Annotated in this window: 55 protein-coding genes (2 of these 55 cut by a window edge); 23 read left to right on the plus strand and 32 right to left on the minus strand. The window is 40.5% G+C overall.

Features of this window, described 5'->3' with window-relative positions:
- A protein-coding gene (locus FTU16_RS00450; protein ID WP_111885299.1) for an iron-containing alcohol dehydrogenase crosses the window boundary here: on the plus strand, positions 1–210 show its final stretch. Its footprint begins 975 nt before the window's first position; 210 of the gene's 1,185 nt are visible here — the last part of the coding sequence; its start codon lies beyond the left edge, outside the window; its stop codon occupies positions 208–210.
- 265 nt (positions 211–475) lie between these two features.
- Complete coding sequence (locus FTU16_RS00455; protein WP_180005059.1) at positions 476–1,897, plus strand: APC family permease; 1,422 nt, start codon at positions 476–478, stop codon at positions 1,895–1,897.
- Between the two features lie 61 nt (positions 1,898–1,958).
- Here FTU16_RS00455 and FTU16_RS00460 read toward each other — a convergent pair whose 3' ends face one another.
- The 3 genes from FTU16_RS00460 to FTU16_RS00470 all read right to left on the minus strand — a co-directional run bounded on the left by FTU16_RS00460 (position 1,959) and on the right by FTU16_RS00470 (position 4,650).
- Positions 1,959–2,597, minus strand: coding sequence for a hypothetical protein (locus tag FTU16_RS00460; protein WP_180162460.1), 639 nt, complete (start codon positions 2,595–2,597; stop codon positions 1,959–1,961).
- Positions 2,575–3,387, minus strand: a complete 813-nt coding sequence (locus FTU16_RS00465) for a DUF6502 family protein (protein WP_180005061.1) — start codon at positions 3,385–3,387, stop codon at positions 2,575–2,577. The genes FTU16_RS00460 and FTU16_RS00465 overlap by 23 nt, the downstream gene beginning before the upstream one ends.
- Positions 3,388–3,453: 66 nt before the next feature.
- Positions 3,454–4,650 carry a cupin-like domain-containing protein gene (locus tag FTU16_RS00470; protein WP_180162461.1) on the minus strand — a complete coding sequence of 399 codons (1,197 nt, stop codon included), beginning with the start codon at positions 4,648–4,650 and terminating at the stop codon, positions 3,454–3,456.
- A gap of 152 nt (positions 4,651–4,802) precedes the next feature.
- On the opposite strand from FTU16_RS00470, the gene FTU16_RS00475 reads away from it, so the two are divergent.
- Positions 4,803–5,198 carry a hypothetical protein gene (locus tag FTU16_RS00475; protein ID WP_180074202.1) on the plus strand — a complete coding sequence of 132 codons (396 nt, stop codon included), beginning with the start codon at positions 4,803–4,805 and terminating at the stop codon, positions 5,196–5,198.
- Positions 5,199–5,268: 70 nt separating this feature from the next.
- A complete protein-coding gene (locus tag FTU16_RS00480) occupies positions 5,269–6,828 on the plus strand; it encodes a PT dipeptide repeat lipoprotein (protein ID WP_180162462.1) in 1,560 nt (519 codons plus the stop codon).
- Between the two features lie 92 nt (positions 6,829–6,920).
- Here FTU16_RS00480 and FTU16_RS00485 read toward each other — a convergent pair whose 3' ends face one another.
- From FTU16_RS00485 to rplU, 9 genes are all read right to left on the minus strand, one after another.
- A complete protein-coding gene (locus FTU16_RS00485; protein WP_257227073.1) occupies positions 6,921–7,361 on the minus strand; it encodes a hypothetical protein in 441 nt (146 codons plus the stop codon).
- Positions 7,362–7,590: 229 nt separating this feature from the next.
- Entirely contained in the window at positions 7,591–8,070 is a 480-nt protein-coding gene (locus FTU16_RS00490) for a tRNA (cytidine(34)-2'-O)-methyltransferase (protein WP_111885295.1), read from the minus strand.
- A gap of 323 nt (positions 8,071–8,393) precedes the next feature.
- Positions 8,394–9,794 carry a siroheme synthase CysG gene (gene cysG / locus FTU16_RS00495; protein ID WP_180117801.1) on the minus strand — a complete coding sequence of 467 codons (1,401 nt, stop codon included), beginning with the start codon at positions 9,792–9,794 and terminating at the stop codon, positions 8,394–8,396.
- A gap of 73 nt (positions 9,795–9,867) precedes the next feature.
- Entirely contained in the window at positions 9,868–11,139 is a 1,272-nt protein-coding gene (gene serS / locus FTU16_RS00500) for a serine--tRNA ligase (protein WP_180066755.1), read from the minus strand.
- 117 nt (positions 11,140–11,256) lie between these two features.
- Positions 11,257–12,048 (minus strand): RsiV family protein, encoded by a 792-nt coding sequence (locus tag FTU16_RS00505; RefSeq protein ID WP_180162463.1) that lies wholly within the window; start codon positions 12,046–12,048, stop codon positions 11,257–11,259.
- 161 nt (positions 12,049–12,209) lie between these two features.
- Positions 12,210–12,905, minus strand: a complete 696-nt coding sequence (lolA, locus tag FTU16_RS00510; RefSeq protein WP_180011509.1) for an outer membrane lipoprotein chaperone LolA — start codon at positions 12,903–12,905, stop codon at positions 12,210–12,212.
- A 232-nt stretch (positions 12,906–13,137) separates the two neighbouring features.
- Positions 13,138–14,436, minus strand: coding sequence for a YadA family autotransporter adhesin (locus FTU16_RS00515; protein WP_373683876.1), 1,299 nt, complete (start codon positions 14,434–14,436; stop codon positions 13,138–13,140).
- Between the two features lie 309 nt (positions 14,437–14,745).
- Positions 14,746–15,000, minus strand: coding sequence for a 50S ribosomal protein L27 (gene rpmA / locus FTU16_RS00520; RefSeq protein WP_067764378.1), 255 nt, complete (start codon positions 14,998–15,000; stop codon positions 14,746–14,748).
- Positions 15,001–15,019: 19 nt separating this feature from the next.
- The gene (rplU, locus tag FTU16_RS00525) at positions 15,020–15,331 is read right to left on the minus strand and encodes a 50S ribosomal protein L21 (RefSeq protein ID WP_078191390.1); all 312 of its coding nucleotides are present in this window, start codon (positions 15,329–15,331) and stop codon (positions 15,020–15,022) included.
- Positions 15,332–15,790: 459 nt separating this feature from the next.
- Here rplU and sdsA point away from each other — a divergent pair, with 459 nt between their 5' ends.
- The 8 genes from sdsA to FTU16_RS00565 all read left to right on the plus strand — a co-directional run bounded on the left by sdsA (position 15,791) and on the right by FTU16_RS00565 (position 26,508).
- Positions 15,791–16,768 carry an All-trans-nonaprenyl-diphosphate synthase gene (gene sdsA / locus FTU16_RS00530; RefSeq protein WP_078191391.1) on the plus strand — a complete coding sequence of 326 codons (978 nt, stop codon included), beginning with the start codon at positions 15,791–15,793 and terminating at the stop codon, positions 16,766–16,768.
- A 31-nt stretch (positions 16,769–16,799) separates the two neighbouring features.
- The gene (locus tag FTU16_RS00535; protein WP_180162555.1) at positions 16,800–18,851 is read left to right on the plus strand and encodes a site-specific recombinase; all 2,052 of its coding nucleotides are present in this window, start codon (positions 16,800–16,802) and stop codon (positions 18,849–18,851) included.
- Between the two features lie 152 nt (positions 18,852–19,003).
- Positions 19,004–19,600 carry a phosphatase PAP2 family protein gene (locus FTU16_RS00540; protein ID WP_180063224.1) on the plus strand — a complete coding sequence of 199 codons (597 nt, stop codon included), beginning with the start codon at positions 19,004–19,006 and terminating at the stop codon, positions 19,598–19,600.
- A 42-nt stretch (positions 19,601–19,642) separates the two neighbouring features.
- Positions 19,643–20,908 carry an efflux RND transporter periplasmic adaptor subunit gene (locus FTU16_RS00545; protein WP_180162464.1) on the plus strand — a complete coding sequence of 422 codons (1,266 nt, stop codon included), beginning with the start codon at positions 19,643–19,645 and terminating at the stop codon, positions 20,906–20,908.
- A 12-nt stretch (positions 20,909–20,920) separates the two neighbouring features.
- On the plus strand, positions 20,921–24,100 hold the full coding sequence (locus FTU16_RS00550; RefSeq protein WP_180162465.1) for an efflux RND transporter permease subunit: 3,180 nt from the start codon (positions 20,921–20,923) through the stop codon (positions 24,098–24,100).
- Positions 24,100–25,554: a multidrug efflux RND transporter AdeIJK outer membrane channel subunit AdeK gene (gene adeK, locus FTU16_RS00555; RefSeq protein ID WP_180034600.1), complete on the plus strand. Its 1,455-nt coding sequence runs from the start codon at positions 24,100–24,102 to the stop codon at positions 25,552–25,554. The genes FTU16_RS00550 and adeK overlap by 1 nt, the downstream gene beginning before the upstream one ends.
- A gap of 150 nt (positions 25,555–25,704) precedes the next feature.
- The gene (locus FTU16_RS00560) at positions 25,705–26,061 is read left to right on the plus strand and encodes a YbjQ family protein (RefSeq protein ID WP_078192212.1); all 357 of its coding nucleotides are present in this window, start codon (positions 25,705–25,707) and stop codon (positions 26,059–26,061) included.
- Positions 26,062–26,064: 3 nt separating this feature from the next.
- Positions 26,065–26,508 (plus strand): YbjQ family protein, encoded by a 444-nt coding sequence (locus FTU16_RS00565; RefSeq protein WP_180162466.1) that lies wholly within the window; start codon positions 26,065–26,067, stop codon positions 26,506–26,508.
- Positions 26,509–26,541: 33 nt separating this feature from the next.
- On the opposite strand, the gene FTU16_RS00570 is transcribed toward FTU16_RS00565, so the two are convergent.
- The 3 genes from FTU16_RS00570 to FTU16_RS00580 all read right to left on the minus strand — a co-directional run bounded on the left by FTU16_RS00570 (position 26,542) and on the right by FTU16_RS00580 (position 29,155).
- Positions 26,542–27,558, minus strand: a complete 1,017-nt coding sequence (locus tag FTU16_RS00570) for a hypothetical protein (protein WP_180162467.1) — start codon at positions 27,556–27,558, stop codon at positions 26,542–26,544.
- 74 nt (positions 27,559–27,632) lie between these two features.
- A complete protein-coding gene (locus tag FTU16_RS00575; RefSeq protein WP_078191399.1) occupies positions 27,633–28,439 on the minus strand; it encodes an SDR family oxidoreductase in 807 nt (268 codons plus the stop codon).
- A gap of 44 nt (positions 28,440–28,483) precedes the next feature.
- Complete coding sequence (locus FTU16_RS00580) at positions 28,484–29,155, minus strand: hypothetical protein (protein WP_180083723.1); 672 nt, start codon at positions 29,153–29,155, stop codon at positions 28,484–28,486.
- Positions 29,156–29,339: 184 nt separating this feature from the next.
- On the opposite strand from FTU16_RS00580, the gene FTU16_RS00585 reads away from it, so the two are divergent.
- Both FTU16_RS00585 and FTU16_RS00590 read left to right on the plus strand, forming a co-directional pair.
- Entirely contained in the window at positions 29,340–32,234 is a 2,895-nt protein-coding gene (locus tag FTU16_RS00585) for a valine--tRNA ligase (RefSeq protein ID WP_180162468.1), read from the plus strand.
- A gap of 66 nt (positions 32,235–32,300) precedes the next feature.
- Complete coding sequence (locus tag FTU16_RS00590; RefSeq protein ID WP_180162469.1) at positions 32,301–33,779, plus strand: SIR2 family protein; 1,479 nt, start codon at positions 32,301–32,303, stop codon at positions 33,777–33,779.
- Between the two features lie 94 nt (positions 33,780–33,873).
- Here the strand turns inward: FTU16_RS00590 and FTU16_RS00595 are convergent, their stop codons facing one another.
- From FTU16_RS00595 to def, 6 genes are all read right to left on the minus strand, one after another.
- On the minus strand, positions 33,874–34,248 hold the full coding sequence (locus FTU16_RS00595) for an endonuclease domain-containing protein (RefSeq protein WP_180162470.1): 375 nt from the start codon (positions 34,246–34,248) through the stop codon (positions 33,874–33,876).
- Positions 34,249–34,477: 229 nt separating this feature from the next.
- Positions 34,478–35,518, minus strand: coding sequence for a molecular chaperone DnaJ (locus tag FTU16_RS00600; RefSeq protein WP_180162471.1), 1,041 nt, complete (start codon positions 35,516–35,518; stop codon positions 34,478–34,480).
- A gap of 90 nt (positions 35,519–35,608) precedes the next feature.
- Entirely contained in the window at positions 35,609–36,886 is a 1,278-nt protein-coding gene (locus tag FTU16_RS00605; protein WP_180162472.1) for a glutaminase, read from the minus strand.
- 64 nt (positions 36,887–36,950) lie between these two features.
- Positions 36,951–37,403, minus strand: coding sequence for a hypothetical protein (locus FTU16_RS00610; RefSeq protein ID WP_180162473.1), 453 nt, complete (start codon positions 37,401–37,403; stop codon positions 36,951–36,953).
- Positions 37,404–37,421: 18 nt separating this feature from the next.
- Positions 37,422–38,633, minus strand: coding sequence for a GGDEF domain-containing protein (locus tag FTU16_RS00615; protein WP_180162474.1), 1,212 nt, complete (start codon positions 38,631–38,633; stop codon positions 37,422–37,424).
- A 188-nt stretch (positions 38,634–38,821) separates the two neighbouring features.
- A complete protein-coding gene (gene def / locus FTU16_RS00620; RefSeq protein WP_180162475.1) occupies positions 38,822–39,304 on the minus strand; it encodes a peptide deformylase in 483 nt (160 codons plus the stop codon).
- Positions 39,305–39,682: 378 nt separating this feature from the next.
- On the opposite strand from def, the gene FTU16_RS00625 reads away from it, so the two are divergent.
- Positions 39,683–40,963: an MFS transporter gene (locus FTU16_RS00625; protein WP_180007554.1), complete on the plus strand. Its 1,281-nt coding sequence runs from the start codon at positions 39,683–39,685 to the stop codon at positions 40,961–40,963.
- A gap of 51 nt (positions 40,964–41,014) precedes the next feature.
- Here the strand turns inward: FTU16_RS00625 and FTU16_RS00630 are convergent, their stop codons facing one another.
- The 4 genes from FTU16_RS00630 to pnuC form a co-directional block, all read right to left on the minus strand.
- On the minus strand, positions 41,015–41,512 hold the full coding sequence (locus FTU16_RS00630; RefSeq protein ID WP_180109767.1) for a DUF2505 family protein: 498 nt from the start codon (positions 41,510–41,512) through the stop codon (positions 41,015–41,017).
- Between the two features lie 166 nt (positions 41,513–41,678).
- Positions 41,679–41,972, minus strand: coding sequence for a hypothetical protein (locus tag FTU16_RS00635; protein WP_180162476.1), 294 nt, complete (start codon positions 41,970–41,972; stop codon positions 41,679–41,681).
- A gap of 109 nt (positions 41,973–42,081) precedes the next feature.
- The gene (locus tag FTU16_RS00640; RefSeq protein WP_180023193.1) at positions 42,082–42,381 is read right to left on the minus strand and encodes a hypothetical protein; all 300 of its coding nucleotides are present in this window, start codon (positions 42,379–42,381) and stop codon (positions 42,082–42,084) included.
- 263 nt (positions 42,382–42,644) lie between these two features.
- Positions 42,645–43,235 (minus strand): nicotinamide riboside transporter PnuC, encoded by a 591-nt coding sequence (gene pnuC / locus FTU16_RS00645; protein ID WP_078192228.1) that lies wholly within the window; start codon positions 43,233–43,235, stop codon positions 42,645–42,647.
- 222 nt (positions 43,236–43,457) lie between these two features.
- On the opposite strand from pnuC, the gene FTU16_RS00650 reads away from it, so the two are divergent.
- The 3 genes from FTU16_RS00650 to FTU16_RS00660 are packed head-to-tail and all read left to right on the plus strand — an operon-like array spanning position 43,458 to position 45,802.
- Entirely contained in the window at positions 43,458–44,243 is a 786-nt protein-coding gene (locus FTU16_RS00650) for a crotonase/enoyl-CoA hydratase family protein (RefSeq protein WP_180162477.1), read from the plus strand.
- A gap of 54 nt (positions 44,244–44,297) precedes the next feature.
- On the plus strand, positions 44,298–45,188 hold the full coding sequence (locus tag FTU16_RS00655; RefSeq protein ID WP_180162478.1) for an alpha/beta fold hydrolase: 891 nt from the start codon (positions 44,298–44,300) through the stop codon (positions 45,186–45,188).
- Between the two features lie 50 nt (positions 45,189–45,238).
- A complete protein-coding gene (locus FTU16_RS00660) occupies positions 45,239–45,802 on the plus strand; it encodes a TetR/AcrR family transcriptional regulator (RefSeq protein ID WP_180162479.1) in 564 nt (187 codons plus the stop codon).
- Here the strand turns inward: FTU16_RS00660 and FTU16_RS00665 are convergent.
- Positions 45,784–46,272: a hypothetical protein gene (locus tag FTU16_RS00665; protein ID WP_180162480.1), complete on the minus strand. Its 489-nt coding sequence runs from the start codon at positions 46,270–46,272 to the stop codon at positions 45,784–45,786. The two genes, FTU16_RS00660 and FTU16_RS00665, sit on opposite strands and share 19 nt — an antisense overlap.
- A gap of 436 nt (positions 46,273–46,708) precedes the next feature.
- Here FTU16_RS00665 and FTU16_RS00670 point away from each other — a divergent pair, with 436 nt between their 5' ends.
- Complete coding sequence (locus tag FTU16_RS00670) at positions 46,709–47,155, plus strand: GNAT family N-acetyltransferase (RefSeq protein WP_180113775.1); 447 nt, start codon at positions 46,709–46,711, stop codon at positions 47,153–47,155.
- 145 nt (positions 47,156–47,300) lie between these two features.
- Here FTU16_RS00670 and FTU16_RS00675 read toward each other — a convergent pair whose 3' ends face one another.
- The 4 genes from FTU16_RS00675 to FTU16_RS00690 form a co-directional block, all read right to left on the minus strand.
- Positions 47,301–49,097: a diguanylate cyclase domain-containing protein gene (locus FTU16_RS00675; protein ID WP_180113857.1), complete on the minus strand. Its 1,797-nt coding sequence runs from the start codon at positions 49,095–49,097 to the stop codon at positions 47,301–47,303.
- 187 nt (positions 49,098–49,284) lie between these two features.
- A complete protein-coding gene (locus FTU16_RS00680; protein ID WP_078191421.1) occupies positions 49,285–49,623 on the minus strand; it encodes an FKBP-type peptidyl-prolyl cis-trans isomerase in 339 nt (112 codons plus the stop codon).
- A 506-nt stretch (positions 49,624–50,129) separates the two neighbouring features.
- On the minus strand, positions 50,130–50,660 hold the full coding sequence (locus tag FTU16_RS00685) for a YaeQ family protein (RefSeq protein ID WP_180162481.1): 531 nt from the start codon (positions 50,658–50,660) through the stop codon (positions 50,130–50,132).
- A gap of 65 nt (positions 50,661–50,725) precedes the next feature.
- Positions 50,726–51,739: a GTP-binding protein gene (locus tag FTU16_RS00690; protein ID WP_180162482.1), complete on the minus strand. Its 1,014-nt coding sequence runs from the start codon at positions 51,737–51,739 to the stop codon at positions 50,726–50,728.
- Positions 51,740–52,306: 567 nt separating this feature from the next.
- Between FTU16_RS00690 and FTU16_RS00695 the strand changes: the two genes are divergently transcribed.
- The 3 genes from FTU16_RS00695 to FTU16_RS00705 all read left to right on the plus strand — a co-directional run bounded on the left by FTU16_RS00695 (position 52,307) and on the right by FTU16_RS00705 (position 55,279).
- A complete protein-coding gene (locus FTU16_RS00695; protein ID WP_078191424.1) occupies positions 52,307–52,528 on the plus strand; it encodes a hypothetical protein in 222 nt (73 codons plus the stop codon).
- Positions 52,529–52,871: 343 nt separating this feature from the next.
- Positions 52,872–54,476 (plus strand): bifunctional 3-(3-hydroxy-phenyl)propionate/3-hydroxycinnamic acid hydroxylase, encoded by a 1,605-nt coding sequence (locus tag FTU16_RS00700; RefSeq protein WP_180162483.1) that lies wholly within the window; start codon positions 52,872–52,874, stop codon positions 54,474–54,476.
- A 299-nt stretch (positions 54,477–54,775) separates the two neighbouring features.
- Entirely contained in the window at positions 54,776–55,279 is a 504-nt protein-coding gene (locus FTU16_RS00705; RefSeq protein WP_180110906.1) for a hypothetical protein, read from the plus strand.
- 174 nt (positions 55,280–55,453) lie between these two features.
- Here the strand turns inward: FTU16_RS00705 and FTU16_RS00710 are convergent, their stop codons facing one another.
- Positions 55,454–56,062 (minus strand): glutathione S-transferase family protein, encoded by a 609-nt coding sequence (locus FTU16_RS00710; protein ID WP_180162556.1) that lies wholly within the window; start codon positions 56,060–56,062, stop codon positions 55,454–55,456.
- Positions 56,063–56,277: 215 nt separating this feature from the next.
- Here FTU16_RS00710 and FTU16_RS00715 point away from each other — a divergent pair, with 215 nt between their 5' ends.
- Positions 56,278–57,186 (plus strand): DUF4349 domain-containing protein, encoded by a 909-nt coding sequence (locus FTU16_RS00715; protein ID WP_180162484.1) that lies wholly within the window; start codon positions 56,278–56,280, stop codon positions 57,184–57,186.
- Positions 57,187–57,305: 119 nt separating this feature from the next.
- Here FTU16_RS00715 and FTU16_RS00720 read toward each other — a convergent pair whose 3' ends face one another.
- Positions 57,306–57,671: the end of a LysR substrate-binding domain-containing protein gene (locus FTU16_RS00720; RefSeq protein ID WP_078191428.1), read on the minus strand. Its footprint extends 528 nt past the window's final position; the window shows 366 of its 894 coding nt (coding positions 529–894); its start codon lies off the right edge, out of view — the gene reads right to left on this strand; it ends in the stop codon at positions 57,306–57,308.

A 57,671-nucleotide genomic window follows, 5' to 3' on the forward strand; every position in this document is an offset into this window, starting at 1 on the left:
GCTGAAAAAGCTATTTCAACGCTTTTAGCCATGCGTGACCGCTTGTTTAGTTTGACCAAATTACCACGTACTTTGAGTGAAACAGGTAAAGTGACTGAAGCTCAATTAGATGAAGTGGCAGAGAAAGCACTGAATGATGGATCGATTATTTATAATCCTAAAGAAGCCAGCTTAGAAGACCTCAAAACTATTCTAAAAAAAGCTTGGTAATTGCTGAAAAATAAGCGAATATAGCGAAAAATTAAGCCTGATGTTTTTTTAAACATCGGGCTTTTCACTTGCAGAACGCAATATCAGTTATTTTTTAATCAAACTGGCATAATTTCTGCTAAAAATAATTTCAAAGTTACTGACAAAATGTACCAATTTGGAGTAGATTGGCGCACTTTTGTTTTAAAACGTAGGGGGGATCGTTCGTCTCAAACGATCCTTAGAATATGACTGATCCTTGATCAACGATAAGAGGATAACGCCGTTGACAAATTACTCTGGGACTCAATCTGCAGCAAAACTGAAAAAAAATCTTGTGCTGTGGCATATCATCATTATTGGTCTGGCATATATTCAGCCTCTAACCTTATTTGATACTTTTGGCTTGGTATCAGACGGAAGTCAAGGACATGTCCCAACTTCTTATATTTTTGCACTTGTGGCCATTCTTTTAACATCAATCAGTTATGGACATATGATCCGCCGCTATCCATCATCGGGTTCGGCGTATACCTATGCTCAAAAATCCATTCACCCAAACGTTGGCTTCATGGTTGGCTGGTCATCTTGGCTAGATTATTTACTTTCACCTCTCGTCAACATTATCTTGGCAGATATTTATCTAAGAGCCTTATTCCCAGATGTAAATAACTGGATTTGGGTAATTGGATTGACTGTAATTATGACGGTCATCAATTTATTTGGTTCACGTTTTGTCGCTCGCTTTAACAGTACTATAGTGTTCGTACAGTTAGGGGTAATCTTCTACTTTGTTTATGAAGTTTACTTACTCCTTACCCAAGGTGTTTATGCAGATGGCACTTTAAATCCAGATAAAGCTGGACTTTGGTCACTTGCTCCTTTTTGGAATGAAATGACCACGATTGGTGCTTTAATTGGCGGTGCGACAATTTTGTGTTTTTCTTTCACAGGTTTTGACGCATTATCATCACTTGCGGAAGAAACCAAAGATGCTGAAAAAACCTTGCCTAAAGCAATTTTCTCAACCGCATTAATTGCCGGCATTATATTTATTGTCAGCACATATTTTATCCAGCTATTTTTCCCTAGCAATGCAAATTTGTATTTTAATCCATTGGATGAATCACAACCGGTAATGCTGGAAGCGCTTGGCAACACAACAATTTTAACCGCAATTACTGGTATTGCATTCAAAAATCTAGTGCTCTATTTTGCAGTTATCGCCGTTCTTGCTTCAGGTATTTCGGCACATGCGGGTGTATCACGCTTAATGTATGTCATGGGCCGTGATGGTGTGATTAACAAAAAGATTTTTGGTCATATTAGCCCTAAACTCCACACACCAACTTATAATATTTTAATTGTTGGTGTAGTTGCACTTACTGCGGGTTTCCTTGATCTTGAGCATATTGTTAACCTAATCAGCTTTGGTGCATTAACTGCATTCAGTTTTGTCAATTTTTCTGTAATTTCACGTTATGCATTACGTGATGGAAGAACTAAATCATTAAAGGAAATCATTAACTATGTGATTATTCCTACACTTGGTTTTGCCAGTGTATTCCTAATGTGGTTAGAAATTGATGAGATGGCACTTAAACTAGGACTAGCTTGGGCTGTTATTGGTGTTGGTTATTTAGCATACAAAACCAAAGGTTTTAAACACCCTGCGCCGCAACATAACGAATTTGATGATAAATTCTAATCAAGTTTATCTCTAAACAAAAAAGGCGCTTAAAGCGCCTTTTTTGTTTTAAATATACCAATTAAGGTTGTATGGATTTTCTAGATTGCTGAAATTGAATTGAAATTTCTTCACACTTGTCTGGTGTATTGCCTTTTAATTCAACCGATGCTCCATCACCGTGTGACCATATACCATCTTCAACAGTCTCTAAATTTACAGCTGCTTCAAATATATGCTGTTGTTGTGGATAGAGTTTGATATCTATAGGTGTATCACATACTTGTTTTGGAAAATATGGTCTAACCTGCTCGAATAATTGCATGGTTAATGGCATATCACATTGCAAATGAATGGTGACTGGTACGCTATTGGTATTTTTTAAGATCAATTGAACATTTTGCGAATTAAGATCCGCTTGGGCAGCAGGTATTTCTACATACGTTTTTGTGTCAATCGACTGACGATCAAATGGATTGAGGAAGGCTAATTTACGTTCCACGCCATAACAAGAATCCTGCACGGAAGCTAAAAACTCTAAATATCGTGTCCCCAAGATAATTGTTCCGCGGCCATCCCCTGCATGACCGATATCAATGATTGGATCACCTGTACCTTCAATTGTAACCCCACCACTTCGAAAAAACTCTATGTCACAACCCGCTAAAACGCTGATCAAGCCACAAAGGGTTAAAGTCTTAAAATTTAATTTTCGCATCATGTTGATAAACTCCAAAGCGAAATGCACGATTTGCTTCAGGATTCCCGTCATCCATTGCGCAACGCTCCGCGGCAAGTTTTAAAAGTTGTAGTGAGTATTTCTGCCAAAGCTCTAAGCTCATTTCATGTAATTTATTAATCGATTCTTCTGTTAATTCGTCAGCACAAATGGCTTGTTCTAAGTAAGGTATTTCATCAGGATTCAATAAATTATGCAAACCCGCTTCTAAATGCGCTTGAACATTTCGTGTTAAAATTTTACGTGCTTCTAACTGCGAAGGATCAGGAATAAAACGACGCTGTTGTAAATATATCTGCCCATCTTTTTCTGTCGCAATTTCAAGCCTTATAAGCTCGTTGAGTACTGAACGCGGATGACGTTCTGTTGAAATTCTTTTCACCAGCATTTCAAAGCTATTTTCTGACTCACTGCTAAATGGTAAAGAATCCCCCCAACCTTCTGCAAGCCACAAACCCATCACACGTGATGGCACACTAATCGGCTCCGAAACAGTCGCTTCGGTCAAATCCTTACCTTCAGAAATCACTTCTTTATAAGCAGTCACGTCTTTACGGTGTAGGCCAGAAAGTAAACTGATCGCGGAAATCGTCGGTTTTTGATCGATACGCTCTAACTCTTGTACAGCTTGTTGGAAAAAAACCGGTTTCAATGCAGCAGTAAACTCGGTATATCCCACACCTGAGCGAATCAGCCATTGGCTCAGCTCATTCATCAGCACCAATACTTGCTGTAAATTTTGATCTGCCTCATTAGTGAGAAGTTTGCTCATTGAATTGCCATGAAAATTAGACTGCATAAGTGAAATTTTCGCATTGTTTAATCTACTTCACAATTTTTATCTGATGAGATCTTGAGGATATTCAGTAAAAAAATGATTATTTACATTAAAATGCGTAAAAGAAACACTGATCGAGATATCTAAACTTTCAACACTATGCCACCAACCAATTGGGATAAATAAGGTTTCCCCTGGTTGCAAAATGCACTCGAACGGTGTCACATTTTCTAACAGTGGATAGGCTACTAGATCAGCCTTTGCGACGTCTGAAACCTGACTGAATACCCAATGATCGTTATACATATACGGCATTTGCCGTGCAGGAATCAAAGTCACTTTTTTACGTCCATAGATTTGTGCCAACATATTATTGGTTAAGTCATAATGCAGTGGTGTAAATGTGCCTGCAGGGCCAAACCATAAAAAATGTCGATCTTTGATCTCTTTTTGACAATAAGCTTTGGCGAAGTCACCTAGATCTTCACTAATCTTTTGCATGAATTGCTTATTTTGAGCGGCGTTATTCGCAGTTAAATAAATGTCATTGCTGTGCTTAGTGGCTTTAATTTGTGCGACAAAATCTTGCATCAAAATAATACGTTTCAATTGTACCGATTTTTTTTCAAAATCTTGATGCTGCTCACGATGCATCTGGACTTCAACCAACTCATTTTCAAAATGCTGTGCAAAATAATCAGGACTCCATTTATGCAGTGCAGGCCAATGTTGTATCCCACCTTTTAAAATGACTGGTCGCATCTGGCTATAATACCGCTCTATAAATGTTTCAAAATCAGGTGTTTCTATGCAATCGATTGTGGATGGAATGTGGTCGTTCAATTGATTCAATTGACCCATCACCTGTAATAGCCAACGCTGTTTATTCTGCTGTTGCTGTACTTGCTTCAGTTTTTTAAAAATTACGTTATTGTTTACACGCTTTAAAAACTGAATGATCAAATGATTTGAAATATTTTTTTGCTTAATTTTTTCTAAAATTTCATCTGTCTCTAAGCCCTCAAGACTGTAGTCCAAAAGTTCATTTTGCAGCTGTTCTGAAAGTTGGTCTGCATCAGAAAATAAGTATTGATCCGCCCTTGGGCTTAATCCATGTGATTCTAAAATTAGACTTATTTTCTGTACATCGCAACCATTTTCAATATTTTCATTCAACCAATTTTGCCATTCCATCGGTAAGGATTGATACCAATTTTTACTTTGCTTTAGATGTTCACTCTGGCTTTCTACATTCATCTTCACCACTCCACCCTCTTTACAAGTGAAGTATAAATGATCTATTTTAAAAATGCTAAATTTTCGCATTTTATAATTATTTAAACACCGCGAATGTTATGAATCCGACAAAACTCATGCGGAATGACATAACAAAGTAAAGGAGAAAGTTCATGAAAATTCGTCATTTAGTCATCGTTAGCAGTCTGTCTTTAGCTTCAATATCAGTATATGCAGGTTTTGCCGATACCATGCGTGATTTAAGAAATACACTGAATCAATTTAATGAAACATCCAAAGAAGTATCGAATACCGCAAAAGAATGGACAGGCAGTCAGGCCACGACTAATTCAAATTATGCTGCAAATGGTTTCAGTATGGGACAGCAACTTAGACCTAAAATTAATAATCTACCGCTTTATCAAACTGCCGATAAATCGAGCCAAGTCATTAATAAACTGTCAAAAAATGCAGATATTATTTTTGCGGGAAACATGACTAAAACAGGTTTGATAGAAGTCACTACAGAACATGGCAATGGCTGGATTGAATCACACCTTGTTCAATAAATCTTGATTTTAAATGTTTATACAACCGCATCAGCCGTACATAACAACTTCACTCTATTGAGCACTAGTCATGAATAATAATCACAAAATCAGCATTATCGCTGCTGTATTTACGACATTGGTGGGCTGTGGTGGATCAAGCTCCAATGATGATGGCGCGACACCTACACCTACACCTACACCTACACCTACGCCAACGCCAACGCCAACGCCAACGCCAACGCCAACGCCAACAACTGTAGCGGATAAATTCACAGGTGAATGGATTCAAGGGAATTCTGCCCTCGGTAACAGTAATTGCGATTTACCACAAATTTCAATTCATAAAACCAGTGAAAATTCAGTCAGTGCACTGAACGAAGAACTAAAATATGCGGTACACAATAGTTCAAGTAAAACTTGCAGCGGTGAATTTATTTCCAAACGCTATCAATTACTTCATGACATGGTCATGAGTGAAATACAGCCTGCTGCAACTCTAAATAACTTTGAATATCATGCCATTAAGTTTCAACCAGTCAGAGGTGGCGCGACGAGCAACCGCGTTTTAACTTTTTTAAATAATCATTCTTTCTGTGTAATTAACGCGACGATTTCAAATCCAAGCTATATCATCATGCAACGAGGTCTAATTACCGACCCACTCAAGGACAGCCGCTGCTATACAAAAAATTCCAATGAATTCTTCACCAATTTAAAACCGAAAACCAAAATCACAACTGCAGATTTTAAGTCTGAGAATTTTATTAATACCACCGACACAGTAAACTTCTTGGCTCAGCTCAATACAATGGGACAAAGCGGTTATAAGTTAATTGGCTATGATACTAAAACTCTGGACAATGGTAATGTTAATAGCTACATGAAACTTGCCAATGAAAATACGCGTTTCAATCATATTGTTGCAGACCGTGCAGCACCCTCTACCGCTGACATATATTTTACATGGCGTAATCAGTTAAATGAAAAAGGCAAATCAGGCTATCAATACTTGCATAGCGTCAGACCAACCAATACCCTGAATTTCAAAGATTATTTCATTAAAAAAGAAAATGATACCGCGACATATACTTACGACAGCGGCTATGTTTCCCCGCTCGTAGACCCAGTGCAACTGGAAACTATGCTCAATACACTGGGTGCCCAAGGCTGCCGTATTATTCAATTCAAAAGCTATTTCACAGGTTTTCGTCCTGAAATTCTGAACGGCAATCAAAACAGTCCTAAAGTTGCAACCTGTATAAATAGCAGCGCACACCATGGCACTTACAGCTATCGCTATAAAACTTACCCAACCGGCAGCAATAGTGTAGAGCGCAGCTTAAAATTACAGGAGTTGATTGATGAGCAAGCTAAAGACGGTTACCGCTTAGTCAGCCGTGCTTTAGATATGAGTTCAACCACCAAAAACGGCATGCTGTTTATGAAAGACAGCGAAAACACTAATGTCGGTGAGTTTAAAGTCTTTAGTGAAACTGTCTTTGCAACGTCGACATTTAACGACGTCTTACTGAAACGTCTTCAGCAGCAAGGTCAATTGGGTTGGTTATACACCAGCGGTCAACTGCTGTTTGCAAATAATCCAAAACATCTACAAACAGAACTGAGTGACTTTAATTTAATTGATTAATTCATGAGGTATCTCGAGCTTTTCCATGTCCTTTATTTTTTACATCAAGGACATGGATCATTCACATAAATCAAAGCAGTGATAAAAATCACTTATTTTAAGCGGCAATTAAAACCCATCTTGGTATCAACGATATTATTTTCATAACCTAAGCTTTGAATAAATTGGTTGCGGTCTGATATTTGTTTTTGATCCGCTTGACTCAATCTTGCTTTATTTTTTTGTGCCAACCCATAGGTTTCATTCACTAAACCCTGATAGATCCCGCAAACTTCCTGACGCTTGGACTTTTTCAATTGACGACCACCATACCATGAACGTTCAAAATCGTCGGCTTTTAGTGTTTTTCCCCATTCCTCAATACGCTGATTTTGTCTTTGCTGCATTTCCAGCATACCCTGCTGGATTTCAGCCTTAGTAAAAGGCTTGATCACCTCAACCTTCGGTACAACTGGAATATTTTCTGTAGTTGCAGTGACGGTCACTGCTGTCTGTTCCGTTGTGGTTGATACGGTTGGATTAGCCCAACTCATTGATGAAATGAATCCGGTCGCAAATACGACACCAAAAGCTTTTAAATTTATAGATTTCAAGTTTTAAGTACCCGTTTTATTTCTTCACAGTGTTCTTATACACATTTTTATATTGATGCTGAAGTTTTTAAGCCCTTATTTTACAAAACTTCATTGCTGTAAATGGTTCACTGTGTTCACTCCCAATAAAAAAGCCGCTCGATAGAGCGGCTTTTTGAACAGATCACACTTAGACCAATTCTTTAAAGTCTTGCTGACGCCAAGCTTCATATAAAATCACAGCAGTAGCATTAGACAAGTTTAAACTGCGTGAATTTGGTGCCATAGGTAGGCGAATCCAATGTTCTTTCGGGAACATCATACGGACATCTTCCGGCAAACCACGTGTTTCTGGCCCCATCAACAGCGCCACAGGACGGTTTAAATTGGAGGTATGCGGTGTTTCAAAACCTTTGGTGGTTAATGGATAAATGGCATCCATCTCAATACCTTGCGCTTTTAAGCCCGCAAGACATTCTTCAAAGTTTTCCCACACTTTCATGTGCGCCCATTCATGATAATCCAAACCGGCGCGGCGAAGTTTTTTATCATCCAGCTCAAAACCTAATGGCTTGACCAAATGCAACTGCGCTCCAGTATTGGCACATAAACGAATGATATTCCCTGTATTTGCAGGAATTTCTGGCTCGTATAAAACAACATGGATCACAGTTTTTTTCTCTACTCTTTAGTTAAATAATGGCTTAAAGCTCAGGCTACAGTTTCAAAGCTGAAGCATAAGTTTAGATGGTACTACAAGCGCGTGCTTATCTACGTTGCTTAGCTTGCGCATTGCAATTGGACAATACCAGAACTTGCTTATCCTCTTTGCTCAGGCATAGCCTTCGCCTTGCACGTGGACAATTCAGCAGCCTGCTTATCCTCTTTGCTCGGGCATAGCCTTCGCCTTGCATTTGGACAATTGAGCAGCTTGCTTATCCTCTTTGCTCAGGCATAGCCTTCGCCTTGCGCTCGGGCAACGCGTTGCGTTGCTTATCCTCGCTCATGCCATTGAAGCTGTTCACGCAGACTCACCACATCACCAATAATCGTCAATGTAGGCGCCTGAATTTGGTATTCACTGACTTTAGATGCAATATCCGCCAATGTCCCGACCACGACTTTTTGTTCAGGTGTCGTCCCTTTAGAAACCAATGCGACAGGCATGTCTGAACGCTGCCCATGCGCGATGAGTTTCTCACAAATTTTTTCTAGACCGACCAAGCCCATATACAGCACAAGCGTTTGATTTTGATAAACCAACTCATTCCAAGGCAGCTCAGGCGAACCTTCTTTCAGATGGCCTGTCAGGAAGCGTACACTTTGCGCATAATCACGATGCGTTAAAGGAATCCCTGCATAAGCCGAACAACCAGATGCAGCAGTAATCCCTGGAACGACTTGGAAGGCAACGCCTGCCGCAAAAAGTTCCTGAATTTCTTCACCGCCGCGGCCAAAGATGAATGGATCTCCGCCTTTTAAACGGCAGACACGTTTGCCTTCACTTGCATATTTCACCAGTAAGGCATTGATGCCTTCTTGCGGAACAGCATGATTAGATCGTGCTTTACCTACGTAAATTTTTTCAGCGTCACGGCGGCAGAGGTCCATAATCGGCTGAGAAACCAAACGGTCATAGATCACCACATCCGCTTGCTGCATTAAACGCAGGGCTTTTAAGGTCAGCAGTTCAGGATCACCCGGCCCTGCACCCACCAAATACACCTCGCCTTTCGGCTGTTTCCATTCCAATATGGCCTGTTCAATCAAACGATTGGCTTCGGTCAAATTGTCATTAAATACCTGCTCTTTGAGCGGACTTGCATACAAGTCTTCCCAAAAAATACGGCGTTCATCTGGATTGACGATTTTGGATTTAACGGCTGCGCGCCACTTACCTGAGAACTCAGCCAGTTTGCCCATGCCATGCGGTATTGAGCTTTCTAACTGGGTGCGTATTTGACGCGAGAGTACTGGCGATGTGCCATTGGATGCTACGGAGATGACCAGCGGAGAACGGTTAATAATCGCAGGAACCATAAAACGGCAATGCGGCGGATCATCAACACTATTGACCAAGACATTTTCAGCTTCGCAGGCTTCAAAAACCGCCTGATTGACCGCTTTGTCATTGGTTGCTGCAATCACTAAACGAAACTGACGCAGCGCAATGGCATTTTCTCGATAAACCGATTCGTGATAAATCGAGTTGAGATATTGACCTTGGGTTTTATTAACCAAGGTCAATAAATCATCTTCAATTTCGGGTGAGCAAACTGTCAGCTGAGCGCCCGCTTTTGCAAGCAGCACAGCCTTTCGATATGCAATTCGACCACCACCAACAATCAGACAAGGTTGCTGCTGCAACTTCAAAGAGATTGGAAAGATATCCACACACGACCTCAATAGTTTAAATCTGATTGTCTTAAGCAATTTTTGTGCACAAATGTATGCACTTTATCGACTATTAATCGATAAATTCAGCACCGCCCATATATGGACGAAGTACTGCTGGAATTTCAATTGAACCGTCTGCACGTTGATAGTTTTCCATCACGGCAAGTAAAGTACGACCAACTGCCAAACCTGAACCATTCAGCGTGTGTACAAACTCAGTTTTCTTTTGGTCAGCACGGTAACGCGCTTTCATACGGCGTGCTTGGAAGTCACCCATGCATGAGCAAGATGAAATTTCACGGTAGGTATTTTGACTTGGCACCCAAACTTCTAAATCATAAGTTTTGATTGCACCAAAGCCCATGTCTCCGCCACACAGAACGACTTTACGGTATGGTAAGCCTAATGCTTGAAGAATACCTTCGGCATGACCCGTTAATTCTTCCAAAGCATCCATCGAAGTTTCAGGTTTTACAATCTGAACCATTTCTACTTTGTCAAATTGGTGTTGACGGATCAAACCACGTGTATCACGGCCATACGAACCCGCTTCACTACGGAAACATGGCGTATGCGCTGCATATTTTAATGGCAAACGTTCTGGGTCAATGATTTCATCACGCACGAAGTTGGTTACAGGCACTTCTGCAGTCGGGATCAAGTAGTATTCTTTTTCGCCTTGAAGTTTAAATAAATCTTCTTCAAATTTAGGCAATTGACCCGTACCACGTAAAGAGTCTGCATTGACCAAATACGGTACATACGCTTCGGTATAGCCATTTTCCAAGGTATGTGTATTTAACATAAATTGGGTAATTGCACGTTGTAAACGCGCCAATGGGCCTTTGAGTACGCTAAAACGAGTACCTGTCAATTTAGTTGCGGTTTCAAATTCTAAACCGCCCATCATTTCACCAAGATCAGTATGGTCTTTGACTTCAAAATCAAACTGACGTGGTGTACCCCATTTTAGAACTTCAACATTGTCATTTTCGTCTTTACCTTCTGGCACAGACTCATGAGGTAAATTTGGAATCGATAAAGATTTGGCTTCGAGTTCAGCCTGAAGGTCAGAAAGTGCGAGTTCTGCCGCTTTAATTTCATCACCAATGGCAGACATACGTGCCATGATTTCAGATGCATCACCGCCAGCTTTTTTAATTTGACCAACTTGTTTTGCACCAGCATTACGTTCAGCTTGTAACGACTCAGTTTTAGACTGAATTTCCTTACGGCGAGCTTCAAGGTCTGCCCACTCTGCTACGTTGAGTTGAACACCACGTTTTGCTAAGGCTAAGTTTACAGCCTCAATATTATTTCTGAGTAATTTCGGGTCGATCATAGCCAATCTTAAGTAAAGAAAAAAACTGGCTATAGTGTAAGCTCTTAACACTCAAAAATACAGTGACCGAGCTTACAGCTGCCCCTTATTAGACCAATAATCTTGCTGCAAATTGTCTTATTTGATTTCGTAATTTGGCAAACTTGGTAAATATTCAGGTTTAAATAGCCCTTTAGCCATAAAATATGGAAGTTTTAGCTCAGGCATGCCCTCTGCGTAGCTCGCCAATTCATACAATGGATAAGCAAATACGATCCCGTTCGCGCCATAATAAAAATTATCGCTTAATTGTAGTTTTGAACGTTCAATATCGTGACTATCTAACCACATATAGTTGGCATCAAATAATGCGCTAATCACTTTCGCATCTGCACCTTTGACTAAGACATCTTGTAAAGCCAAACGTTTTTTGGCTTTTAAATCAAAATTGACATATTCGACATGAGACATGCCGTGAGCAGCATGCGCTGCATAGGTATAGCTTTCGATCGCAAAAGTTGCAATATGCCCCCACTGACTAATGTATCGAACAGAAGTGGTACTTTGACTTAAGCCTGCATCCGTCTTGTCCGATAAATCAATTTTTTGATTCGGCTCAGTTGAAAATGCAATCGGATCTGCCTTTTTAATTCGGTCAGTAAAATATTGATTAATCCAATCAACATTGGTTTCAACCGTTTGAATCGTATATTGGGTACAACCTTCCGCATCGCAAGCTTGTGCTTTCGGCAATTGCATCGCAACAGATTTCGATTGAATAAGTGGAATCGCATCAGCGACGACCGCTGGCTTCTGTTCCGTCGTTTCACCTTCAACAGGTTCATTTCGAGGATGACAGGCCGTTAATGACCCAATTAAAACCACAGCTGAAACAGCCCAAGCTATATTATTCATATGATTTTTTTTCATCCCAAAATTCCCTATAGCAACAGTCAAAACCACAAATCACTTCATTTAAGCAACTTGTGAATATCAGCATATTACTAAATTTCACTTAAATTCAGCTTGCTTGCTTTACATTTCTCCATAAAAAAAGCAGACCGATGTCTGCTTTTTTTCGTTCATGAGAATTATTGATCAATAATGTCCGTACCTTTTGGAGGTACAAAGTTAAAGGTTGACGCTGGAATAGACGCATTCACCTTCACATTATTGAAACGAACATTTGTTGTTTGACCTAATGAGTCTTGGAGAATCATTAAGGTTGGTGCATTTTTCGCACCAAAACTAATGGTTAAGCTTTGAAACACGCCATCATCACTTTTTGGATATAAGGTGTAATAAGTTTTGGTCTTATTCGGCTGAGTAATACGATAAGACTTCATGATTTGAGCAGTATTACCTGACAATAATAATGCAGGCGTATTCGCAACTTGGTCATCTAAGCTTTGGCGTACCGCTTGTTGTAGGTCTGGGTCATAGATCCAAACTGTTTTACCTGTAGTCGCAATGGTTTGCTTAGATGGGCTGGTTGTTTCCCAATAGAATTTACCTGGACGTTGAACTTTCATGACCCCAGTAAAAGTTTGGTTCATATGCTGCGCACTTAAACCTTTCTTTTGAGTAGCTTTCGGGTTAGTCACTTTTGTGGTTTGCTGAAAGTTAGCTGTAAAACTTTTAATACCCGATAATTGTTTCACCAAATTGGCAGTTGCCTGCTGCTCCGACGCTGCAACTGGTGCCGCGAATACTGTCGTACTCATAACCGGTGCCAGTGTCGCTGCACCTAATGCCATAGCACAGATGGTTTTACGAAGCATTTTCATAGATTCACCTTTTATATTTGCATCAACGCAATTTGTTAGATGGCTCCATCTTAAACCACTTTCATTGACTAAATTTAGAGAAAATAAGAAGTTTTGTATGGTTATTAATGCAAATTGCTGTTTTTTATTCATCATGATGGAGAAATATAAAATAAAAAGGCACTTGACTTGACTCAAATGCCTTTCAAATAATTAAACAACATTTTAGCAATTTCAACATTCCAATATTGAGTTATTTCCATTGCCAACCAATCGATGCACCAGCGCCAAAGTCACCTTCAGAGTTTCCTGTTGCAGCCAATTTATAAACATATTTATTGCTCTCAGTTACTCCACTAAAACCTACTGCATAGCCTTGTGAACCTTCCCAAGTCCCCATACCTACGCTAAACATGTTGTATCCAGCATCTGTGGGTTGTGGTAAGGAGGCGATTGCAATACTTGAAGCAACAGCACCATAAACATTATCTTTAAATTTATTGAAATTATGGTTCAATTCATTCACACGTTGGTTGGTATAGCTATTGGCTTGATTGAGTACATTTGCCCCATGCTGATCTGTATATGCTTTTGAACTATTTAGCACTTCTAGATCTGCTTGACGCATTTGTTTCACATTCACTGCATCGGTGTCTGCCGTACCAGCTGCCACATGAATAATTTGCCGCTCTGCACCAGCCGAGCCAACGGAAACCGTATTATTGCGGTTAGAGCTTGAACCATTGCCAAGTACAACAGCATTATTTGCCGATGTGTTGATATTGTTACCAACCACATAGGTATTATTACCTGTGACTGTATTATTTGAACCTACTGCACCAGAGCCATCACCATTGACTGTATTGTTTACACCGAGGGCAATAGACTGATTACCATCAGCCTTATTACCTGCACCGACTGCAATCGCATCTTGTCCATTCGCAGTTGGTTTAGGTGCTGTATTGGCAACGTTTGATTGGATTTTAATGTACGGATCTGTTCCTTTTAAGCTCAATAACCAGTCCACTTCAGTACCGACAAATCCATTTTTTATCGCAAGTTCATACGCACTGAAACCATTTTCACCTGTTAGCCCTTGTGCGCCAACTGCACCACGTAGACTTTCTAACCATTGGTCTTCATTGCCTTCATAACCATTGCTCACCGCAACTTGATAAGCACTTGCACCATCTAGACCATTGCTGCCATTCAGACCGTTCAAACCATCCTTACCATCGATGCCGTCTTGGCCATTGAGTCCATCTTTACCAGTTGCACCTGTAGCGCCTGTTGCGCCAGTTGCGCCAGTTGCGCCAGTTGCGCCAGTATCACCTTTATCACCTTTAGCGCCAGGTAAACCCTGTTGCCCACCATGAGGTTTTCCTCCTCCCTCATGCCCATAACCATTGCCGTTCCCATGACTTGTGTGTCCTTTTCCGCCCGAATGTTGATGTGAATCATTACAACCACTCGAACAGGTTAAACCACTTGAGGTATGCTCTCCTGAACCACCAGCCCATGCAATTGAACCTAGAGAAAGTAAAATACTCACAGCAAGTAATTTTGGTACAGCTTTAATAGCGATTGAAGTTGTTTCACCAAGTCCTAGTGTCTTTTCAAATGCAATTTATTGGCTTTTATCAGGACAATTCCTTTTCTGATAGTCAGCATTGATAAAAACTGTATTCAATATTTTATTCATGTCCTTATCCTTTTTTTGTATTTGTACTCCTCTATTACGCTTTTTATATTCTGTGATTTATTGATTTATACATCGTTTGTAACAATCTAAAAAAATACCTCACATATTCTTCGGACGAAAAAAAAACCCGCAAAAATGCGGGTTTTTTTCTATTAAAGCTTACGCTTCAACAGATACGTAGCGACGACCGAATTGGCCTTTCACTTCGAATTTTACAACGCCGTCAGCAGTTGCAAATAAAGTATGGTCACGGCCCATACCTACATTTACACCAGCGTGGAATTCAGTACCACGTTGACGAACGATGATGTTACCAGCAGTCACAGATTGACCGCCGTAGATTTTAACACCCAACATTTTTGGGTTCGAGTCACGACCGTTTTTAGTCGAACCACCGGCTTTTTTAGTTGCCATGTCTACTTACTCCTCGTAATTAGCCTGAAATAGCTGTAATTTTCAACTCAGTGAACCATTGACGGTGACCTTGTTGTTTACGATAGTGTTTACGACGACGCATTTTGATGATGCGGATTTTGTCGTGACGACCATGGCTAACTACTTCAGCAGTTACTTTAGCGCCAGCTACTACTGGTGCACCAATTTGAATGCTGTCACCGTTAACAAGCATCAACACGTCATCAAAAGTAACAGTTGAGCCAGTTTCAGCTTTCAATAATTCTACTTTAAGGGTTTCACCCTCAACTACACGGTGTTGTTTACCACCGCTTTGGATTACTGCGTACATTTAAGTACTCCAAACATGCCCGTGTTGTCGTGCCGGTAAAGGGATATACCGATCTTAAAACGATCGTCACTGGGGTTTTGCAAAGGCAAAGATTTTAAGGGATAACCCGAAAAACAACAAGTCATTTCCGTAAAATATTAGATGAGTATGCGTTTATTATATAAATAGTGTCATTAAAAGTATTAAAATGAGTGCTCTATTTCACTTATCATGCTTTTGACAAGGTTTGACATAGATTTTTAGCAACAATTCGCTAATATACTCTGGACTGACATCAACAACATGCTGTTCAAACAACATGCTAAAGATAAAAGTCTGTTAAAAAATAAGTACAATACTTCCGCTTGATGAAAAAAATCACTTAAGATTAAGTCAATTGAGTAAGTTCTTACCTGTTATTCATATAACAAATTGCTACACTACGTCTGTAATTCAAAAATTATTGAGGTTTCTCTTCATATGACCATCGACTTTAAGCAAGATATTCTCGCGCCTGTTGCTACTGACTTTGCTGCGATGGACAAATTTATTAATGAAGGGATCACGTCTAAAGTTGCCTTGGTCATGGCAGTCAGTAAACATGTGGTTGAAGCAGGCGGTAAACGCATGCGTCCCATTATGTGCTTACTTGCAGCAAAGGCTTGTGGCGCAGAAGATTTAGAAAAACACCGTAAACTTGCAGCAATTATTGAAATGCTACATACCGCAACCTTGGTACATGACGACGTAGTCGATGAATCGGGTTTACGCCGTGGCCGCCCAACCGCAAATGCGACATGGAATAATCAAACTGCCGTACTTGTGGGTGATTTTTTGATTTCTCGCGCTTTTGATTTATTGGTGGATCTAGACAGCAAAGTATTACTCAAAGACTTTTCAACAGGTACCTGTGAAATTGCTGAAGGTGAAGTTTTACAACTTCAATCACAACACCAACCCGAAACTACTGAACAAACCTATTTAGATATTATTCACGGTAAAACTTCGCGTTTATTTGAGCTCGCTACCGAAGGTGCAGCGATTCTGACTGGTACACCAGAGTACCGTGAACCGCTTAGAAAATTTGCCGGACACTTTGGAAATGCCTTTCAAATTATTGACGATATTTTAGATTACACCTCAGATGCTGAAACATTAGGTAAAAATATTGGCGATGATTTGATGGAAGGTAAACCAACTTTACCTTTAATCTCTGCCTTAAAGAATACCACTGGCGAAGAACATGACATTATTCGCCGCAGTATTGCCACAGGTGGTACGGCAGATTTAGAGCGTGTAATTCAGATTGTACAAAGCTCTGGGGCTCTTGATTATTGTAGCCAACGTGCGACTGAAGAAACTGAAGCAGCACTAGCCGCTTTAGCAGCACTACCAGATACTGAATATCGTCAAGCTTTAATCAACCTCGCAAACTTGGCATTACACCGAATTCAATAATTAACAATATTCATCGTAATTCCCCTTGCCTATGCATATAAAACTGAATGATATCTTTTTGACCATGCAGCAACAGCTCGATACCCCTCGGGCTGTGCTGGATGAAAACTTGCTGATCGAATTGGTCAACCGAATTCGACCAGAAGATACAAAAAATACCGACGAAATTAAGAAAAAATTTCAGGCTTTCATCCAAGCTTTACTCATCACGCCAGATGCAGCCTCTACCCTGCAAAGCTTTGTTCTAAAACTCATTAGCCGATATAAACAAACCAGTTTATATGCGGACACGGGTATTTTGTCTCTCGATGGTTTTTGGGGACAACTGTTCCAACGGCTTGGCGCACATTTTCTTCCCCTGATCAATGACGAAACTCAACTACAAGATTTAGTCCGTCGAGTTTTTTATCGTCATAACGACAAATATTGGCTCGACAGTATTGATGATCAGCAATGGATGCAGCTCTTTCGATTGTTTAACCAAGGTCATAGCAATCAGGAAGAAAAAAAGAAAATTCGCCGTGAATTAATTAAGGCCATTACCGTTTTGTCTTATCGGGTGAGTGGTATTGGCTTATATCCTGAATTTATTAATGCGCAGCCTGAACTGACCGAATATGAATCGCCTTTTTTGGTGCAAAACCGTGAAATAAACGATTTTATTCAACAGTATAAAAAGCTCCATCAAAGTGCTGAAGAAATGAGTGCTGTGCTACCGCCAGATGCTTCTCAAGCGTTGGTAATGCTGGAACAATGTCGTGATGTGGTGCTGAAGATTCGCCGTGCGACCAAACGAATTGGTGTAAGTGTCAGCCTGACTTACTTATTGTCGCTTTTAGAACAGTGTTTAGATCGCTTAGAAATCTTACTCAACCTGATTGTTGAAGAAGATGATGTCCGCTATGTGTCTATGGGTAGTTTACTCAGTGATGTGACGTCAGCGATTTATAGCGAGCGTAGCGTGCGCGATTTACTTGCCACCAATAGTGAATTGGTTGCCCTACAAGTCACCGAAAATGCAAGTAAAACGGGCGAACACTATGTAAGTACGGACAAACAAAGCTTTATGAGCATGTACCGATCTGCGGCAGGTGCCGGCGTGATCATTGCATGTATGGCAACACTAAAAGTGCTGATGACCCGTGTCACCATGGCACCGCTCATGCAAGCCATTTCATATAGTCTGAACTACTCTTTCGGCTTTATGCTGATTCATGTCTTACATTTTACGGTTGCTACCAAACAGCCTGCGATGACAGCTGCCGCACTTGCCTCGACGGTTCAGCATCGTAAAGGCTCGAAAATGGCGCAAATTGCCGAGCTTGCCGCGCTGATTATTAACATCATTCGAACCCAGTTTATTGCAATCTTAGGCAACATCAGTATTGCGATTCCTGTTGCAGCATTGATCGCATTAAGTTGGGACATGGCTTTACATGAGCCATTAATGAATCATGCAAAAGCAGCTAAAACCTTACACGACCTCAATCCATTTACCTCACTGGCTGTGCCACATGCTGCGATTGCTGGGGTATGTTTGTTTTTATCAGGTTTGCTTGCTGGATACTTTGACAACATGGCGATCTATCGCAAAGTTGGACCACGGATTCAAGCACATCCAAAGTTAAAACGCATTATGGGTCAAGAGAGACTGGATAAGCTTGCCGCTTACATTGAGCGAAACTTAGGTGCTTTAGCAGGTAACTTCTTATTCGGGATCATGCTGGGCAGTATGGGAACGATTGGATTTATTTTTGGTTTACCTTTAGATATTCGCCATATCGCCTTCGCCTCGGCCAACTTCATTCAAGGCCTCATCAATATTAATGGTTCACCAGACATTGGCTTAATCATTGTGTCATTCTTAGGAGTTATTCTGATCGGTCTGACTAACTTATTCGTCAGTTTCACGTTAACCATTATTGTGGCACTACGGGCACGTCGCGTAAGATTTGAACAATGGAAACCACTGGCTAAATTGGTGATGACTCATTTTCTAACGCGACCAAGTGACTTTTTCTGGCCACCAAAAGCCCCACTTGAAGTTGAAGATGGCACACAAGCCAGTAAGAACAATCATTAGCAGATTTGTGTTTTATTTTAGTAAGATGTAAATGAACACAAAAAATAAAATCAGTATGATTTACACAGACTTGAAATAAAGTGTACTGATGAGTACACTTTAGTCCATTAATTAACCGAGCTCAAACCGGTTAAAATGACAAGGAATAAAATATGCCACGAACGCTACTGTTTGTTGGTTTTTTTGCATTAATTATCAGTGTGTTGTCGCTTTATCCCACCTATTTAAATCTATTAGATTTAAATATCGTGGAATGGATGAGTCAGCACCGTATTGCTGTTTTTAATCAAATTGCCATCGGACTTTCCGCGCTAGGCGGCATGCCTTTTGTATTATTTTTCACCACGCTATGGTGTTTACACTTTGCGTGGTATAAAAAATACACAGAGATTGTTTTTATCAGTATAGGGATCTTTGGAAGTATCGGCCTTGCATGGTTGCTTAAATTTACGTTCACCAGACCGCGCCCCCCAGAAATGTACCATCTTGTAGCGTCTTACGGGAGTTCATTCCCAAGCGCACACAGTTGTTATGCTGCATCGCTTGCGTGTCTGATGATCTTGATTTGCCGACAACATGCTCAACATCGCTTGATCACCATTTTGGCATTGTTATGGATGCTGTGTATGGGTGTTTCGCGAGTATATGTTGGGGTTCATTTTCCGACAGATGTCTTATCCGGTTGGAGCATAAGTTTTATTTGGATCGCGCTACTTTATTTGAGTTACATCAAAATCAGTAAAGCGTAAACAAATGAATAATTTAGATAAATATCTAATTGAGGTGGAACAATGATGTCTGCAAAGCTTTGGGCTCCCGCCCTGACTGCTTGCGCATTGGCAACAAGTATTGCACTTGTTGGTTGTAGCAAAGATCCTAAAAATGCACAGCAAGCTGCTGCTGCACAGCAAATGCCACCAACTGAAGTCGGTGTCATTGTTGCCCAACCGCAAAGCGTTGAACAATCTGTTGAACTTTCTGGCCGTACATCTGCCTATGAAATTTCAGAAGTACGTCCACAAACCAGTGGTGTAGTACTGAAACGTCTATTTGCAGAAGGCAGCTATGTTCGCGAAGGACAAGCCTTGTACGAGATAGACTCGCGTACAAACCGTGCTTCAGCTGACAGTGCTCGTGCTGCTTTAACACGTCAACAAGCAAATTTAGGCGTGTTACGTGTTAAAGAAGGTCGTTACCGTCAGCTTGTTGGCTCAAATGCGATTTCAAAACAAGAATACGATGATATTGTTGCTCAAGTTAAACTGGCTGAAGCAGATGTTGCGGCATCTCAGGCAGAACTTAAAAATGCAGAAATTAACCTAGGTTACTCAACTGTACGTGCGCCAATTTCAGGTCAAACCAACCGTTCAACAGTGACAGCGGGTGCATTAGTTACTGCATCTCAGGCTGATCCATTAGTCACAATTCAACGTCTTGATCCAATGTACGTTGACATTAACCAATCAAGTGCTGAACTTCTTCGCTTACGTCAACAATTAAGCCAAGGCAACTTAGACAGCAGTAATAACACCAAAGTGAAATTACGTCTTGAAGATGGTAGCGAATACCCAATTGAAGGTCGTCTTGCATTTTCTGATGCGAGTGTAAACCCAGATACAGGTACGGTTACACTTCGTGCTGTTTTTTCTAACCCGAATCATTTATTACTTCCGGGTATGTTTGCCAATGCTCGCATCGTTCAAGGTGTGATTCCAAATGCTTACCTGATTCCACAAGCTGCTATTACACGTACCCCTACAGGTCAAGCGATTGCAATGATTGTGAATGCAAAAGGTGCTGTTGAATCTCGTCCTGTAACCACTGTTGGTACACAAGGTTCGAATTGGATCGTGACTCAAGGCTTGAATACTGGCGATAAAGTGATTGTTGACGGCATTGCGAAAGTTAAGCCAGAACAACAAGTTGTAGCCAAACCGTATCAACCTCAGGCTGCTGCACCTCAAGGTGCGCAACAACCTGCTGCAGCAAAGCCAGATGCTAAAGTTGCAGAACAAGCAGCACCTAAATCTGAACAAAAAGCTACTTCAAACGCATAGGGAGTAGACTGAATGGCTCAATTCTTTATTCATCGCCCTATTTTTGCGTGGGTGATTGCATTGGTGATTATGCTGGCGGGTGTACTCACGCTATCTAATATGCCAATTGCACAGTATCCGACCATTGCGCCGCCAACGGTTTCAATCTCTGCGACTTACCCTGGTGCGTCTGCAGAAACAGTTGAAAACACCGTAACCCAAATCATTGAACAACAAATGAATGGTTTGGATGGCTTACGTTATATTTCGTCAAACAGTGCGGGTAACGGTCAAGCATCTATTACATTGAACTTTGAACAAGGGATCGATCCAGATATCGCCCAAGTTCAAGTCCAAAACAAACTCCAGTCTGCGACAGCGCTATTACCTGAAGACGTACAACGTCAAGGTGTAAAAGTCACCAAATCTGGCGCAAGCTTCCTACAAGTTGTAGCATTCCACTCACCGTCGGGCAAGTTGACTGCGGACGACATTAAGGACTATGTAAACTCGAATATTTCTGAACCTCTCAGCCGTGTGGCAGGTGTAGGTGAAGTCCAAGTATTTGGTGGTTCTTATGCGATGCGTATTTGGCTAGATCCAGCCAAAATGGCAAACCTGAAAGTTACACCGAGTGATGTGGCTGCGGCTATCCGTACACAGAATGCTCAGGTTGCTGTTGGTCAGTTAGGCGGTGCGCCTGCAACTGAAGGTCAAGTACTGAACGCGACAGTTACAGCACAAAGTTTGTTGCAAACACCAGAGCAGTTTAAAAACATTTTCCTGCGTAACAGTAGTGATGGTGCTCAAGTACGTTTAGGTGATGTTGCACGTGTTGAATTAGGTGCTGACAACTATCAGTTCGACTCTAAGTTCAACAACAAACCTGCTGGTGGTGTAGCGATCAAACTAGCAACTGGTGCAAACGCATTAGATACAGCCGAAGCTGTTGAAGCACGTTTAAAAGAACTACGTCCAAACTACCCTGAAGGTTTAAAAGACACGCTTGCATTTGATACGACTCCATTCATTAAGTTATCGATTGAAAGTGTTGTACATACCCTTGTAGAAGCCGTGATTCTTGTATTCTTTGTGATGTTCTTATTCTTACAGAACTGGCGCGCAACGATTATTCCGACATTGGCTGTACCTGTAGTGGTATTGGGTACTTTTGCTGTCATTAACATGTTTGGTTTCTCGATCAACACACTCACCATGTTCGCGATGGTACTGGCGATTGGTCTCCTCGTGGATGATGCTATTGTTGTCGTAGAGAACGTTGAACGTGTCATGGTTGAAGATCATCTTGACCCAGTGACTGCAACTGAAATCTCAATGAAACAGATCTCGGGTGCCTTAATCGGTATTACCTCTGTGTTAACCGCTGTATTCGTGCCGATGGCATTTTTCGGTGGTACGACAGGTGTAATTTATCGTCAGTTCTCAATCACGCTGGTAACAGCAATGATTCTGTCATTGATTGTAGCATTGACCTTTACCCCTGCCCTATGTGCGACCATGTTGAAACAACATGATCCAAACAAACCTGAAAGCAACAATATCTTTGCCCGTTTCTTCCGTTGGTTTAACAGCTCTTTTGATAAAGTTGCTCATAAATACCAAGGCGGCGTGAACTTCATGACACACCACAAGATTTTCTCTGGTGTGATTTATGCAGTTGTAATCGGCTTATTAGTGCTTTTATTCCAAAAGTTACCATCATCATTCTTACCTGAAGAAGACCAAGGTGTTGTAATGACACTGGTACAGTTACCACCGAATGCCTCACTTGAGCGTACGGATAAAACTGTCACTGCAATGACCGATTACTTCCTGAAAAACGAAGAAAAATATGTCGATTCTGTATTCAGTGTTGCCGGTTTCTCGTTCACAGGTGTAGGTCAAAACGCAGGTCTTGCATTCATCAAGTTAAAAGATTGGGAAGACCGTACATCACCTGAATCTCAAGTGGGTGCGATTATTCAACGTGGTATGGCATTGAACATGATCGTGAAGGATGCTTCATACATCATGCCAATCCAATTACCAGCAATGCCTGAATTGGGTGTCACTGCCGGCTTCAACTTGCAGTTAAAAGCTTCTGCAGGTCAAACTCATCAACAACTTATCGATGCCCGTAATATGGTGCTCGGTATGGCTGCTCAAGATAAACGCCTCATGGGTGTTCGTCCTAACGGTCAAGAAGATACGCCACAGTACAAAATCACGATTGACCAAGCTCAAGCCGGTGCTATGGGTGTCAACATTGCTGAAATCAATACCACAATGGGTATGGCATGGGGTGGTTCTTACATCAATGACTTCGTTGACCGTGGTCGTGTGAAGAAAGTCTATGTACAAGGTGAAGCTGCGGCACGTATGATGCCTGAAGACCTGAGCCAGTGGTATGTCCGTAACAACCAAGGCACAATGGTTCCATTCTCGACCTTCGCTACTGGTGAATGGACTTATGGTTCACCACGTCTTGAACGTTATAACGGTATCGCATCTGTGAACATTCAAGGTTCACCGGGTGTGGGTGTAAGTTCGGGCGACGCGATGAAAGCGATGGAAGAAATTGTACAAAAACTTCCTTCGATGGGCGTTCAAGGCTTTGACTATGAATGGACTGGTTTATCTCTAGAAGAACGTGAGTCTGGCGCACAAGCACCATTCCTATACGCACTTTCATTGTTAATCGTCTTCCTATGTCTTGCTGCCTTGTATGAAAGCTGGTCTATTCCGTTCTCAGTATTACTGGTTGTACCATTAGGTGTATTGGGTGCGTTATTACTGACTTTCCTTGGAATGGTGTTCTTCAAAAATCCAAACTTGGCGAATAACATTTACTTCCAGGTGGCTATTATTGCCGTCATTGGTTTGTCTGCGAAGAATGCGATCTTGATCGTAGAATTCGCCAAAGAACTTCAAGAAAAAGGTGAAGATCTGTTTGACGCAACATTGCATGCCGCTAAAATGCGTCTACGTCCAATTATCATGACCACTTTAGCCTTTGGTTTTGGTGTACTTCCGCTTGCCCTTTCTTCGGGTGCAGGTGCAGGTAGCCAGCACTCTGTAGGGTATGGTGTATTGGGTGGCGTAATCAGTTCTACCCTACTTGGTATCTTCTTTATTCCTGTATTCTACGTATGGATCCGAAGTATCTTTAAGTACAAACCAAAACAACAAAATAATCAGGAGCATTTATCGTGATGCAAAATGTATGGTCTATTGCAGGTCGTAGCATTGCGGTTTCTTCACTTGCGCTTGCTTTGGCTGCCTGCCAAAGCATGCGTGGTCCAGAGCCGGTTGTTCAGACCAATATCCCCGAAAGCTACACTGCAAGTGCTTCTGGCACTTCTGTGGCTGAGCAAGGATATAAAGATTTCTTTGCTGACCAACGTCTGGTACAAGTTCTTGACTTAGCTTTAGCCAACAACCGTGACCTGCGTACCGCAGCTTTAAATATTGAACGTGCACAGCAACAGTATCAAATCACTGCCAATGGTCAATTACCAACCATTGGTGCAAGTGGTAGTGTACTTCGTCAAGACACGTTGAATACACAAAAGCCTATCACCTCTTACAATGTCGGTTTAGGTGTCACTGCCTATGAACTTGATTTTTGGGGTCGTGTACGTAGCTTAAAAGACAATGCCTTAGATAGTTATCTTGCAACTGCAAGTGCCCGTGATGCAACACAAATTGCGTTGATCGGTCAAGTGGCTCAAGCATGGTTAAACTATGCATACGCTAACTCAAACTTGAAGCTTGCAGATCAAACCTTAAAGGCTCAGCTTGAATCTTACAACCTGAACAAAAAGCGTTTTGATGTCGGTATTGACAGTGAAGTTCCTGTTCGTCAGGCTCAAATTTCTGTAGAAACTGCACGTAATGATGTTGCAAACTACAAAACTCAAATTGCTCAAGCGCAAAATTTATTGAATCTATTAGTGGGTCAACAAGTACCTGCGAACTTGCTTCCAAACCAACGTGTCAGTCGGATTACTTCGACCAATACCATTGGTTCAGGTATTCCAAGTGACTTGTTGAACAACCGTCCAGATGTACGTGCAGCTGAATACAAACTGTCTGCCGCTGGTGCGAACATTGGTGCAGCTAAAGCACGTCTGTTCCCTACGATTAGCCTGACAGGTTCTGCGGGTTATGCTTCAACGGACTTAGGTGATCTATTTAAATCAGGCAACTTTGTATGGTCTGCTGGCCCTAGCCTAGATATTCCAATCTTCGATTGGGGTACGCGTCAGGCCAATATTAAAGTTTCTGAAACTGACCAGAAAATTGCATTGTCTGATTATGAAAAATCAGTTCAGTCAGCTTTCCGTGAAGTGAATGATGCGCTTGCAGTTCGCCAAAACATTGGTGACCGTATTGCAGCACAGCGCCGTTTAGTTGATGCAACCAATACAACTTACAAACTATCAAATGCCCGCTTCCGTGCTGGTATTGATAGCTACTTAACTGTACTGGATGCGCAGCGTGCATCTTATGCAGCTGAGCAAGGTTTGTTGTTGCTTGAACAAGCAAATCTCAACAACCAAGTTGAATTGTATAAAACACTTGGTGGTGGTATCAAAGCCAACACTTCTGATGCTGTGCAATACCAACCTTCTACTGCTGAGCGTAAAGCAGCATCAAAACAATAATTTGATTTAGCCTAGCCCGTAATATTTGAAAAGCTCACTTCGGTGGGCTTTTTCATTTTTAGATCGGAGCTACAAAATAAAAATGAACATATTGCTTTTTGCTGAAGAGTTTCCTATCTTCAATTCACCTTTTTATATTGATAACTAAAAATGCTTTTAAGTAATCTTGAATCTGTTCCGGGTCATACCATTACACAACAACTTGATGTCGTTTATGGCAGTACTGTCCGCAGCAAACATGTTGGTCGTGACTTTATGGCTGGCCTAAAAAATATCGTGGGTGGTGAACTCAAAGGTTATACAGAACTACTCGAAGAATCCCGTCAAGAAGCTATGAGCCGTATGATTGACAAAGCACGTGCCTTAGGCGCGAATGCGGTCGTCGGTATCCGTTTTTCAACCTCAAATATTGCTCAAGGCGCCTCTGAATTATTTGTGTATGGCACGGCAGTTCGCGTAGAAGCCAACTCAGCAAAACTACCAGACCCATTTCCAACTCAGGACTAAGTCATGGATGCCTTTATTTTTAAAGTCCTGATCTTTGTGGTGCTCTTTTGTATTGGTTGGGGCTTCGGTCGCCATATCGAACAAAAGCATCTCAAAGAACTCGAAGCTCAAGAAAAGCGTTTGGCACATATACGAATAGACAACAACCGCTTTAAAACTACTGAACATTTCGGACAACTGATTTCAAGTAATGTGGTAATTTCGCATGATTATTTTAAATATGTGATTGCCAATATTCAGAACTTCTTTGGCGGACGTTTGGCCAGTTATGAAAGCATCGTTGATCGGGCACGTCGTGAAGCCGTGGTGCGTTTAAAGCAAGAAGCTGAAAAGATGGGCGCAACGCAAATTATGGGCCTGCGTCTAAGCACCACTGAGTTGGGTATGCAAGGCGGCATGGTCGAAGTCTTTGCGTATGGAACAGCAATTCAAAAGAGAGACATCTGATCTCTCTACTTCTCCCCAATTCATTTTTACTATTTAATTTACTTTACACAATGTGTTTTCAAACTCTTCATAACCCACATTTTCATTGCGACAAACTTTAAAACAAACTTCATTAAATTTCTTTTCATCAATATTTGGATCATGAAAACTAAATGCAACATCTCCAGCATAAGCACGTGCCAGATCTTGCACCACAATGTCAGCTTTACATCCATATAAAGTTGGACATGCCTCTAATGTTCCTTCGTAATACTCTTTACACTGAGTCGGTTCGACATCCACCTTATTGGGTTTTTGCATCGACACATTTAAACCATTTTCATTCATTAGAAGAAAATATTGAAGTTTTCTAAATGGTTTTAAGTCAATCTCGAGTCCCGAATGATTGATACGAGCCAATTGATCTTTGTAAGAATTATGATCATCTGAGATTAACTCTGCATTACCAGCTTTGTCGATTTTGATAAAGCTATAGTTGACAGGCATATATGCGCCACTCCCCTTATGTGCAATCACTTCGACCAAATGATCTTTCGCAATAAATGCTCCCGTAAATACAGTCGATTCAACACTGGTCAGCAACTTATCTTTCACTAAAACACAATATCCAAAACATTGATCTTTGAATCTAGCCTGATCGCCTTTAAAATCATCAACAGGATGAAATTCAGCTCGCCATTTAAAATCACCAATTTTATTCGAGCTATAAGGTAATTTATCAACATCTGAATCTTGAGGATTTTGACTGTAATACTCAGACTTCAATAATCCTTGTTCATCAAACAGTGCTTCGATCGGTAACCACCCCTCATTTGGTCCTCGTATTACAACTTCTGCACTCGCCGCTTCAACATTAGGTTCAATCTCAACAGATTCAGTAACGGGTTCTGATACAGTTCCTATTTCTTTTTCAGGCTTTTCGAGCGTTGACTTCTGCTCAATTTTTTGAGTTTTCTGTTTAAAATAAAAATATGCCACTGTACCGATTGCACCAATGATTGCGCACAAAATGATGGCTATTCCCCATTTGTTAAAATTATTCTTTTTCATTTCTTATAATCTCGTTACTCATTAAAAAAGTCACTCTTAAAAGTGACTTTTAAACAATTTAAACTTGATAAAACTTACTTCACTTTGGTTTTACGAATCATTTTATACAACGTTGTCGGTGATAAACGTGATACCCAAACACCGAGCTTTTCTTTAGAACCACCCACCACGATGTATTCTTCCCCTCGTTGCAAAGATTGCACTACTGTTTCGGCAAACTCATTGGCTTCTAGACCATTTTCAATGGCTTCATCCTGATGCCCTTGTGGCTTGCCGGCACCATTGAGTGCATTAAATGAAACATTGGTTTTGACAAATCCGGGGAATATCACCGATACGCCCACCCCTTGATCCGCCACTTCTGCACGTAGACTGTTTGCCCACATATGAATGGCAGCTTTTGCAGCAGAATAGGTCGCGCGGTATTGTGTCCCTAATAAGCCTGCAACACTTGAAACAAAAGCAATTCGACCAGACTTTTGTGCTAAAAATGTCGGTAAAACGGTTTTGGTTAAATAGACTTGCGAAAAATAATCTACTTCCATGATGGCACGTTCAGTTTGCATAGTCGTATCCGTAATCAATGCACGCTGACTCAATCCCGCATTATTGATTAGCCAGTCAATTCGACCTTTATGCGCAAGGACTTGTTCATAAGCATGGCGAACTTGTTCTTCATTGGTAATGTCTGCACACACTGAAAGATGCTGATCTGGATGTAATAATGAAACACGGACTTTTTCCAACTCTTCAAATCGACGTGCGGTCAAAATGACCTGCGCCCCTTGCAAAGCACATTCTTTTGCTAAAGCTTCACCCAAACCTGACGATGCCCCAGTAATCCATACCACTTTTCCGTTCAAATCATCACGTTTTGCCATTTTGACATCCTTTTAAATAACTAATTTATTCATTTATATGTATTTTATGCTTTACGTAGTACAGGCTCATTGTTCAAAAACACCATAAAATGATCAAAGTACTGACTCATCGATTGTGCATCATAAATTTTGCCGAGTTTATCGAAGCGTTTATATCCGAGTTGCGTGGTGAGATTGATGACACCGGTTAAAGTTTTATCCACCACCATATTAAATTTCAGCATTTTTTTCGGTTCACGTACCAAATGCGTTACCCCTGCATCGACCACTTGTGTGAATGCTTTCAACGCGAGCGGCACATATTGATTTTGCCCTTCTTTCATTTGACTGACATAGGCAAGCAAGTCGGTGGCTAAAGAGGCATCGATCGGATAATGCATATAATGCTGACCATCTTCGCTGTAAAAACGTCCATATAAATAATTTACCATCGGTACAAGGCGGTCATTGCCAAAAAAAGACACCGACCACGGCATATATTTACGGGTCGTTTCACGTATTTGCTGAATAATTTTTTCGGATTCATTGTCTCCAGACTTATTCATGCGCGCCATTTGGCCAAAAACTTGATCTAAAATTTCACATGCAATATCCGCTAAATTATCCCCTAAGGCTTTGGACTGACTTTCTGTTTCACCTGCATTGAGTTTTTGATGAATTGTCTCAAAACGTTGATATGTCGTAGGTTGAATCTTTAAAGAAATAGAATAAGTCATTTGATATTGCTCCTTTTATCTTAGTTTTGGGATCAATGGATACTTCTTATCTTAGGTCCTATCATACGGACTCTTTTATTTACTGCCAAATCCTAAAAGTTAACATTCGCCCAACATCCCTAATTCACCATTTTTTTTGCTACAATAGATCTAATTTTTTATCCACTTTTGATCTGTTTAGACTATGACTGATTCAGCGCAAAATATTGCTACGACCTACGATCCGACCGAGATCGAAAAAAAATGGTACAAGACTTGGGAAGAGAGAGGCTACTTCAAGCCATCTCAAAAAGGTGATTCATTCTGTATTATGATTCCGCCACCAAACGTCACTGGTAGCTTGCACATGGGTCATGGTTTTAACAATGCCATTATGGATGCGTTGACTCGTTATAACCGCATGTCTGGCAAAAATACCCTTTGGCAGCCGGGTACCGACCATGCAGGTATCGCAACGCAAATGGTTGTTGAACGTCAATTGGGTGCAGAAGGCATTAGCCGTCACGACCTTGGCCGTGAAAAGTTCATCGAAAAAGTGTGGGAATGGAAAGAACAATCTGGCGGGAACATTACCCGTCAAATTCGTCGTCTAGGCTCATCTGTAGACTGGTCACGTGAACGCTTCACCATGGACGAAGGTCTTTCTAACGCGGTTAAAGAAGTATTTGTTAAGCTACATGAAGAAGGCTTAATTTACCGTGGTAAACGCCTCGTAAACTGGGACCCTAAACTACAAACTGCCCTTTCTGACTTAGAAGTTGAGTCTGATAAAGAAGAAGCAGGTTCACTGTGGCACTTCAAATACTTCTTTGAAGACAAATCAATCCGCACCCACGATGGTAAAGATCACATTGTCGTTGCGACCACTCGTCCTGAAACATTGCTTGGCGATACAGCTGTTGCGGTTGCGCTTGATGATGAACGCTATGCAGCGCTTGTTGGCAAGAACATTATCTTGCCAATTACAGGCCGTGCTGTTCCAATCGTTAAAGACGAATATGTAGACAAAGAATTTGGTACAGGCTGTGTGAAAATCACCCCTGCGCACGACTTCAATGACTATGAAGTGGGCAAACGCTGTGAACTTCCAATCATCAACATCTTCAACAAAAATGCTGAAGTTCTTGCTGAATTTGAATACATCGCGAAAGCGGGCGAGCAAATTTCTAAAACCATTCCTGCCCCTGCGGACTACATTGGTTTAGAACGTTTTGCTGCACGTAAAAAATTGGTTGCTCAAGCTGAAGCTGAAGGCTGGTTAGATCAAATTCAACCGTACACCTTGAAGCCACCTCGCGGTGACCGTTCAGGCGTGATCGTTGAGCCACTTCTAACAGACCAATGGTATGTGAAGATCGCTCCTCTTGCTGAGCCTGCAATTAAAGCGGTTAAAGATGGCGACATCAAATTTGTACCTGAGCAATACAGCAACATGTACATGGCGTGGATGAACAACATTCAAGACTGGTGTATTTCACGTCAATTGTGGTGGGGTCACCGTATCCCTGCTTGGTACGATGCTGAAGGCAACGTATTTGTCGGTCGCGACGAAGCTGAAGTTCGTGCGAAAAATGGCATTGCGCCTGAAGTTGAATTGAAACAAGACGAAGACGTGCTTGATACATGGTTCTCTTCTGGTCTTTGGACATTCTCTACTTTAGGTTGGACTGGCGACGCGGCGAAAGATAAAGAAAACTATTTCTTAAACACTTTCCACCCGACTGATGTACTTGTAACTGGCTTTGACATCATCTTCTTCTGGGTTGCCCGCATGATCATGATGACCATGCACTTTATGAAAAATGAAGATGGCACACCGCAAGTTCCGTTCAAAACAGTGTACGTTCACGGTTTGGTTCGTGATAGCGAAGGTCAGAAGATGTCTAAATCTAAGGGCAACGTGCTTGACCCATTAGACTTGATTGACGGTGTTGATCTTGAAACTTTAGTACAAAAACGTACGACAGGTTTGATGAACCCGAAACAAGCGGCGAAGATTGAAAAATCTACCCGTAAAGAATTCCCTGAAGGCATTCAATCTTACGGTACGGATGCTGTACGTTTCACTTTCTGTGCGCTTGCAAACACAGGCCGTGACATTAAGTTCGATATGAAGCGTGTTGAAGGCTACCGTAACTTTGCCAACAAAATCTGGAACGCAACGCGTTTCGTGATGATGAACTGCGAAGAGCAAGTGATTGGTCAGGAAGTTCGTCAAGACCTTTGGGAATTGCCTGAACAGTGGATCGTAAGCCGTCTGCAAAAAGCGGAACAAGCGGTACAAACAGCATTCGCGACTTACCGTTTAGACTTGGCTGCACAAGCGATTTACGAGTTCATTTGGAATGAATACTGTGACTGGTATGTCGAGCTAACTAAGCCTGTTCTAAATGATGAAAACGTATCGGTTGAGCGTAAAGCTGAAGTACGTCGTGTTCTACTTGCTGTAATGGAAGCGTCTTTACGTTTGGCTCACCCGTTGATGCCTTACCTAACAGAAGAAATCTGGCAAACACTTGCGCCGAAACTGAACATTTCTGGCGAAACCATTATGTTGGCGCAGTACCCTGTTGCAGATGAAGCGAAAATCAACGAACAAGCTGAAGCAGATATGCAATGGCTACAAGGTTTGATTGGTGCGGTACGCAACATCCGTGGTGAGATGGGTCTAGGTAATGCTCGCTTATTGCCTGTTCTTCTGCAAAACACCACTGATGCGGAAAAAGCGCAAATCGCACGTATTGAACCGTTGTTCAAAGCATTGGCAAAAGTTGAAAGCATTACCTTCTTGGCTGATGCTGAACAACCACCATTGTCATCTTCTTCTGTAGTCGGTCATGTGTCTGTATTCGTTCCAATGAAGGGCTTAATTGACCCGAAAGCGGAATTGGGTCGTCTACAAAAAGACTTAGACAAGGTTCAAAAACAGCATGACCAAATTGCAACTAAACTTGCAAATGAAGGTTTTGTGGCGAAAGCACCTGCTGCTGTGGTTGAAGGTGAAAAAGCGAAACTTGCTGAGTTTGCTGATCAGTTAGCGAAAATTAAAGCGAATATGGAGCAGATTGCAGCGCTTTAATGTGTTGTTAATTTGATCTAATTCATAGTATAAAGGGCTGATTATTCAGCCCTTTATTTTTATAAAATGAACTTTGACGATATTCTTAATAATTTTGATCCACACAATAGTAAAAACTCATATAGAGACTTAAGTTTCTTTTTAGAAAAGCTTCTTGAGCATCATTTTGAAAAACAAAAAATCATATATCATCAGCTTTCAGCACCATTTTTCCCTTTTGATTATATTTTAGAAAATACATTCATTCCTGACTTACCGACTCCAACAGCAGTTGAGATTAAGATTATTCCTTCAGCATTGGCGGTTGGAAAAATCCTTGATAAATTTTTAAATCAAAAAGAAAAATTTCACCCAGAACCCAAGAGCTTGATTGTGATTTCCACCTTAAGTGAAAATGATATAAGTAGATTGTTTAAAAACAAGGAGCTAGATTTTCCATACAAGATTTGTGGAAAAGAATTTATAAGTAAGCTAATTCTTGAAAATATTGATTTTTCAAAAAACTTACTAACTAATTTATATAATATTAAATTTGAAGAAATATTCTCAAATAAAAATAATGAACAAAATTGGAAAGATGAACGGTCAAAACGAATCGAGCAATTAAAGCTTAAATATAAAGACGGAAATTTTTCTTTATTGTTAGGAGCAGGTGTTTCATGTGATGCTAAATTGCCATCTTGGGAACAATTAATCTCATCACTGTTAATAAAATATTTTTCCGAAACCCAAAATGCTGACAATAAATTTTCTCAGAAATCAATTAACACTATTTCAGATAATTTTAAGGAAAATCATTTTAATTCAGCACTACTTTCTGCTAGATACTTGAAAAAATCATTTACAAAAAATACTGAACCTTCTGATAAATTTAAAAATATTATTCATGAAATTCTCTATAACACAAAACAAATAAATCACAATTCAAAGCTTATAGAAGTTATAGGTCGATTATGTATCCCTACAAGACTAAGAGCCCATGTAGACTCAATTATTACTTATAATTTTGATGACTTAATCGAACAAAAACTCAAAAAACTCAACTTACATCATCATGTAATACCAAATGAATTGGAAACTTATAGCATAAAAGAACTACCTGTTTATCATGTGCATGGATTTATTCCAGAAAACCCTAATAACTATGATGATTATGTTGGAAATGAAATAGTATTCTCCGAAGATGGATATCATAAGATGTATTCAGATTCATATCATTGGTCAAATTTAGTTCAATTAACCCACCTTAGAGAAAAAAGTTGCCTAATGATCGGACTATCTATGGATGATCCTAATTTGCGGCGTCTTTTAGACATTGTTTCTAATCCATCAGTAGAAAGTAAACACTATGCTATTCTTCAAAGGGTAAAAGAAGGCTCTTTAATTAACAGTATTTCGACTGATGAAGAAGTTAATTTAGCTAGAAATTTTTTACAAAGCCACCATCAACTACAAGAGGCTATTTTTAAAGATCTTGGGGTTAATATTATCTGGTACGAAGAATACTCTGATATTCCTGAAATTTTAGAAATGTTATTACACTAAATTTATTACCCTCTCCCATAGGGAGAGGGAGCGTCATTTGATTTAATACTTGATTCACTTCCACCATGGAATTCCCTCTCCTTGTAGGAGAGGGTTAGGGAGAGGTATTTTTTAATTCAGTACAACTCTGCCACAAATCCTCCAACACCACCTCCATCCCACCCAACACATCATGATTCCAATAACGCACAACTTTTAAACCTAAAGCCCCTAAAAACTTCGTCCGTTCAGCATCATATTCTTGTCCATCATCCAATCCATGCTGACTACCATCTAATTCAATGACCAAACCAATTTCATGACAGTAAAAATCCACAATATAAGGTTTGATCACATGGTGACGCCGAAATTTAATATTCATAAATCGCTTGGCACGTAGGAGTTGCCACATAAAGTTTTCTGCATCGGTGGCAGTGTGGCGCATGGATTTGGCGAATATTAAAAGTTGGGGGTCGAGTTTATTGTTCATTGCATTTTACTTTTTATTATTTTATTTAGATTATCAAATTTTATTACCTCTCCCTAGCCCTCACTTGCGCTTCGATTTAAAGCAGTGCTTTAAAACTTACTCAGGAGAGGGAATATTCATTATTAAGCCGATTGACGGTATTTAATTAGATGCAGCTCCCTCTCACTTTGGGATGAGAAGCATTGCTTCGCAAGGGGGTGAGGGAAACGTGCTTTTAATGAAAAAAGTATCAAAGCACCCCATTCTCCAACAATACCTCCAACCCTTTCACCTTCTCCATATATTTCAAGCGTTCTTTTTCCCACTTCACTTGTTCTTTCAACACTGAAACATCACCATCAATCACCTTAAACACATCTTTCACCTGCATATTTTTCGGCTTCGCCTTTTCACTCCAATGAAAGCTATCCGTGATGTCATCTATTTGACTGGCTAAGCGTTGGCTTTGCGCTTCTAGCGCCATTTTATAAAACTTTAAATGTTCATCCGTTAAGGCCTTAGGGCTTTTGCCTTTATTGGTCTCAAGCTGTAATTGCAGCTTTAGTAAATAAAATAAATCCTGAGCTTCGTGGGCTTGGTTCACCACTTGCAGCAACTCAGTTTTTTCCGCTTTTTTCGTTTCATCAGGTTCACGGTCTGGATGAATCATGGCAGTGATTTTTAAATACACGGTTTTCAGTGATTGATTCACTAACTTTTCAGCTTGTTCACGTTTTTGCGCTAAGCGTTTACGCTGATGATCTTCTTTCTCACGTTGATATTGTTCGCTATCCCACGCTTCATAAGACTCGTATTCTTCTTCTGTTTCTTGTTCTATATCAACTTGACCTTCTACTTTGCTCTGTTCAGTTTGGGCCAACTTGACTTTTTTATTCAGCTTTTGATTATGTGCATGATGCTGCTGATAAAAGGCATCCACCTCTGCAACCTTTTCAAGTTCGGCAGTATTTAAGTAATTAGATATTTTAAGCTGCTTAGACAGTTTCGTAAGCTTTGCATCCAGCTGTGCTAAATCTGCTTTGGCAAAGTCTTCTTGCTGTATGTGCAACCAAAGCTGTGCAAGCTGGCGGTAGTACACCGCATGCAAATCACGATAGATCGGCACAAGTTTCAGTTGGATATAACTCTGGATTTCACTTTTGGCATTTTGCCAAAGCGCTAAGTCTTGTTTTTGCTGTTCAATTTGCTCAATCAGTTTGTTCAGCTTTTTATGCTGTGGGGATAAAGCTTCAGCACTCGGGAGTAGACTGACTTTTAGCTCAAAAGACATAAGCAAATTTAACGCAAAAAGAAAATTATAGCAGATCTAAGCACTAAACTTATGAGCAAGTTATATGAATCAACAATGGCTTTTGGTCCATTAACGCTCAAACCGTTGTAAATATTGACCCAACTCTTCTCGAACAACCACCTCATGTCCTGCATGACTTCGACTTTGTTCCAAGAGATGCTCTGAGTCGATCACTGCCACGCGATGACCATCTGCAATTAAACGATCGACGCCTTCAAAGAGCATTCGAACACCAACATTGTGTATCAAAGAAATATTGGTCAGGTCTAAAACGATATGGTTCTTCGCAACAGGTTCATCCTCTAAGATCCGCAGCAACATTTCCGACTCAGTAAATTGCAATACGCCGCGCAGTTCATACACCACCACCGAATGATCAAGGCCGCAGGTATAGCGACTTTGGACGATCGTTTGCGCTGAAGGTGTTCCCTCCATCACATGTAGCCCCATGTCCTTAGACAGTCGTTCAAATATTTCGACGCCCCGAACACTATTCCCATGTGTATCCAGTTTCGGACTAAAGACCGCCAGCCCAACCTGCCCCGGTAAAGCTCCCATGATGCCACCGGCCACACCGCTTTTGGCAGGAATACCGACTGTTGTCAGCCAATCACCCGCAGCATCATACATGCCGCAAGTCATCATCACACTCAACACTTGGCGCACCACCGAACGTGACAGCAACCGTTTACCTGTGGCTGCTTGCACACCACCATTGGCAAGCACACTGGCCATTTTTGCCAAATCTTTAACCGTCACTAATATTGCACACTGACGAATATAGCCGTTCACCACATTTTCAGGGTCTTCCTCAAGTACACCGACTGTGCGCAGCATGTAACCGATCGACAAATTTCGAAAAGCCGTCTTCACTTCAGACTGGTAAACAGTTTCATCAAAACTCAGCTCACGCCCTGCCAGTTCACTTAAAAATTCACGGAGTTTTTCAGCTCGAGTGCTGTACTCGTCATGCGGTAAAAGTGAATGTGTGGTGATTGCCCCCGAATTGATCATCGGGTTTTTCGGGGTATTGCTTTGTGGATCGAGCGCAATTTGATTAAACGCCTCTCCCGATGGCTCGACACCGACCTTTTGTAAAACGCTGTCTAAGCCAAGATGACGAATCGCTAAAGCATAAGCAAAAGGTTTAGACATCGACTGAATGGTGAACTCGACTTCGTCATCACCCGTGGAATAAATCGTGCCGTCTACGGTAGACAGTGCCAAAGCCAGTTTATTCGGATTGGCGTTAGCTAACTCAGGAATATAATCTGCCAAAGCTCCGTGCTGATTGGCATCGCAGGCATTGAGGACATGCTGTAAATAATCTGGAACAGGCGTTTTCATAAGGGCTATTTTTTGTTGTGTGCTTGTTTATTTATAACAAATTGAGCTGCATCTGTATAAGTCCTTATGGTGAAGACGCATTCTGAGCTAAAACTTGTATGTGCTGTAGGTTTAAATGGTGCATCATTTCTCGAATAAAAACGAAATAACTGAGTTGAATGATTGCCTGTTCACCAAATAGATTTTGATAATATTCAGTATGTTCAATCATTTCATTAAAGCCATGTTCTAAGCTTTGTCGGTCAATGCGGTGCGCATGTTCAAAAAAGGTCTGCGCCAATAGATGCAGCATCTCATCATTCGACTGAGCATAGCGCTGCGTCTGATAATCAAGCTGTAATCGTTCTAAAATTTCTTCAATTTCATAGATCAAATATTCAATCGCTAAAGCATCGAAGCGCTGATGTCGGACACATTTTTGTACCAAAGCCACTAAGCCATGATCAAAATGAATATTCCGTTGCTCGGTCTGAAAGTCGAGCTGCTCTAATCTGAGCTGAAATTGTAATTGCTGCATAACTATCGTTTAAATTATTTAATCTTCTGCCAAGTTTAACTCACGAAAGCTACGCACTTGGTTACGACCTTGTTGCTTTGCCATATACAGCGCTTGATCGGCCATACGCGTGACCATAGCAGACGGTGTCCCCTCAGTCGCAGTTGCCACACCGAAACTTGCACTAATCTTCAGCATTTGATGGTTGGCTATCATGGTTTCAGCTTCAGAAATGACCAATCGACAGCGCTCAGCTACATCCATCGCATGCTCTAAACTCTGATTTTTTAAAATTAAAATGAATTCTTCGCCGCCATAACGTCCAACCACATCTTGCACACGGGTATTGTCATTTAAAATTTGAGCAACACGTTGTAAAACGGCATCTCCTGCATCATGTCCATATTGGTCATTGATCAATTTAAAATGGTCGAGATCAAGCAAAACCACTGCAAATTCAGGCCGTGTCTGTTTGCTGAGTGTATCAAGTTCATGACTAACATAACGTCGGTTAAACACATTGGTCAGCCCATCGACACGGCTGAGGACTTCCATCTTTTGTTCACGGTGTCGCCACTGTAAAAGCAAAATCTGAAAAAATACCGCACTGACGAACAATATGGGTAAATACAACTCCGCCATACTCATCAGCCAAAAGGCATTGTCGTAAAACTCACTCTGTTTTAATGCTGGGCTGAAAATTGGTGCATATTCTAGACGGTCAATCGAGGTTTGATAGCAAATGTAGCCAATAAACAGTGTGATCGGAAATGTAATACTGAGCATAATTGCAGGACGATAAAAAACTAAACCGACCATCAACAAATTGACTGTTCCCGCCATGGTGGCAGGACTATAGATCCCGATCATATAGCCACCATAGATCATGCCGATCCCAAATAGGACGGGCGCAAAATAGCTAAAAAACAGTCTAAAATTTAAATATTTTTTGAAATAAAGACTGAGTACTGCCAATACGCCATAACTGAGTAGGACTATACAAGCGACGATGATCCTGAACTTGAGTTCACTCGGATTAAACCAAATCCGATTGGTCGAATAATAAAAATTCATGATGCACCACTTCAACACGCTAACTTGACTCAGCATGCCAAAGATGAGGAGTAAACGCCCTTTATCATAGTCAGACCAATTGATGATGAGATAGTCGGATTCAAATAAAAGATGCTTCAACTTACGCCATTGTACGCCCCAGTTCGTACAGACAGCATTGCCCCAGTTTTTCCCCATTAATCTACTTTTTTATTTTATTATTTCGCTAGTTATACAAGGTTTTAACTTCAAAAAGAATGCCTATTTTCACAGTTATAAGTGCAACATTTGAAGCCTTTAAACTTCACTTGCACCACTATTCAAATTACTTTTCCGCTATTTTTTAGCTCAATTGGTCATTTTTATATTTTAAATAGCATGGTTTATTATTCTAAACGCTCGGTGAATAAGATCCCGTTCAGATGATCGACCTCATGTTGCACGATCCGTGCGGGAAAGCCATTCAGGGTTTTCTCTTTGACTTCACCTTGAAGGGTCAAATATCGCACGTGAATTTGCTCGGCTCTCGGGACTTGTCCTCGTGCATTCAGCACACTTAAGCAGCCTTCTTCACCCAAAACCGTGGTCGTAGATCGAGATGTAATCACTGGATTGACCATCACGATCGCCTCCATTTCAGGCGCATCGGGATAGCGTAAATTTGCACGTGAAGCCACGATAATCACCCGCTTTGAAACATAAATTTGCGGCGCGGCAATGCCTACGCCTTGACCCTCAAGCATAGTGGCATGCAGTGTTTCACTTAGTGCAGTTAACCATGCAGAACCTATTTCAGATGCTTGTACCTCTGCGGCAGTGAGCGTCAAAATCGCTTCACCACGCTGTGCAACAGCAGCAACATTACTCATGTTTTTATCCTTTTTAAGTCTAGCGGGCTGAAATCACTTTAAAAAAACAACCATGCAATATGCATTATTATCGGTTCTGAGTATAAAACAACAGCGTGCTATGGCTTTGAATCTTTTGTGGTTTATATAGAGCACAAAGTAAAATAGTAGATCATACTACCCTATACCATTGATATTTATCATTTATACATCAAGGTACGCCATTATCTATTACCAATCATTCTTTAAGTTAATGCGACTTTATCTATATTATTTTGTTCTTAATTAATAATATTTTCATAACTATAAGTTTTTAATAAGGCAACAAAGTTTGATTATTCAATAAAAAATTGAATCACTAAAATCGTCAAATGCTATTTGCTGCTGGAAAATATTTGCATGGAAGCTCAGCCACGCCTGACTCGTCAAGATAAACGTACCCTCGGACTGTCATCCCTCGGTGGCGCACTTGAGTTTTATGACTTTGTCATTTATGTGTTTTACGCCAAAATTATTTCGGAACTGTTTTTCCCCACTGGCCTCAGTCCATTTTGGGCGATGTTGAATACCTACGGTATTTTTGCAGCAGGATATTTTTTCCGCCCATTGGGTGGTGTCGTAATGGCGCATTTTGGCGATTTGATTGGTCGTAAGCGTTTGTTTAGTTTGTCTATTTTACTCATGGCTCTGCCTACACTGATGATTGGTGTGATGCCGACTTTTGAAAGTATTGGTTATGCAGCACCACTTTTGCTCCTACTGATGCGTGTGATTCAAGGCATCGCGATTGGTGGTGAAATCCCTGCTGCATGGACTTTTGTTTCAGAGCATGTACCTGAGCAAAAAATTGGTATCGCCAATGGCTTACTCACTGCCGGCTTATCTTTGGGTATCTTGTTGGGCGCACTGATGTCTTTGTTTATTTCATTACAATTTACAGAGTCAGAAATCCATGATTGGGCATGGCGGATTCCATTTATTTTAGGCGGGATCTTTGGCTTTGTTGCGCTCTATCTCCGCAGTTATTTAAAAGAAACGCCTGTATTTAAAGCCATGCAAGAAAAGAAACAATTGGCTAAAGAGCTTCCAGTGAAACAAGTACTGCAACAGCACAAAACAGGCGTTGTGATTGGTATGCTGTTTACATGGTTCTTAACTGGCTGCGTTGTTGTGCTGATTTTAGCGATGCCAAATTTACTCACGGGCGCCTTTGGTTTTGAACGTGCCGATGCCTTTAAAATGCAAAGTGCCGCTATTGTGATGCAAATGGTCGGTTGTATCTTGGCAGGTCTTTTGGCAGATCGCTTCGGTGCGGGTAAAGTGATGCTATTCGGTTCCCTCCTTGTTGCGATAATTGCGGGAGTGTTCTATAACAGCTTGGGCCATGTGGCAGCATCGACCGTGTTTGCGCTCTATATGCTGCTCGGTTTGGCATCAGGCACGGTTGGTATGGTGTCTTATAGTATGGTGAAAATGTTCCCTGCACAGATTCGTTTCTCGGGCATTTCATTTTCATACAATTTGGCTTATGCCATCGCGGGTGGTATCACCTTGCCATTGGTTCAATGGTTGAGTTTATACAGCAACATTGGCGCCATGTATTATATATGGAGCGTCTGTTTGGTGACCTTCTTTACTGCGATGCTCTATCGTCAACGTTTTGAAAAAACTTCGCACTAAAAATAAAAAAGCGGTCAATGACCGCTTTTTTTAACTTGCTTTCAAATCAATTCAGGCTTTTAAATTTTTACGCAATTCATCTTCTACAATTTCAATCTCAAGCTGACTAAAACGACGAATTTCACCTTCTGCATGTTTTTCAAGTAATCCACCAAGCAGTGGAACTTTGACTTTCACCGTCCAGTCCAAATTGAAACTCACTTGTGTTGCATCACCACTGACACTTCGTTTACAACTGGCTTCGAGCGGTAGGTTCGGATCTAGTTTGACGTCAGAGGTTAATGCCGCCAAATTACTAATATCCGTACGTTTCAGACGAAACGCATCTTTTAAAAACTTCTTGGCAATATCTGGAATATTTACATCCAAGTTATAGGCACGTTTTAAGGTATACATATCACCTGTTTTTTTTGATTCTAAAATTTCTAGATTTTCACCCGGTATGCGTTTGCACACCGCTTCATGCAAGCTGATATCTGCGGCTAGTCGTTTAAAATCTTCAAGTGAAACGCCATGAATTGTGGCATTGACGGTAAATTGATGTGCCATTCTCGTAATCCTTCAGGTCAATATTGGTTTTATTGTTTTATTTCGCCCAGTCTACAGTTGCTAAAACTGTGCTTTGGATTAAATCGGAAAGCGCTGTGGCTGTCATTGACCTGAAACCAAGCTAGAAAAACAGAATTGCCATACTGCAACTCAGAGGGACTCTGCCCTAAAGGCTTTTTTGAAAGATTTGCCCATGCTGATTTTTCAACTCGAGCTGAAATTCCCAGCCCGCATCAATTTTTAAATACATCCCTGCATAGGACAACTTTGCGCACCAATGACCAAAGTCGAGGCTAAAAATATCAAAGCTGGCTTGTTCAGGAAGCTGTTGCATTGGTTTTGCATGTATTAAAGCGCTAGGTTCAAAAGACTTGCAGTGCGAGCCATAATGATGAAACAGTTCAAAACATAGCTGATTAAAAATTTCAAATGTTGAATCTTTGGGATCAAGTTGCGTCATTGCTTTAATAGCTTCCCATATCTTTTCATTTCTTCTTGCGCTTATTTTTATATTTCTATAACAAATCTTTGTGGTACTGCTTTTATAAATCTCAGTTTAATTTAAGTTGTTAATTTAACAGCATGCTATGCACTACACCATCCCGATCACGGTGTACCAATTTGATCGGTTGTGAATAATCGATCAAGATGCTTTGGTGTTTATAACTGATTTGGATGCCGTATTCATCTGCACCATCATCCAAACCGCTGATGCTACATTGCGTCCCTTGTGGAAATGCCTTGAGCCATTCAGCGTTATACACATCTGCTATTTGCTCAAACTGAAAAAAGCTCGCCTTTTGCTGCAGTAGAACCGTAGCTTGTCGGTCAAAACGCAGTTGCTGCTCAAGTTGAAAGTCGATAATCATGACTCTGCACGCTCTTTACTTATTCATCGGGATCGGATCATCGGCTATTAAAATCAAGCTTCGCAGACACCCAATTTTGCTTATAAATTCACAGAGGATTTTATGACATGTCTTAGACTCAAATGAACACAGCCACATTTCTTAAGGCATAAAAAAGGCACTTCTCATCGGGGTGAAGCCCGATTATGAAATGCCCTTTATGGTTACAAAGTAAATATATTTTTATAAATTGTCAAATTGGGAATGAAAAAAACATCTGTGGGCTAAATGGATAAAGCTTTCATCGCCTGTTGCTGCTGTTTATTTTTGACTTGTGTCCATTGCCACCAACCAAATGCCGCCAAGCCCACAAAACCTGCATACAACGCCGCAGTGAGATACAGGTCTTTGTATATAAACATACCCACATAGATAATATCGACAAATACCCAAAGCACCCAAGTAGCAATATGTTTCCGACTGGTCCAATACGTTGCGAGTAAGCTAAACGCGGCCAATTGTGCATCCAAAATTGGCACGGCTGCATCGGTAAAATAGTGCAAACTTAAACCAAAAATCAAACCACCCACCGCTGCTAAGAGCATTTGAAAGATCACGAGTTTGGTCGCAATCGGTTCAATACGAATGTCGTGGTCTTGTTGTTTGCCCTTCAACCAGTGATAAAAACCGTAGAAGTTCACCACTACAAAGAAAAACTGCAAAATGGTTTCGCCATAAAGTTTGTAGGTATAAAACAAGTAGGCATACAGCAAAAAAGCTGCAAAGTTAAACCACCAACACCACATATTTCGCTTAATGGTTAAACTCACCCCGATTAAGCTAATAATAACTGCAAATATTTCTAAGTTCGACATGGTTGATTGGGCCTTAAAAAAGCTGCAGCTATTATGGAAAAAATCAGCCCAAAGGCAAGCTATATCCTGCACTATTTCATATCAACTCTGTAAATTTTAAATCAAAACACTCATCCACCAGACGATGATTTTGATGTTTTGAACGCATCAGTTTTGACAGTTTTCTAACAATCGTTTAAAAACTTAGGTATGCCTAAAGAATAATCAGAAGGAATCATCCAAATGTCAGAACAACAAGGTCGTGTAAGTCGAGAAATTCGTGGTCATCTTTATTTGATCGGTTTGGACCGTGCAGATAAACGGAATGCATTTGACAGTTATTTAATTCATGACCTTTCACTGGCGCTCACTGAATATGAAGATGATCCAAATTTACGCTGTGCGGTGATTTTTGCTCATGGCGATCATTTTACTGCGGGTCTAGATCTGGTCGAACTACAACCCAAACTTGGCAGCGGGCTGTTTAATTTTCCTGATCAGCAAATTAATCCGTGGGGAACCAACTCACGACAACGAAAAAAACCAGTTGTGGTCGCGGTACAAGGGTTCTGTTTTACAGCGGGTATTGAACTCATGCTGAATGCCGATGTCGTGATCGCACAGCGTCAGACGGAGTTTGCTCAAATGGAAGTGCAACGTGGCATTCTTCCTTTTGGTGGTGCAACAGTTCGCTTTGTGCAAGCAGCGGGTTGGAATAAAGCCATGCGCTATTTACTCACAGGTGAACGTTTCAATGCGCAAACGGCATATGACATGAACTTGGTGACTGAAATCACCGACCAAGCGCCCTTATCTCGTGCCATTGAACTTGCAGAACAAATTGCACAGGCTGCACCACTGGCGGTTCAGGCAACACTCGCTGCAGCACAACAAGGTGTACATTTGGGGACCGATGCTGCATTTGCTCAATTGGATCAGCACTTACAACCATTACTAAAAACACAAGATGTACAAGAAGGCGTGATGGCCATGCTACAACGTCGCGCAGCCAATTTTCAGGGCAAATAAGCCTATTGATAAACCGAATAAACCCTTTCCGTCCTGCCCATCCAGAGAAAAATTATGTCAACGGATTTAGAACAAGCAACGCAAGAAATACATAGTACACCCGTGAGTTTCCCAGCAACCGATGGTTATACGCTTTCTGGCGTTGAATATCGGCCTAATACTGCCGCTAAGGCCAATATTATTATTTCAAGTGCGACAGGTGTACCTCAACAATTTTACCGTCGTTTTGCCGAGTATGCCGCAGGACTCGGTTATCAAGTACTGACTTTTGATTATCGTGGTATAGGACGTTCTGCACCGTCAAAACTTAAAGGCTTTAAGATGTCCTACCTCGACTGGGGACGTTATGACCTTTCTGGTGCCATAGCTTATATGCAACAACACGGTCAGGAAACTTTTCTAGTGGGACACTCCTATGGCGGTCAAGCATTAGGCCTCACCTCAAATCACGATCAGATACGTGCCATGTATTGTTTTGGCACTGGCGCAGGTTGGCATGGCTATATGCCCTTTAAAGAAAAAATGAAGGTTCATGTGATGTGGAATATCGTTTTTCCGCCGATGGTTGCCATCAAAGGGTATTTGCCTTGGAGCAAACTCAATATGGGCGCTGACCTTCCTGTCGATGTCTATAAACAATGGCGCCGTTGGTGTAAAAACCCAACCTATTTCTTTGCCGACCCTGAGCTGAGTGAGCTATCTCAACAATATGCTGCAGTTCAAACGTCGATTTATGCGGTCGCTGCGCTCGATGATGACTGGGCATTACTCAATTCACGACATGCTTTTATGCAACATTATGCGCAAGCATCAATGCACTATATCAATATTGAAGCGCAAGATTATGGTCTAAAACAGATTGGTCATATGGGATATTTCCGCAAAGGTGCTGAACTCTTATGGCAGGAAGTGATCGGACGGTTTGACGAACTGTTAGTTGCCTAGAGCAATTTACTCCATACACATCACATTGATTTATTCGGATAGAGAGATACATGCGTCCACGGAAAAATACCTCAGAACATCTATTACTACAGTCAGCACACGCCTTTAAACGCTATGGTTATATGGGCTGTAGCATGGGGAAATTGGCTAAAGCCTGTGGACTCTCAAAAGCTGCGTTTTATTATGACTATCCGAATAAAGACGCTTTACTGATGGAAATTTTAAACCTGACGCATATAAAGTTACAACACAGTATTTTTCAGCAATTACAGCAAACTACTAAATCCCCTCAACAGGCTTTCTCGCACATCCATCAACAGGCCATCCAGTTTTTTAGCCAAGGTGGATTAGGTTGTTTAGTCGGGATATTAAGTATGGAACGTCAACATTTGCCTACCGAGATTTTTGCAAAATTACAGTCCATCTTTCAGGAGTGGCAACTCGCCTTTGAAGTGTTTTTTAAGCGATGCATGACCATCGAACACGCCGCTCAACTTGCCAAAGTCAGCTTGGCGGATTATGAAGGCGCAATTTTAATGGCTCGAATGAGCGATGATTTGAGTTATCTCGATTTAGTCCAAGATCGCATTTTGCTTCAACTTGCGGAGTCTTGATAGCGATATTCAATTTTATGTTCTTCGCCAAAACGGTCGACATGTGTATAAAACTCACCGTATCGACCTAAATAATACTCGAGCGATTGATTGTAAAAACTCCAATAAATCGACCATTCATTCAGATCTAATTGGCGAATTTGAGTTTTACAATTGACTGGCATGCGACGTAAAAAAACTTCTTGTAACTGTTCGGCCGCCTGTAGCGAATCTAATTTGTATTGTTGTTGAAAGAAAATTTCCGCAATATCATCAAAAAGTTGCTGTTCATATTCATCAACTTCAATGACCTGATCGACTTGGCGTATAGCATCATCATTCGATGCCAAAGAGATACTGTTCGATTTTTCTGGTGCTTGGTAGCGCGTATATTTTTGACGATATTTTTCTGTTTTTAGGATTTTTTTGACCACAATGCCCGCTGCAGACAACGCGATCAGAATACATATCACAATGAGAAAATTAACCATAATAACAACCTACTGCCGATGACGCGCATGCACATCTTGAATCATCGAATATTTTTATGGACTAATATAACGCACAATAACGTTTAAAATTCATACAAAATTATTTTAAAGCTGAAATTTGGCCTATTTTCTTTGCTAATTTATTTCAAACTATTACACATGCTGAAATCATTGAGTATGTATACATTTCTAAAAGATCTATTATTACTTTAAAAACAGTATAGTTAGATGCATTTACGTGGTTATTTATCCATATTTAATGATTAATTTATAAATATACATTTGTAAATTTTGCAACAATTTTGAAATAAAAACCCAACCCAACGGCGCAATGGCAGCAAAAAAACATAAAACGCAACAATAAGCCTCTTTAAGCACAGGGCGATATCTTCTGAAATGGCAGGCTGTTGGAGTTTTTTTATAAAAAGAAAAAATTATGATACGCGAAGCACAAATCCAGGACATACCCGAAATTATTCACGTGATTCACAACAGCATTCGTTCATGTATCCAGGACCATCAACGTAATGAAAGTGTGATTCAAACTTGGCTTGAGGAGGCAAATCAATCGAATATTTTAATGTGGATGCTTTATAACGACAGCTGGGTCTACATCAGTGACAATCGAGTGGTCGGCTTTATTTTAGTCAGTGATCAGGGACAAATTTTACTGAACTATATCTGCCCTGAGCGCCAGTACCAAGGTATTGGTAAGGCGTTATTGTTAAACATGATTCACTGTGTCCGGAAAAAAAATATTACCGAGATCAGTCTAGAAAGTACCCATACTGCACTCGCCTTTTACCAAAAATATGGCTTTGTCGCACATCAAGATTTTGAGCCTGCTGATGTACCTCTTAAATTAGTCAAACAACTCTGCTAGTAGAGAGATAAAGTTCGTAGAGGGACAGATTTTCAAATAAGATGATTGTATAGATGAATTTAAAGATAAATGAATCTAAATAAGGATTGGCAAAGAATACTAGCGATATCACCTCAGAGTTTTTAAACCTATACAATTCATGGTATCAAGGCTTAAGTTGATCGCGTCCTGCCTGTTTGGCCATATATAAATAATAGTCTGCATGCTTCATTAAAGCTTCGATACTTTCGAAGTCATTTTGCTTATCCATCCATGCCATGCCCAAACTCAGTGTGACATAATTTTTGTCATCACCCCGATTAACATGTTCAAGCTGTTCATCACGCATGGCTTCGAGTACCAATTGTAATTGCTCTTGGGCAATCGCATACGGAACATCATGCATCAATATGGCAAACTCTTCTCCACCGTAGCGAGCTACATAGGCTGAACTTGGCAGGGTGTTTTGCATGGTTTTCACGATCTGCTGTAACACCTCATCGCCTTTAAGATGTCCATAGTGGTCATTATAATTTTTAAAATAATCGACATCTAACATCGCAAAGACCAATGTTCGGTGACTATGAAAACGGACCTCCGAATATAAGCGTTGAATTTCAGCATTCAGTGCACGGCGGTTGAATGCCCCCGTTAAGGCATCAATACGAATTTGTAGCTCTAATTTTTTATTCAGCTCATGGAGCTGTAAGGTGCGCTCTTTGACTTTCTGATCGAGTGAACTGTTTAGCTCAAGCAAACTATTATTCAACTGTTCCGTATGCATCGACTGCTGTGCATAATGGTGCGATTGCTGAAACATGATCAACAAGGCATACAAACTGGTTGAAATGAACGATAAATTGACTGAATCAATCAAATTCATCATCAGCAAAAAGTCGTTTAAAAAGGTAATGCACAGGAAAATAACCGCGATTAAATTTAATTTTGAATACGGTTCTTTCTTTTTCAGTGTTAGGTAAAAACCATAAGCAAAATTACTTAGAACAACGATCACATAGGCAAAACTGTAAGTTGCCAAAGGTTGAAAAATTTCAGGCGTCGAAACAAAAGTCACTGAAATATTCAACGACAACAGCAAAATCGCGATCTGATAATTTAAGGTAAATAAATAGCGACGACTGAGCAAGTGGATATAACTTAAAAAGAAAATCGATGCCAAATAGGTAAATAAGTATTCTAATCGCGTGCCCCACAACCAATTGATATCGGTAAAAGTGGTATAGGCATAAGGTGCTGAAAATAAATTATGGAGTGCTAAAAAGACAATAAATAAGCCAAACACCAAGTTACTTCGGCTATTGCGACCGCGTAAACCTCGGAAAACAGAAAATAGGATCGTAAATAGTCCCACACCCAAGACGGCGCCCGACACCATCCCAATACTCATCATTTGTTGTTGGAATTGGCGGTTTACTGTCTTGGCGATACCAATACGCATTGGGTTTTCAAACCCGCCATGCATACTGTTAAAACTTGAAGCCTGAATGGTTAAAGTGAAATATTCATCTTGTGCCACAAAATAGGCAATTCGCGGTGCATTCTCCGTTTTTTGTTCTGCTTCAGTACGCCCCACCTCGCCCAAACGAACGATCACATCACCATTTAAAAATACCCGATACGCACCGTACTGATTTGGAATCAATACCGCGATACGTCGACCAATAAATTGTTTAGGGATTTGGAAATGTCCAGTAAATGTCCCAAAACCTTTACTGTCCCCTGTGATGTCTTTAAATGATGCAGGCAGATAGACCGTTTGACCGACTAGAACCGAACTCGGAGACGTTAAAAATTGATTTGGATAAAACAACCATTTGCCTTGTAAGAGGCTACTGGTGTCTTCCGTGAAGTAGATTTGGTTAACTTCGTTTTGATGTTTTAAATAAAACGATTTAGGAGCAGTTTCATACTGTGCTTGAGCAGTCGATACAGTGAGTGCCAATGTAAAAATAATAAAGGTAAGAACCCAGAACAATCTGGTGCAAGGCAACTGTAAATACAATGGCTTTGATTCCTGCGTTTATACTCGAGTAATTATTCTAATCTACGGTAAAAGACAAAAATAACAACATCTATTTTATCCAATTGATCAATAACGTCCATGTCATTGATCTAAAACTATTGATCTATTAATCGCGAGTTTTTACGTCATACAATTCAATCTCAAAAATAAGATTTGAATTGGCAGGAATTACATTACCCATTTTACGCTCACCATAAGCCAAATGTGATGGCACGATTAACTTACGTTTACCACCGACTTTCATCCCCATGATGCCCTGATCCCATCCTTTAATTACACGGCCTGTACCAATCACTGTTTCAAAATAATTACCACGATCCAGTGATGAATCAAATTTAGTACCGTCTTCTAACCAGCCTGTATAGTGCGTTGTAATCAAAGCGCCTTTAACCGCTTCTTTACCTTCGCCTACCACTAAGTCAATAATTTCTAATTCCGTGCTCATGCTCTCAACCTCAAATGCCGCAATCAAAATAAAGCCCTATTATAAACAAAATCAGTCTGAACATGATGGCCTTGAAAGCGCTAGAACATAACGACTCAAAATTGAGAACTCAAATATTTAGATCAGCATGCAAATAAACATTTACTAGTAAAGCTCACATGTCTTGAAACATTTAGGAGTATTCCGTTATCACTAAGATGCATTGGGAAGAAACGAATAAAAAATTTAAAGCGCTCTAAAAGTTTGAACGTTCATTGAATGAAGACGTTTATGCGGTAAGAACAACGCTATTTACATAGCTAATAAAGAGGATTCATCCATAGGCATTACATAAATGGGGGGCTAGAAAATTTCCCGAATTAAATTTTTATTTTGGTTTTAGGTCAACTGAGTTTTAAATCGACAGTTAAATTAACAGAATCGTATTAGCTGAAAAAATAGTTATAGCGACAAGGATGCAAGCCTAAACTCGCACCCATCATAAAAAGTTAAATAAAATCATGCGCTTATTGCAATTGTGTCCATTCAATCAACGATTGAGCTTTATCACCAATCAAAGTCCATTCGCCGTCCATCACATTTAATTGTAAAGACATGGTCCGTTCGCATAACTCTTGAATGGCAGCCGTACTCGCTTCAGATAATTGCCAAATTTCAACATTCTTCAGGGTTTTCAGTTTGCTGTTGCGTTTATACCATTCGTCTACTGAAGAACCATAGGTAATCACAGCAACGTGTGGGCAACGTGCGCTGGCTTTTTTGACTTTATCTTCGTCAGGGCAACCGACTTCAATCCATTTCACCAATTGACCTGTTAAATCTTTTTCCCACAGCGCTGGTTCGTCTGTTTCGAAAAGATCTTTGGTAAATTCTAAGGCTTCATCTGCATAGCGTGCATATGCCAAGACACGTACCATCAAACGTTCAATCGTTTCAGAAGGATGCAAAGCCATCGTCAATTGATAATCACCATATTGGTGTACATCCATATTGGCAATGTTCAAATCTGCTTTATAAATTGTAGCTTTTAGCGCCATAGTAAAGTCCTCAAATTTGGCGCCTAGCATATAAGATTTAGCAAGCTTTTGCTGCATTGATTTACTTATTTCTCAGCTTTATCGGCATCGATACGACACTGCATTAAGCGATCTTCAAATTCGAGCCATTCACGTTCAGTTTGGTAAATAATTTCGACACGATTATCGATACTTTCCTCGCTCGACTGATAATTAAACTGATCAGGATTAAAGTTAAAGGTTTTCCACCCTTGGTCTGTCTGAAAAATACCTTTGATCCGTAGCCAATCTTGCTGCTCACAGAGTAAATCTAACAGCTCAAAAAAGTCGAAGGTCCATCGTTTTGGGAGTTTCCAACCTGCGACACTATAGCCCTGAGCGGATTCAACATAATGATAAGGCAACTGTTTAATTTCTGTGGGCACATCGACCAACGTTTGCTTTTGTATCGCCAATAAAGGCTGAATTTTACGAGGACTTCCCACATAGGCGAGATCAATATTTGCCAATTTTAAATCACCTTTGACGACATTGATCCATTGCTGCTGATACGGTAAATACGTTTGTTTGAGTCGTTCCAAACCAGCTTGATCGGCATCACTCATACAATCGACATGAGACACCACCACGATTTGTGCCACTTTGAGTTGATCGGCATACAGATTTTGCGAAGTCCACTCTTGATCATGTAAGCGTGAGCCATCAACCACGGTCACCAATGCCCGCATGGCTAAATGCGGATGCCAATGTGGCTCGGTCAATTGCTCCAAAAGTTGCCCAGGATGTCCCAAACCTGTCGGTTCAATAAACAGTCGGTCGGGTTTCACCTCTGACAATAACCGTGACAACGCAATTTGCATCGGCAGTTGGCTGCTACAACATAGACAACCACCCAATAATTCCTTCACCGCAAAACCTTGATCTTGCGACAACATCTGTTGATCGACCCCGATTTGTCCAAACTCGTTCATCAGTACGGCCCAAGTTTCACCCGCTGGCTTTTGCTTCAATAACTGCTGTAAAACTGTGGTTTTACCCGCACCTAAAAAGCCAGAAATAATATGAACAGGAATCGCACCGTGGGTAGAAACTAATTTCAAAAGTGATTCACTCAAATAAATAGCCAATGATTGATGGCCTTTACCATAATGATTTCAAAAAAATGCTGCAAGCCAAGTCTTCATTTCTCTGTCTTCATTTTCCTAAAGCATAGATCAGCCTAGTATCCGAGGCATTGAATGATAATCTGGCTATTAAGAGCCTGTTTATTCCATTTGCATGAATGCATGACATATCTAGTCACACTTTATTGGCAAAGTTAACTCTTATATTTTAAAAAATGGTTATCTCGAAAAGAATCCTTACATTTGGATTTTAGTGAAATTTCTGGATTCTGCTTATTTACGACATCGATGTAATCATCATGTAAACAATGAATGAATCATGAAGTCGATTTGGTCATTTTTTCTTGCAAAGTTAAATGAAGATTCCGATATTTTTTTACATTTAAAACACAGGATGGACGGTTATGTATTCATCCAGTTAACCAGTCTGTTTCACTTTGTTGCTCGCATTGATCACTCGGTTTTCTCGATTTAGCATGAGTTCTCTCCTGATGGACGTGATGATCTTTTCAGGACTTACTAAAATATATAAGGATGCTCAAAATGAAATTAACTCAAATTTTACTTGCTTCTACTCTAGCTGCTGCAGCTGCAACAAGTTTTGCTGCGAGCAAAGATAAACAAGAAGCACCTGAACAAGAAAAAGTAGTGGTTAGCACTCAAGAACAGCCAGCGACTGAAACAACTGCTGCTGAAGGTACTGCTGCTCAACCTGCTTCAGAAGCCAATGCTGAAGGTTCTGCACCAGCTCAACCTGCTCAGTAATAGACGGATAGCGTACTCCACACGCTAAATTCATTTAGTCTGCTGCTCAACATTTATCCCTCACTAATAGAATGTTGTGCTAAATGAATTAAAGTCGCCGGATCATTGAAAAATGGTTCGGCTTTTTTATGCTCAAAGCTACTAATTGATAGATTTTAATGATCGATAAATCATTCAAAATGATTGATGATTTTCATATAAATAAATATATATCATTTACTTAAAATAAAACCCTGCAAAAAACACGACAATTCGATTCATCGTTTCGACTTATGCCTAGCTTGTTGAAAGCCTTGCTTTAGAACTTAATAGTGGCATATGTGAAGTGATTGGATGTTTACGCATGAGCAATAAAGCAAATTACACAACGGAAGTTGCCATTCTGGGCGCAGGTCCTGTCGGCTTAACCATTGCAAACTACTTAAGTAAGCAAGGTGTCAATGTCACTGTGATTGAACAACTAGACAGCCTGGTTGACTACCCACGTGCGATTGGTATTGATGATGAATCATTACGTACCATCCAATCATTAGGTTTAGTGGACCAAGTATTACCACATACAACACCGAACCACGCGATGCGTTTCTTAACCCCTAAAGGTCGTTGTTTCGCTGACATTCAACCGCTCACTCGTGAATTTGGTTTCTCACGTCGTAATGCCTTTATTCAACCGCAAGTCGATAATGTACTACTACAAGGTTTAAAACAGTACGAAACCACAAATGTTTTATTCTCTCGTCAATTGTCTGATTTTAGCCAAGATGCCAATGGTGTAACGCTAAATATTCAAAATAAAGACGGTGAAGCTGAAAAAATTCAAGCGCAGTATTTGATTGCTTGTGATGGTGGTAACTCAGTGGTCCGTCGTACCCTCAACATCGGCTTCGATGGTAAAACTGCACCGAACCAATGGATTGTAATCGACATCAATAATGACCCACTTGCAACGCCACACATTTACCTATGCTGTGACCCTGTGCGTCCTTATGTATCTGCTGCACTTCCACACGGTATTCGTCGTTTCGAATTTATGGTGATGCCTGGGGAGACTCAAGAAGAATTAAGCAAACCTGAAAACATTGCAAAACTTTTGTCGAAAGTACTTCCAACGACCGATGGTATTGAAGTGATTCGTCAGCGTGTTTATACCCACAATGCCCGTATTGCAGATAAATTCCGTGTAGACCGTATTTTACTTGCAGGCGATGCTGCGCACATCATGCCAGTATGGCAAGGTCAAGGGTATAACAGTGGTATGCGCGATGCGTTCAACCTTGCGTGGAAAGTTGCAATGGTTGTACAAGGCAAAGCTGGCCCTGCGCTTTTAGATACGTACCAAGTTGAACGTAAAGATCATGCCAAAGCGATGATTGATCTTTCTGTAATGGCGGGTCATGTCCTTGCGCCACCAAAAAAATGGCAAGGTTTCGTGCGTGATGGTATTGCCTATGCGCTCAATTACATCAAACCGATCAAGCAATATCTATTGGAAATGCGCTTCAAACCAATGCCGAAGTACAACGATGGTGCATTGATCAATAACGGTGTTAAAGACTCACCTGTGGGTAAAATGTTCATTCAACCACATGTTCAACTTGAATCTGGTGAGAAAGTCCTACTTGATGAAGTCATCGGTAACGACTTTGCAATCATTGCTTGGGGCGTCGATCCAAAATGGGGTCTGTCAGATGCGACCATAAAAAAATGGCAAAAATTGGGCGTTAAATTTATCCAAGTATTGCCTGCTGTTCAGCTTAGCAATGAAAATCGCACCAAGTACGACAATGTAATTACGATTGGTGATATTGGTACTGATATTCGTGGTTGGTTTGGTAAAACCACTGAATCTGTTACGATTCTTCGCCCAGACCGCTTTGTTGCAGCGATTGCAATTCCACAAAATTTAGATAGCGTGAGCCAACAATTGTTTGCAAAATTGCATGCTTAATAATCTAAATAGATCTGCAAGAATTAAAAATCACCATGCATAAAGCATGGTGATTTTTTTCTACAATCACTATAAACATCAGATGCTATAATCGTTCAATACATAATTATAAGCTTCGCAAAATGCAAAAAAGATTTCAGAAATTATTCATTTATAGTTTGTTAGGTTTTATTTTTATCTGTTCACTCATTTTCGTAGAGATACATCATTTTCATGCCAATAGTTGGTTACCTATTTTCGTTTTTTGCCTCTGTTTTCTTATTTCTTTGAATTGCTATTTATTAGGCTTAGAAAAAGATGTGAACAAAAACGAAGAATCTAATTTTTTGTCCTTCCATTTATACATTTCATTTTTTTATGCAGTTATTGCCAGCTTTTTTCTCACCACAGTGATTCTTGCTTTATTTGCATTACAAACTCAATATTTTGGTCAAGATAAAAATATCATTCTAAAAGGCCAAGTCTATTCACCCACATTTACACTAGAAAAGAAGCCCTGCCGAACTCGCCTTAAATTTCCCGAAAGTGGTTGGTCTACCTTCGCGTATCTCTGTCTAGATACCAAGAAACATAACTTTTCTGGTTATTACAAACTCCATTTGAAAACCAGTTTCGCAGGGGCTGCGGTTCAAGATTATGATTGGATTGATGATCAATTAACATATCAGCAGCATCGTGCCTTAGATATGGATCCACATCAAAAAAGACTGCTTGAAATATATGCCAAACTTGAAAGAGATTTAGGCCCACCTCTATCTGATGATGAAGCCCATGATTTTTTAAATAGAACCAACAATGATTGAGTCTATTTAATTTAGCTCAACATTTGCCATACATTATCTAGGCAATAATTAAAATCGCTTTACCATCTTAGTGATTGATATTTAAAACTCTTTCTTTGTAGTTCCAAAGAAAGAGTTACATGATTAGACATATAGCAACGCCACGTTCAGCCAACAATCAAATAAGCATCCAAGTTAAACCGACTGAAACCAATGCACATCTTTTACCGATTCACGTTGCTGAATCTGCTGAATAAAAGGTTTAAATTCCTCTAAATATGGCAATATTTTGAATGAAATGGCATACACCATCCAATAAGCCAAATATAAATCTGCTGCGCTAATTTTATCCCCCAACAGATATGGCTGGGCCTGCGCAAGCCCTGTTTTAATAAAATCTAAAAGTATTTTTTCATTACCAAAACTCAAACTGCCACGTTTTTCATCCATCAACTCTGTGCTAATGCCGACATTTTTCATGTCCATATATTCAGTCAGCGGACCATGACAAAAAAACATCCATTTCAAATATTCACCACGTTTTGGATTATCCAAGGCGGGTGCTAAACCTTTGTCACTGAATTTATCGGCTAAATAACTAAAGATGGCTGCAGTTTCACTGATCACGGCAGTACCATCGACCAAGCAAGGAACTTTGCCCATGGGGTTAATCTTGAGATATGCCGCTTGATGCATCTCTTCATATGGCACTTCAATAATGTCAACTTCTGACTCGATGTTTAATTCTTTTAATAAAGGCAGAATGGTATTACTGCGTGAGCGTGGATTGCTGTAGAGTTTCATTGCTGGGTTCATTGTAGATATCCTTATTTTCATCCTTGTTGTTCTGTCTATTACTATACGCGGCTTTATGTAGAATTATGTTGCGTTCATCCGTGCTTTAAACACTTTCCGATACAATACGCCCGACTAATAATTACGCTAAATTTGAATTTATATTTAAAGCAAAAAGTATTTACTCCGACTTTCTGATAATCAAACAATTGAGCTCTACATCGATGAAAAATAAATATTTAATTGCCATGTTTACGGTGATTTTAATTTCAGGCTGTTCCAAGAAAACCGAAGAAATGGCAACTGAAGCCAGCGCAGATGCACAACCTGCTCAAGTCAGTACACAGCAAGATCAAGCAGCGGAAAGCACATCCAATGAGCCGTCTACCACGCCTGCAACAACACAAAAACCTGAAACTATTTTAAATGAGCAGGTCAACCTAGCCGAAGCCTCTCGTAAAATGGTACGAGAAGCCAATGTCAGTTTTGAGTCGAAAGATGTCGTTAAAACGGCCTTAGAAATTGAAAAACTGACGCTAAGTTTAGGCGGCTTTATTGAACAGAAAAATATCGACTTTATGGTGCATGAGAGTCAATCCTACCCGATTGCTGACGGCAAAATTAAAATCTTCGAAAAAGTAAATCCGCAAGCGGAAATGATCATTCGTGTGCCAAGTGAAAAAGCTGCACATTTCGTCAATCAACTGTTACCACTAATGCATTTTTTGAACCGTCAGCAATATTCGGCAAAACGCTATGAACTAAAACTACTCGAAGAAAAAATGTCGCAAACAACGGTCGTGCCAGACCATGTAGCAGCAGCGCAAGTCAATGAAATCTCACGCCTGACTCGCTTAGAAGTTCAAGATCGTGTCCGCTATAGCACGATTGTGATTGGCTTTACTCAACCTGCCACTGTCCGTGAACATATCGATATTAACCTTGATGCTGTTGCGCAGTTAAATGGCGATAGTTTCTGGCAAAGAGCGTGGTATGGTATTCAAAAAGGTTGGCAATTTGTGTTGAGCCTACTGGTTATTCTCATTACGATTTGGCCACTCTATCTGATTATTTTTATCGGTTTGATTGCCTACCGCGTGATGAAACCCTATTTACAAAAATGGTTTAAATAAATCAGAGCGATAAAGGCAACTTATCATTGAGTCTTTGATTAAAAATACGATAAATAAAAAATCCCGAAGCGCTTAATTCAGGATTTTTTTATTTAAATCTTAGGGCAATATTTAAAGGCTTAGAAAAAGCCCATATAGAACTGCTCTTTTAAGACTTTTAAAATCAATTCGATTGCATCATTTTTACGATCTTTTCGATAGCTCGCATACAAACCAATGGTCGGCAAAGGTTCAACCGTACTTTTAACCAATATTTTATCACCGAGCAATGGAATGACATAAGACGGTACCAAACTCCACCCCACGCCCATACCGACCAAATTGACATTTAACAAAATATTGGTCGAATGCTGTACCAAGTTCACATTCAGTTTATTTTGCTTAAAGAAATCTTGAATAATTCGGTATAGCTCAGGTGATGAATGTTCATCACTAATAATAAAATCCTGATTATTCATGTTTTTAATGCTAATGTGCCGCTGTTC

The organism is Acinetobacter sp. YH12069 (assembly GCF_013419675.1).
Lineage (GTDB): Bacteria > Pseudomonadota > Gammaproteobacteria > Pseudomonadales > Moraxellaceae > Acinetobacter > Acinetobacter amyesii.

Excerpts from the sequence above, each read along its gene's own strand:
- FTU16_RS00655 (WP_180162478.1), top strand. The coding sequence starts at position 44,298 with ATGTCAACGGATTTAGAACAAGCAACGCAAGAAATACATAGTACACCC.
- FTU16_RS00475 (WP_180074202.1), top strand. The coding sequence starts at position 4,803 with ATGAAAATTCGTCATTTAGTCATCGTTAGCAGTCTGTCTTTAGCTTCA.
- FTU16_RS00460 (WP_180162460.1), bottom strand. The coding sequence starts at position 2,597 with ATGATGCGAAAATTAAATTTTAAGACTTTAACCCTTTGTGGCTTGATC.
- FTU16_RS00715 (WP_180162484.1), top strand. The coding sequence starts at position 56,278 with ATGAAAAATAAATATTTAATTGCCATGTTTACGGTGATTTTAATTTCA.
- FTU16_RS00635 (WP_180162476.1), bottom strand. The coding sequence starts at position 41,972 with ATGACGCAACTTGATCCCAAAGATTCAACATTTGAAATTTTTAATCAG.
- rpmA (WP_067764378.1), bottom strand. The coding sequence starts at position 15,000 with ATGGCAACTAAAAAAGCCGGTGGTTCGACTAAAAACGGTCGTGACTCG.
- lolA (WP_180011509.1), bottom strand. The coding sequence starts at position 12,905 with ATGAAAATGCTTCGTAAAACCATCTGTGCTATGGCATTAGGTGCAGCG.
- FTU16_RS00695 (WP_078191424.1), top strand. The coding sequence starts at position 52,307 with ATGAAATTAACTCAAATTTTACTTGCTTCTACTCTAGCTGCTGCAGCT.
- FTU16_RS00505 (WP_180162463.1), bottom strand. The coding sequence starts at position 12,048 with ATGAAAAAAAATCATATGAATAATATAGCTTGGGCTGTTTCAGCTGTG.
- FTU16_RS00565 (WP_180162466.1), top strand. The coding sequence starts at position 26,065 with ATGGATGCCTTTATTTTTAAAGTCCTGATCTTTGTGGTGCTCTTTTGT.
- def (WP_180162475.1), bottom strand. The coding sequence starts at position 39,304 with ATGAGTAATGTTGCTGCTGTTGCACAGCGTGGTGAAGCGATTTTGACG.
- FTU16_RS00580 (WP_180083723.1), bottom strand. The coding sequence starts at position 29,155 with ATGACTTATTCTATTTCTTTAAAGATTCAACCTACGACATATCAACGT.
- FTU16_RS00615 (WP_180162474.1), bottom strand. The coding sequence starts at position 38,633 with ATGGGGAAAAACTGGGGCAATGCTGTCTGTACGAACTGGGGCGTACAA.
- FTU16_RS00700 (WP_180162483.1), top strand. The coding sequence starts at position 52,872 with ATGAGCAATAAAGCAAATTACACAACGGAAGTTGCCATTCTGGGCGCA.
- FTU16_RS00680 (WP_078191421.1), bottom strand. The coding sequence starts at position 49,623 with ATGAGCACGGAATTAGAAATTATTGACTTAGTGGTAGGCGAAGGTAAA.
- FTU16_RS00640 (WP_180023193.1), bottom strand. The coding sequence starts at position 42,381 with ATGATTATCGACTTTCAACTTGAGCAGCAACTGCGTTTTGACCGACAA.
- FTU16_RS00550 (WP_180162465.1), top strand. The coding sequence starts at position 20,921 with ATGGCTCAATTCTTTATTCATCGCCCTATTTTTGCGTGGGTGATTGCA.
- FTU16_RS00685 (WP_180162481.1), bottom strand. The coding sequence starts at position 50,660 with ATGGCGCTAAAAGCTACAATTTATAAAGCAGATTTGAACATTGCCAAT.
- FTU16_RS00570 (WP_180162467.1), bottom strand. The coding sequence starts at position 27,558 with ATGAAAAAGAATAATTTTAACAAATGGGGAATAGCCATCATTTTGTGC.
- FTU16_RS00480 (WP_180162462.1), top strand. The coding sequence starts at position 5,269 with ATGAATAATAATCACAAAATCAGCATTATCGCTGCTGTATTTACGACA.
- sdsA (WP_078191391.1), top strand. The coding sequence starts at position 15,791 with ATGACCATCGACTTTAAGCAAGATATTCTCGCGCCTGTTGCTACTGAC.
- FTU16_RS00660 (WP_180162479.1), top strand. The coding sequence starts at position 45,239 with ATGCGTCCACGGAAAAATACCTCAGAACATCTATTACTACAGTCAGCA.
- FTU16_RS00600 (WP_180162471.1), bottom strand. The coding sequence starts at position 35,518 with ATGTCTTTTGAGCTAAAAGTCAGTCTACTCCCGAGTGCTGAAGCTTTA.
- FTU16_RS00485 (WP_257227073.1), bottom strand. The coding sequence starts at position 7,361 with ATGAGTTGGGCTAATCCAACCGTATCAACCACAACGGAACAGACAGCA.
- FTU16_RS00590 (WP_180162469.1), top strand. The coding sequence starts at position 32,301 with ATGAACTTTGACGATATTCTTAATAATTTTGATCCACACAATAGTAAA.
- FTU16_RS00670 (WP_180113775.1), top strand. The coding sequence starts at position 46,709 with ATGATACGCGAAGCACAAATCCAGGACATACCCGAAATTATTCACGTG.
- FTU16_RS00545 (WP_180162464.1), top strand. The coding sequence starts at position 19,643 with ATGATGTCTGCAAAGCTTTGGGCTCCCGCCCTGACTGCTTGCGCATTG.
- pnuC (WP_078192228.1), bottom strand. The coding sequence starts at position 43,235 with ATGTCGAACTTAGAAATATTTGCAGTTATTATTAGCTTAATCGGGGTG.
- FTU16_RS00470 (WP_180162461.1), bottom strand. The coding sequence starts at position 4,650 with ATGAATGTAGAAAGCCAGAGTGAACATCTAAAGCAAAGTAAAAATTGG.
- FTU16_RS00575 (WP_078191399.1), bottom strand. The coding sequence starts at position 28,439 with ATGGCAAAACGTGATGATTTGAACGGAAAAGTGGTATGGATTACTGGG.
- FTU16_RS00465 (WP_180005061.1), bottom strand. The coding sequence starts at position 3,387 with ATGAGCAAACTTCTCACTAATGAGGCAGATCAAAATTTACAGCAAGTA.
- FTU16_RS00535 (WP_180162555.1), top strand. The coding sequence starts at position 16,800 with ATGCATATAAAACTGAATGATATCTTTTTGACCATGCAGCAACAGCTC.
- FTU16_RS00665 (WP_180162480.1), bottom strand. The coding sequence starts at position 46,272 with ATGGTTAATTTTCTCATTGTGATATGTATTCTGATCGCGTTGTCTGCA.
- FTU16_RS00650 (WP_180162477.1), top strand. The coding sequence starts at position 43,458 with ATGTCAGAACAACAAGGTCGTGTAAGTCGAGAAATTCGTGGTCATCTT.
- FTU16_RS00710 (WP_180162556.1), bottom strand. The coding sequence starts at position 56,062 with ATGAAACTCTACAGCAATCCACGCTCACGCAGTAATACCATTCTGCCT.
- FTU16_RS00595 (WP_180162470.1), bottom strand. The coding sequence starts at position 34,248 with ATGAACAATAAACTCGACCCCCAACTTTTAATATTCGCCAAATCCATG.
- FTU16_RS00610 (WP_180162473.1), bottom strand. The coding sequence starts at position 37,403 with ATGCAGCAATTACAATTTCAGCTCAGATTAGAGCAGCTCGACTTTCAG.
- adeK (WP_180034600.1), top strand. The coding sequence starts at position 24,100 with ATGCAAAATGTATGGTCTATTGCAGGTCGTAGCATTGCGGTTTCTTCA.
- FTU16_RS00585 (WP_180162468.1), top strand. The coding sequence starts at position 29,340 with ATGACTGATTCAGCGCAAAATATTGCTACGACCTACGATCCGACCGAG.
- FTU16_RS00605 (WP_180162472.1), bottom strand. The coding sequence starts at position 36,886 with ATGAAAACGCCTGTTCCAGATTATTTACAGCATGTCCTCAATGCCTGC.
- FTU16_RS00560 (WP_078192212.1), top strand. The coding sequence starts at position 25,705 with ATGCTTTTAAGTAATCTTGAATCTGTTCCGGGTCATACCATTACACAA.
- FTU16_RS00630 (WP_180109767.1), bottom strand. The coding sequence starts at position 41,512 with ATGGCACATCAATTTACCGTCAATGCCACAATTCATGGCGTTTCACTT.
- rplU (WP_078191390.1), bottom strand. The coding sequence starts at position 15,331 with ATGTACGCAGTAATCCAAAGCGGTGGTAAACAACACCGTGTAGTTGAG.
- serS (WP_180066755.1), bottom strand. The coding sequence starts at position 11,139 with ATGATCGACCCGAAATTACTCAGAAATAATATTGAGGCTGTAAACTTA.
- FTU16_RS00625 (WP_180007554.1), top strand. The coding sequence starts at position 39,683 with ATGGAAGCTCAGCCACGCCTGACTCGTCAAGATAAACGTACCCTCGGA.
- FTU16_RS00540 (WP_180063224.1), top strand. The coding sequence starts at position 19,004 with ATGCCACGAACGCTACTGTTTGTTGGTTTTTTTGCATTAATTATCAGT.